The organism is Pedobacter sp. MC2016-24 (genome assembly GCF_015223055.1).
Taxonomy (GTDB): domain Bacteria; phylum Bacteroidota; class Bacteroidia; order Sphingobacteriales; family Sphingobacteriaceae; genus Pedobacter.
In genome coordinates this window covers 57,672-115,342 of sequence record NZ_JADFBX010000002.1, presented here as the reverse complement: position 1 = coordinate 115,342, position 57,671 = coordinate 57,672, and the positions used below count along the sequence as shown (strand labels likewise).

The 57,671-nt window shown below is 41.1% G+C and carries 54 protein-coding genes (2 of these 54 cut by a window edge); 31 read left to right on the top strand and 23 right to left on the bottom strand.

Annotation, left to right across the window (positions count from 1 at the left end; all coding sequences use genetic code 11):
* Positions 1–445, bottom strand: partial view of a DUF4153 domain-containing protein gene (locus tag IM797_RS06135; protein ID WP_194126232.1) — the start only. The gene continues 1,358 nt to the left of window position 1, outside the view; 445 of the gene's 1,803 nt are visible here — the first part of the coding sequence; the start codon lies at positions 443–445; the stop codon falls past the left edge of the window.
* A gap of 150 nt (positions 446–595) precedes the next feature.
* On the opposite strand from IM797_RS06135, the gene IM797_RS06130 reads away from it, so the two are divergent.
* Positions 596–3,346: a TonB-dependent receptor gene (locus IM797_RS06130; RefSeq protein WP_194126231.1), complete on the top strand. Its 2,751-nt coding sequence runs from the start codon at positions 596–598 to the stop codon at positions 3,344–3,346.
* A gap of 35 nt (positions 3,347–3,381) precedes the next feature.
* Positions 3,382–4,143, top strand: a complete 762-nt coding sequence (locus IM797_RS06125; RefSeq protein WP_194126230.1) for a GLPGLI family protein — start codon at positions 3,382–3,384, stop codon at positions 4,141–4,143.
* On the opposite strand, the gene IM797_RS06120 is transcribed toward IM797_RS06125, so the two are convergent.
* The gene (locus IM797_RS06120; RefSeq protein WP_194126229.1) at positions 4,140–4,835 is read right to left on the bottom strand and encodes a response regulator transcription factor; all 696 of its coding nucleotides are present in this window, start codon (positions 4,833–4,835) and stop codon (positions 4,140–4,142) included. The two genes, IM797_RS06125 and IM797_RS06120, sit on opposite strands and share 4 nt — an antisense overlap.
* Entirely contained in the window at positions 4,832–6,667 is a 1,836-nt protein-coding gene (locus tag IM797_RS06115) for a sensor histidine kinase KdpD (RefSeq protein WP_194126228.1), read from the bottom strand. Before IM797_RS06115 ends, IM797_RS06120 begins: the two co-directional genes overlap by 4 nt.
* Before the next feature lie 170 nt (positions 6,668–6,837).
* On the opposite strand from IM797_RS06115, the gene IM797_RS06110 reads away from it, so the two are divergent.
* Positions 6,838–7,740: a cation diffusion facilitator family transporter gene (locus IM797_RS06110; protein ID WP_194126227.1), complete on the top strand. Its 903-nt coding sequence runs from the start codon at positions 6,838–6,840 to the stop codon at positions 7,738–7,740.
* Between the two features lie 4 nt (positions 7,741–7,744).
* Here the strand turns inward: IM797_RS06110 and IM797_RS06105 are convergent, their stop codons facing one another.
* Positions 7,745–8,047: a hypothetical protein gene (locus IM797_RS06105; protein WP_194126226.1), complete on the bottom strand. Its 303-nt coding sequence runs from the start codon at positions 8,045–8,047 to the stop codon at positions 7,745–7,747.
* Positions 8,048–8,231: 184 nt separating this feature from the next.
* Positions 8,232–8,600, bottom strand: coding sequence for a DUF3127 domain-containing protein (locus IM797_RS06100; protein WP_194126225.1), 369 nt, complete (start codon positions 8,598–8,600; stop codon positions 8,232–8,234).
* Positions 8,601–8,672: 72 nt separating this feature from the next.
* Here IM797_RS06100 and IM797_RS06095 point away from each other — a divergent pair, with 72 nt between their 5' ends.
* From IM797_RS06095 to IM797_RS06060, 8 genes are all read left to right on the top strand, one after another.
* Complete coding sequence (locus IM797_RS06095; RefSeq protein WP_194126224.1) at positions 8,673–9,860, top strand: class I SAM-dependent RNA methyltransferase; 1,188 nt, start codon at positions 8,673–8,675, stop codon at positions 9,858–9,860.
* 87 nt (positions 9,861–9,947) lie between these two features.
* On the top strand, positions 9,948–10,169 hold the full coding sequence (locus IM797_RS06090; protein WP_194126223.1) for a helix-turn-helix domain-containing protein: 222 nt from the start codon (positions 9,948–9,950) through the stop codon (positions 10,167–10,169).
* A complete protein-coding gene (locus IM797_RS06085; RefSeq protein ID WP_194126222.1) occupies positions 10,166–10,810 on the top strand; it encodes an HD domain-containing protein in 645 nt (214 codons plus the stop codon). Before IM797_RS06090 ends, IM797_RS06085 begins: the two co-directional genes overlap by 4 nt.
* A 73-nt stretch (positions 10,811–10,883) precedes the next feature.
* On the top strand, positions 10,884–12,140 hold the full coding sequence (locus IM797_RS06080; protein ID WP_194126221.1) for a putative DNA modification/repair radical SAM protein: 1,257 nt from the start codon (positions 10,884–10,886) through the stop codon (positions 12,138–12,140).
* Between the two features lie 3 nt (positions 12,141–12,143).
* Complete coding sequence (locus IM797_RS06075; protein WP_194126220.1) at positions 12,144–12,908, top strand: TIGR03915 family putative DNA repair protein; 765 nt, start codon at positions 12,144–12,146, stop codon at positions 12,906–12,908.
* A gap of 67 nt (positions 12,909–12,975) precedes the next feature.
* Complete coding sequence (locus tag IM797_RS06070) at positions 12,976–14,004, top strand: cell wall metabolism sensor histidine kinase WalK (protein WP_194126219.1); 1,029 nt, start codon at positions 12,976–12,978, stop codon at positions 14,002–14,004.
* Positions 14,005–14,091: 87 nt separating this feature from the next.
* The gene (locus tag IM797_RS06065) at positions 14,092–14,733 is read left to right on the top strand and encodes a DUF47 domain-containing protein (RefSeq protein WP_194126218.1); all 642 of its coding nucleotides are present in this window, start codon (positions 14,092–14,094) and stop codon (positions 14,731–14,733) included.
* Between the two features lie 12 nt (positions 14,734–14,745).
* Positions 14,746–15,756, top strand: a complete 1,011-nt coding sequence (locus IM797_RS06060; RefSeq protein ID WP_194126217.1) for an inorganic phosphate transporter — start codon at positions 14,746–14,748, stop codon at positions 15,754–15,756.
* 65 nt (positions 15,757–15,821) lie between these two features.
* On the opposite strand, the gene IM797_RS28650 is transcribed toward IM797_RS06060, so the two are convergent.
* Both IM797_RS28650 and IM797_RS06050 read right to left on the bottom strand, forming a co-directional pair.
* Positions 15,822–17,120: a carboxypeptidase-like regulatory domain-containing protein gene (locus IM797_RS28650; protein WP_194126216.1), complete on the bottom strand. Its 1,299-nt coding sequence runs from the start codon at positions 17,118–17,120 to the stop codon at positions 15,822–15,824.
* On the bottom strand, positions 17,113–17,691 hold the full coding sequence (locus IM797_RS06050) for an RNA polymerase sigma factor (RefSeq protein WP_194126658.1): 579 nt from the start codon (positions 17,689–17,691) through the stop codon (positions 17,113–17,115). The genes IM797_RS28650 and IM797_RS06050 overlap by 8 nt, the downstream gene beginning before the upstream one ends.
* A gap of 98 nt (positions 17,692–17,789) precedes the next feature.
* Here IM797_RS06050 and IM797_RS06045 point away from each other — a divergent pair, with 98 nt between their 5' ends.
* The 7 genes from IM797_RS06045 (at position 17,790) to IM797_RS06015 (ending at position 25,708) form a co-directional block, all read left to right on the top strand.
* Positions 17,790–19,358: a carboxypeptidase-like regulatory domain-containing protein gene (locus IM797_RS06045; RefSeq protein WP_194126215.1), complete on the top strand. Its 1,569-nt coding sequence runs from the start codon at positions 17,790–17,792 to the stop codon at positions 19,356–19,358.
* 14 nt (positions 19,359–19,372) lie between these two features.
* Positions 19,373–20,137 carry a DUF4197 domain-containing protein gene (locus IM797_RS06040; protein WP_194126214.1) on the top strand — a complete coding sequence of 255 codons (765 nt, stop codon included), beginning with the start codon at positions 19,373–19,375 and terminating at the stop codon, positions 20,135–20,137.
* Positions 20,138–20,187: 50 nt separating this feature from the next.
* Positions 20,188–21,402 carry a DEAD/DEAH box helicase gene (locus IM797_RS06035; RefSeq protein WP_194126213.1) on the top strand — a complete coding sequence of 405 codons (1,215 nt, stop codon included), beginning with the start codon at positions 20,188–20,190 and terminating at the stop codon, positions 21,400–21,402.
* Between the two features lie 4 nt (positions 21,403–21,406).
* A complete protein-coding gene (locus tag IM797_RS06030) occupies positions 21,407–22,687 on the top strand; it encodes a replication-associated recombination protein A (RefSeq protein ID WP_194126212.1) in 1,281 nt (426 codons plus the stop codon).
* A 3-nt stretch (positions 22,688–22,690) separates the two neighbouring features.
* A complete protein-coding gene (locus IM797_RS06025) occupies positions 22,691–24,163 on the top strand; it encodes a DUF5687 family protein (RefSeq protein WP_194126211.1) in 1,473 nt (490 codons plus the stop codon).
* A gap of 2 nt (positions 24,164–24,165) precedes the next feature.
* Entirely contained in the window at positions 24,166–24,864 is a 699-nt protein-coding gene (locus tag IM797_RS06020; RefSeq protein WP_194126210.1) for an ABC transporter ATP-binding protein, read from the top strand.
* A 163-nt stretch (positions 24,865–25,027) separates the two neighbouring features.
* Positions 25,028–25,708: an OmpA family protein gene (locus IM797_RS06015; protein WP_194126209.1), complete on the top strand. Its 681-nt coding sequence runs from the start codon at positions 25,028–25,030 to the stop codon at positions 25,706–25,708.
* Between the two features lie 95 nt (positions 25,709–25,803).
* Here the strand turns inward: IM797_RS06015 and IM797_RS06010 are convergent, their stop codons facing one another.
* Positions 25,804–26,163, bottom strand: coding sequence for a hypothetical protein (locus tag IM797_RS06010; protein WP_194126208.1), 360 nt, complete (start codon positions 26,161–26,163; stop codon positions 25,804–25,806).
* Between the two features lie 144 nt (positions 26,164–26,307).
* Between IM797_RS06010 and IM797_RS06005 the strand changes: the two genes are divergently transcribed.
* Positions 26,308–27,321 carry a Gfo/Idh/MocA family oxidoreductase gene (locus IM797_RS06005; protein ID WP_194126207.1) on the top strand — a complete coding sequence of 338 codons (1,014 nt, stop codon included), beginning with the start codon at positions 26,308–26,310 and terminating at the stop codon, positions 27,319–27,321.
* A 1-nt stretch (position 27,322) separates the two neighbouring features.
* Positions 27,323–28,111 (top strand): zinc-dependent peptidase, encoded by a 789-nt coding sequence (locus IM797_RS06000; RefSeq protein ID WP_194126206.1) that lies wholly within the window; start codon positions 27,323–27,325, stop codon positions 28,109–28,111.
* Here the strand turns inward: IM797_RS06000 and IM797_RS05995 are convergent.
* Complete coding sequence (locus IM797_RS05995; protein WP_194126205.1) at positions 28,108–29,097, bottom strand: alpha/beta fold hydrolase; 990 nt, start codon at positions 29,095–29,097, stop codon at positions 28,108–28,110. The genes IM797_RS06000 and IM797_RS05995 overlap by 4 nt on opposite strands.
* Before the next feature lie 87 nt (positions 29,098–29,184).
* On the opposite strand from IM797_RS05995, the gene hutH reads away from it, so the two are divergent.
* The gene (gene hutH, locus IM797_RS05990; protein ID WP_194126204.1) at positions 29,185–30,672 is read left to right on the top strand and encodes a histidine ammonia-lyase; all 1,488 of its coding nucleotides are present in this window, start codon (positions 29,185–29,187) and stop codon (positions 30,670–30,672) included.
* 73 nt (positions 30,673–30,745) lie between these two features.
* Here hutH and IM797_RS05985 read toward each other — a convergent pair whose 3' ends face one another.
* Positions 30,746–33,082 carry a TonB-dependent receptor gene (locus tag IM797_RS05985; protein WP_194126203.1) on the bottom strand — a complete coding sequence of 779 codons (2,337 nt, stop codon included), beginning with the start codon at positions 33,080–33,082 and terminating at the stop codon, positions 30,746–30,748.
* Positions 33,083–33,634: 552 nt separating this feature from the next.
* Here IM797_RS05985 and hutU point away from each other — a divergent pair.
* From hutU to IM797_RS05960, 5 genes are all read left to right on the top strand, one after another.
* Positions 33,635–35,287 carry a urocanate hydratase gene (gene hutU, locus IM797_RS05980; RefSeq protein WP_194126202.1) on the top strand — a complete coding sequence of 551 codons (1,653 nt, stop codon included), beginning with the start codon at positions 33,635–33,637 and terminating at the stop codon, positions 35,285–35,287.
* Between the two features lie 98 nt (positions 35,288–35,385).
* Positions 35,386–36,039: a TetR family transcriptional regulator C-terminal domain-containing protein gene (locus IM797_RS05975; RefSeq protein WP_194126201.1), complete on the top strand. Its 654-nt coding sequence runs from the start codon at positions 35,386–35,388 to the stop codon at positions 36,037–36,039.
* Between the two features lie 6 nt (positions 36,040–36,045).
* The gene (locus tag IM797_RS05970) at positions 36,046–37,353 is read left to right on the top strand and encodes an AarF/ABC1/UbiB kinase family protein (RefSeq protein ID WP_194126200.1); all 1,308 of its coding nucleotides are present in this window, start codon (positions 36,046–36,048) and stop codon (positions 37,351–37,353) included.
* Between the two features lie 144 nt (positions 37,354–37,497).
* Positions 37,498–37,893: a response regulator transcription factor gene (locus IM797_RS05965; RefSeq protein WP_194126199.1), complete on the top strand. Its 396-nt coding sequence runs from the start codon at positions 37,498–37,500 to the stop codon at positions 37,891–37,893.
* 35 nt (positions 37,894–37,928) lie between these two features.
* Complete coding sequence (locus IM797_RS05960) at positions 37,929–38,399, top strand: nuclear transport factor 2 family protein (protein ID WP_194126198.1); 471 nt, start codon at positions 37,929–37,931, stop codon at positions 38,397–38,399.
* A 19-nt stretch (positions 38,400–38,418) separates the two neighbouring features.
* Here IM797_RS05960 and hisS read toward each other — a convergent pair whose 3' ends face one another.
* The 3 genes from hisS to pdhA all read right to left on the bottom strand — a co-directional run bounded on the left by hisS (position 38,419) and on the right by pdhA (position 42,593).
* A complete protein-coding gene (gene hisS, locus IM797_RS05955; protein ID WP_194126197.1) occupies positions 38,419–39,801 on the bottom strand; it encodes a histidine--tRNA ligase in 1,383 nt (460 codons plus the stop codon).
* 113 nt (positions 39,802–39,914) lie between these two features.
* Complete coding sequence (locus IM797_RS05950) at positions 39,915–41,567, bottom strand: dihydrolipoamide acetyltransferase family protein (protein WP_194126196.1); 1,653 nt, start codon at positions 41,565–41,567, stop codon at positions 39,915–39,917.
* Between the two features lie 30 nt (positions 41,568–41,597).
* On the bottom strand, positions 41,598–42,593 hold the full coding sequence (pdhA, locus tag IM797_RS05945) for a pyruvate dehydrogenase (acetyl-transferring) E1 component subunit alpha (protein ID WP_194126195.1): 996 nt from the start codon (positions 42,591–42,593) through the stop codon (positions 41,598–41,600).
* Between the two features lie 394 nt (positions 42,594–42,987).
* Here pdhA and IM797_RS05940 point away from each other — a divergent pair, with 394 nt between their 5' ends.
* Positions 42,988–43,542 (top strand): C40 family peptidase, encoded by a 555-nt coding sequence (locus tag IM797_RS05940; protein ID WP_194126194.1) that lies wholly within the window; start codon positions 42,988–42,990, stop codon positions 43,540–43,542.
* 65 nt (positions 43,543–43,607) lie between these two features.
* Positions 43,608–44,708, top strand: coding sequence for a CapA family protein (locus tag IM797_RS05935; protein WP_194126193.1), 1,101 nt, complete (start codon positions 43,608–43,610; stop codon positions 44,706–44,708).
* On the opposite strand, the gene IM797_RS05930 is transcribed toward IM797_RS05935, so the two are convergent.
* A complete protein-coding gene (locus IM797_RS05930; RefSeq protein WP_194126192.1) occupies positions 44,705–44,890 on the bottom strand; it encodes a hypothetical protein in 186 nt (61 codons plus the stop codon). The genes IM797_RS05935 and IM797_RS05930 overlap by 4 nt on opposite strands.
* Before the next feature lie 130 nt (positions 44,891–45,020).
* Between IM797_RS05930 and IM797_RS05925 the strand changes: the two genes are divergently transcribed.
* Positions 45,021–45,953 (top strand): SPFH domain-containing protein, encoded by a 933-nt coding sequence (locus IM797_RS05925; protein ID WP_194126191.1) that lies wholly within the window; start codon positions 45,021–45,023, stop codon positions 45,951–45,953.
* A gap of 66 nt (positions 45,954–46,019) precedes the next feature.
* Here the strand turns inward: IM797_RS05925 and IM797_RS05920 are convergent, their stop codons facing one another.
* The 4 genes from IM797_RS05920 to IM797_RS05905 form a co-directional block, all read right to left on the bottom strand.
* A complete protein-coding gene (locus IM797_RS05920) occupies positions 46,020–48,161 on the bottom strand; it encodes a carboxy terminal-processing peptidase (protein WP_194126190.1) in 2,142 nt (713 codons plus the stop codon).
* 145 nt (positions 48,162–48,306) lie between these two features.
* A complete protein-coding gene (locus tag IM797_RS05915; RefSeq protein ID WP_194126189.1) occupies positions 48,307–48,993 on the bottom strand; it encodes a hypothetical protein in 687 nt (228 codons plus the stop codon).
* 20 nt (positions 48,994–49,013) lie between these two features.
* Complete coding sequence (locus IM797_RS05910; RefSeq protein WP_194126188.1) at positions 49,014–49,856, bottom strand: isoaspartyl peptidase/L-asparaginase; 843 nt, start codon at positions 49,854–49,856, stop codon at positions 49,014–49,016.
* Between the two features lie 3 nt (positions 49,857–49,859).
* On the bottom strand, positions 49,860–50,735 hold the full coding sequence (locus IM797_RS05905) for a cyanophycinase (RefSeq protein ID WP_194126187.1): 876 nt from the start codon (positions 50,733–50,735) through the stop codon (positions 49,860–49,862).
* Between the two features lie 225 nt (positions 50,736–50,960).
* Between IM797_RS05905 and cphA the strand changes: the two genes are divergently transcribed.
* Positions 50,961–53,576 (top strand): cyanophycin synthetase, encoded by a 2,616-nt coding sequence (cphA, locus tag IM797_RS05900; RefSeq protein WP_194126186.1) that lies wholly within the window; start codon positions 50,961–50,963, stop codon positions 53,574–53,576.
* A 36-nt stretch (positions 53,577–53,612) separates the two neighbouring features.
* Here cphA and IM797_RS05895 read toward each other — a convergent pair whose 3' ends face one another.
* The 5 genes from IM797_RS05895 to fumC are packed head-to-tail and all read right to left on the bottom strand — an operon-like array spanning position 53,613 to position 57,350.
* Complete coding sequence (locus IM797_RS05895; protein ID WP_194126185.1) at positions 53,613–54,179, bottom strand: DUF1543 domain-containing protein; 567 nt, start codon at positions 54,177–54,179, stop codon at positions 53,613–53,615.
* A gap of 1 nt (position 54,180) precedes the next feature.
* On the bottom strand, positions 54,181–54,627 hold the full coding sequence (locus tag IM797_RS05890) for a low molecular weight protein-tyrosine-phosphatase (RefSeq protein ID WP_194126184.1): 447 nt from the start codon (positions 54,625–54,627) through the stop codon (positions 54,181–54,183).
* Positions 54,628–54,629: 2 nt separating this feature from the next.
* Complete coding sequence (locus IM797_RS05885) at positions 54,630–55,430, bottom strand: S1/P1 nuclease (RefSeq protein WP_194126183.1); 801 nt, start codon at positions 55,428–55,430, stop codon at positions 54,630–54,632.
* A 12-nt stretch (positions 55,431–55,442) separates the two neighbouring features.
* Entirely contained in the window at positions 55,443–55,937 is a 495-nt protein-coding gene (locus IM797_RS05880; protein ID WP_228098737.1) for a fumarate hydratase, read from the bottom strand.
* A gap of 15 nt (positions 55,938–55,952) precedes the next feature.
* On the bottom strand, positions 55,953–57,350 hold the full coding sequence (fumC, locus tag IM797_RS05875) for a class II fumarate hydratase (protein WP_194126182.1): 1,398 nt from the start codon (positions 57,348–57,350) through the stop codon (positions 55,953–55,955).
* Positions 57,351–57,512: 162 nt separating this feature from the next.
* Between fumC and IM797_RS05870 the strand changes: the two genes are divergently transcribed.
* Positions 57,513–57,671, top strand: partial view of a serine hydrolase gene (locus tag IM797_RS05870; RefSeq protein WP_194126181.1) — the 5' end (the start) only. It continues 1,074 nt past the right edge of the window; the window shows 159 of its 1,233 coding nt (coding positions 1–159); it begins with the start codon at positions 57,513–57,515; its stop codon lies off the right edge, out of view.

The window sequence follows — 57,671 nt, the reverse complement described above, 5'->3', positions numbered from 1 at the left end:
TCAAGAATCTCAAAAACAGGGATTTATTATATTGCCAGAAGCCATTTAAATTACCTTTATTGATAAAGGGGGCAAAAGCGACAAGTAAATGAAAGGCCAGAGCCAGCATACCAATACGGTAAACATCAGCCCGGTAAAAGGAAGGTTTCAAGGCAAAATAGAGTCCCGCACAGATGAGTGTTGCAATAACTCTTAAGCCCCATTTTTTTAATGGATTAAGTTCTCTGGATTCCGCATATAAATCTGTGGCCAGCAATAAGGTCAGGCCCAGATTACAGGTACATAAAAAAAGTACCAGCCGGTCCTGGGTCGGATCATCCGCGTCCAACAAAAAGCACCAGGCTATGGTAGCCGCAAAAGCCAGGCAGACCTGCAGCGGAAATCGGGAAAGCACCTGAAGGAAGCTAAGCCATAAGGTGTGTATGGATGGGAGTTTTAATTTCATGGGTAAGATTTATGGTATATCATTGATGTGCCACAAAGTAAACATATTTAGACAGAAATTTATTTGCTGAAAGTTTTAACAAATTTTAATACCGAGCGTCTTAATTCCAAAATATTTCTTGTAACAGCTTTACTTTCGACAAAACACCTAATGAAACTGACCTATTTTACGCTTTTGATTACCCTGATCTGCTTTTCGTCATTCGGACAAAGCAAATACAGCATCAAAGGCGCTGTGACAGATACCATGGCCACCTACAAACTGGTTAACACGACCATCACGCTATTAAATCAAAAAGACTCAACCCTGGTTAAATACAGCAGAGCTGATGTAATGGGTCGTTTTACAATAAACAACCTGCATTCCGGTCAATTTATCCTTCTCATTACCTATCCAGGGTATGCAGATTACGCGGAGAAATTTACCCTGGATCCGGTCCATGCGGTTAAAGATTTCGGCAATGTGAACCTGATTCTAAAATCAACCTTATTAGAAGGGGTAATCATCAAAGGAAAAGCGGCAGCGATAACGATTAAAGGGGATACTACTGAATTTAATGCAGGGAGTTACAACATCCAACCCAATTCCAGAGTGGAAGATCTGCTGAAGCAACTTCCAGGCATCCAGATAGACAAAGATGGAAAAATTACTGCCCAGGGGCAGAAGGTAAATAAGGTACTCGTAGATGGGGAAGAGTTTTTTGGCGATGACCCGACACTGGTAACAAAGAATTTGCGTGGGGATATGATCGACAAGATACAACTCTATGATAAGAAGAGCGATCAGGCCACTTTTACCGGAATTGATGATGGAGAAAAATCAAAGACCATTAACCTTAAACTGAAAGAAGATAAGAAAAATGGATACTTTGGAAACCTGAACACTGGAATTGGCACCAAACGTTTTTATGAAAACGAAGCTACCATCAATATTTTTAAAGGGAAACAGAAGTTTGCCGCCTATGGTGCCCTCGGAAACACCAACAATTCCTTTGGCAGCATGATGTCTTTTAGCAGCGTGGATTTTACAGATGATGGCAGTGGTGGCATGATGGTTTCTATGGATGTGGGCGACGACCTGAGCATGGGCAGTGGAGTTGGCGGAATTTCGATCAATAGAAACGGCGGATTGCACTATGAAAACAAGTGGAAAGATAAATACGGCATCAACACGAATTACAAACTCGGTTCAGTTAGCACCGCTGGGGAAAGCAATTCCCTCAGCATAGAAACGCTTCCTGGCCGGACAAACATTAGCAAAACCGATCAGCAGTCCAATAGCCTTTCCTTAAATCAAAAGCTGGATGGTACATTGAACATGCAGCTGGACTCCAGTTCAACATTGAAAGTATCTGTTAGTGGTTCATCAAAACACAATGACTTAACCGATCATTTCGATTCCTCAATTCAAAGAGCAGACAGCAGCTATTTAAGTAAAAGTGAACGGGATGTTACAAATAAAGGCGATGACAAAGCTTTCAGCGCCACCGCATTCTGGGCAAAAAAGTTTAAAAAGAAAGGAAGAACAGTTTCAGTTAACATGAAGCAATCTCTAACCCAGTCGATAGGTTCGGGTTATCTGAATGCGACAAATCAGTTTTACAATGAAAAAGATGTGCTGGACAGCATTTCCAAAATAGACCAGTTAAAAACCAATCGCACCTTCAAATCTGCGTGGAACACCAATGCCACCTATACCGAACCGATCAGCAAAACCTTATCTATGATCCTGAACTATGGTTTTAACCTGAACAAAAGCAGTTCCGACCGGAAGTCCTTCAATAAAAATCCAGCAGGTGAATACGACATACTGGACACCAAATACAGCAATAACTTTAAACTTAACCAGCTGAACAATAATGCAGGCCTGATCTTAAATTACACCAAAGGAAAAATGGTTGTTAATTTTGGCACCCGCATTGTGACAACGAGTTTTAAACAGGTTGATGTACTTGCTGACAGCACCTTAAAAAGAAGTTTTGTTAACTGGAATCCCCAGGCTACCTTCAATTATAACTTTTCAAGAAGCTCCGGTCTGCAGTTTAATTATAATGGCAATACGACACAACCTGGATTAGATCAGATTCAGCCGTACAGAACCAATGAAAACCCTTTATACATTGTTTACGGAAATCCAAATCTAAAACCCGCATTCAGTAGCAACATGGGGATTTCCTATCGCTCTTTTAAATTACTCACTGAACAGACGCTCATGATCAATGGTAATTTCGGCTTTACGTCTAACGCCATCACCAACAGTACCTTTACTGATACGGCAGGAAAAACGACTTCACAAGCCATCAACCTGGATCATAAAACACCGGTTAATTTCCAGCTCAATGTATCTTCAGGTAGAAAAATATTGGGAATAAATTTGAACCTGGATGCCAATGTGGGCGGAAACTATAGCTATAGCTTATCTAATAATTTCTTAAATACTTCAAAGTCCTTCAACTATTCGATTGGCCCAAGCATCCACAAATATAACGAGCAGTATAGTGTAAGTGTATCGCTTATGCCAAGTTACAATACTTCCGGCAACTCCATACGGGGCGTAAAGACCAGCAACAACAGTTACGGAATGAACGGAAATTTCGACCTGATGCTGCGTTTGCCCGGCAAAACAGAGCTTCGTACAAATGGCAGGTATCAATACACCGGCAAAAGTAAATCTTTCGACCAGTCGATCAGCAGATTGACCTGGGATGCATCGATCAATAAAAAGTTCCTGAAGTCTGAAAGCCTGGTCCTTTCATTAACCGGAAAGGATTTGCTCAATCAGAATACCGGATTTAACAGATCTGTATATAACAATACCATTAATCAAAATAACTCCACCACCATTCAGCGTTATTTCCTGTTATCTTTAGCCTGGGATTTTAACAAAATGGGCGGACTATAAATTCAACTTCATCATTGATAAAAAACAACATACGGATGAAAATACAATTCATTTTATTAGCCGGACTAACGCTTTGTATGCAGACCTTATTTGCCCAGAATGCACGCTTTACAACCAGTGGCATCATTGAATTTGAGAAAAGCATTAACCAACATGCCGCGATCAAAAAAATGATGAGCCAGGTGGGCGACAGAATGGGCGGATCATTTGACGATTATAAAAAATCGATCCCGCAGTTTAAAGTACTCAAAAGCACCTTAAGCTTTTCGGACAATAAAACACTGTTTAAACCGGTTGCAGAAACGGATAACGGCATGGACATGTTTGGCTCACCAGGCGGTGAACAAGCGAACATTACGTACACAGATTTTGCGACCAATACCTTCACTACGGAAAAAATCTTTTTTGAGGAAACCTTCCTGGTTAAGGACAGCACCCGGAAAATCAACTGGAAACTGACCAGCGAAATGCGTGATATAGCTGGTTACGAATGCCGCAGGGCAAATGCCGTGATTCTGGATTCTGTTTATGTGGTTGCCTTTTACACAGACAAGATCCCTGTTTCCGGGGGACCGGAGTCATTTTGCGGATTACCAGGAATGATCCTGGGCGTAGCACTTCCGCATGACAACATCACCTGGTTTGCAAAAAGTGTGACCGATAAGCCCGTTACTGAAATCAAGCCACCCACGAAAGGGAAACCCACGGATAACAAAGGATTGATGGAAACAGCCAACAAACTGATGGACAGATGGGGCAAGCGGGCAAACGGGATGATGAAGCTATTGATGCTTTAGTTGACCAATAGCTTATATCCTTTTCCGTGTACGTTTAAAATTTCAACCTTAGGATCTTCACGCAGGTATTTACGCAATTTACTAAGAAACACGTCCATACTGCGTCCATTGAAGTAGTTGTCATCATGCCAGATGCTGAGCAAAGCCTCTTCCCGGGTTAAAACGGCATTCTTTTTTAAGCAAAGCAGGCGCAATAGCTCGGCTTCTTTGGTAGAAAGCTTTTGTTGCAGACCATTGTGATGGATCAGTTGGGTAGTATAATCAAAAAGATAAGCACCGATCTGGAATTGCGTTTGCTCCGGACCTGCTTCGGGTTGCTCCTTTACAGCAACACGTTTTAAAAGGGCATTGATCCGTAGCAATAACTCTTCTATCCTAAAAGGTTTGGTGATGTAATCATCGCCGCCAAGGTCATAGGCAGAAGCTTTATCTTCCATCATGGCTTTTGCCGTAGCAAAAATGATGGGTACGGCCTGACTGATTTTTCGGATTTCCTTTCCCAGTGTAAAGCCATCTTTCTTAGGCATCATCACATCCAATATGCAGAGGTCAAACTCCTGTTTGCTAAAAGCCTTTAATCCTTCATCTCCATCGGTGCAAAGCACCACTTCAAACTTTCCTTTTAACTGCAGGTAATCCTGTAATAGCAACCCCAGGTTGGGATCATCTTCTACCAATAAAATTTTTTTCATTTGCTATGGTTTAATGGTAAGTTTATCTCGAATTCCGTACCCTTATCTTTTTCACTGTGCACTTTGATAGATCCATGCATCTGCTCAACAATATCCTGTACATAGTTTAAGCCCAGGCCAAAACCTTTTACATCGTGCAGGTTACCTGTAGGTACGCGATAAAACTGGTCAAAAATACGTTTCGTCTCGTCTTTCGTCATCCCAATCCCCTGATCAGCAATCTGCAGGATCAGGTATTTGCCATTACTCCGCGTTTTAATCACAATTTTAGGTTGTTCAGCACTGTACTTGTTGGCATTGTCAATCAAGTTATAAAATACGTTTGACAAATGGAGTTCATCTCCGTAAATAATTGCATCTGTAGCATCCAGTTCAAGCTGAACATCGGCGGATTTCTTCTGTAGCTGCAAAGTCATGCTATCCACCACAGCGATAATCAGATCGTGAATATTCACTTCCTGATATTCCAGTTTCAATTCCTGTTTTTCTAAGCGGGCAATGCTTAAAACCCGTTCAATGTGATTGCCCAGGCGTACGTTCTCATCGTAAATAATTCCGGCCAGGCGACTGACCCTGTTCTTATCTTCTACAATTTCCGGGTCTTTCAATGCTTCGCTGGCAATCATGATGGTGGCCACTGGTGTCTTGAATTCGTGGGTCATGTTATTGATAAAGTCCGTTTTCATTTCAGAGATCTTTTTCTGTCTCAGGATGGTATAAATGGTATAGGCAAAAATGAAGACCAGCACCAACAATAAAGCTGCTGAAGAAGCCATGGTTAGCCACATATTTTGCAGGATCAGCGTATTTTTATTGGGGAAACTGATGTACAACATTCCCGGATCGCGAAAAGCGTCATTGCTAAACAGCTCGGTTTTATAAGTATCCTGTGGGGTATCCTGAAAACCATTTGACACCCTTTGATACAGCAATGAATCTTTATTGGCCAGCTTAAGCCAGAAATTATAGTTCAATTTGATATTTTTGCTTTGAAGTTCTCTTTCCAGCAACACATCAAGGGAATCTATAGATACTCTTTTATTGATCGGGACATTTACCTGGCGCATCTCCTTAGCTACGTCTTCCAGATAATTGAGGTTGGTTCCTGCTACCGCAATCGTATCTTCCATGAGCTCTTTGAGGCCTTGTTTGTACTTTTGCTCGGCAAGCTTATCTTCTATTCTAAATTTAAGGGCCAAATCTGGTGTTACGCGTTCCAGGCTGACTGTGATCGGGTTCAGGTTATTGGGGTTGTACGCCAGGTAACGAATACTGTCAGGCAAGCTTCCGGGAGCCAGCGAAAAAGTTCGTATCCCCTTGGAAACTACAGTTTGGTTCACATTGCCACTCACATTGCCAAAAGCATCAATTCCAAAGTCAACCTGCACTTGCAAAAAAGACTTTCCTTTATTATCCGGTTTAGAGATTTCCTGAAATACATCTTCATTAATCAACTGTGGTTTAGGAAAAGCGACGCGTACCAGGCTATCCCGCATGTTCAGATCGGCAATAATTTTCTTTTGCTGCTCTAATTTCCGTTTGGTTTCCTGATCTTTATAGCGCTCTTTAAAATCAACAATCTGTTGCGCTTTATCTCTAAACTCCCGTTCCCGTTCTCTTCTAACCTCATAATCCTTTTTATTGATATGGCTGGCTGCATAACGCCGCTGCACTTTGTCGGCCACCACATTCAAAGCCTGCTTAACATCCTGTTCAAACAGCTGAGATTTTAGGTAATAGGCTTCCCTGATGTAATACAACTGCATTACAAACACCCCGAGCAAAGCTACGGTCATTAGTCCGGTGATGAGCCAAAGGCTTCTTTTCTTCATGAATAGATTAATCAAAAGTAGCGAAGGATACACACAAACTCCCGTATTTAACAAAATTTAACACGTAAACTGACTAATTAGGAGCTTATATTAAAAAATGAAACACTAAAATGAGAACGAATTGGCCAGATCATTGTTTAATTACCGCATAGCATTGCACCAAATTCAGAATGGCCAAAAACAACAAATCGATTTATAGTGCTTTAGCAGCGAATTTACTGATTGCAATAACCAAATTCATTGCTGGAGCCATTAGCAATAGCGCTTCCATGATCTCCGAAGGGATACACTCCCTGGTAGACACCATTAACCAGGTATTGCTGTTATATGGGTTAAAAAGAAGTCATAAAAAACCAGATGCGCTGCGCCCGTTTGGCTACGGTAAAGAATTGTACTTCTGGTCTTTTGTAGTTTCCATTTTGATTTTTGGTCTGGGCGGCGGGTTGTCGATTTACCAGGGAATAGCTCACATCAGAAAACCAGAGCTATTGGGGGATCCAACAATTAACTATTGGGTACTGTGTTTCTCTTTCATTTTCGAAGGCAGCTCACTGTTTATTGCGATTAAGGAATTTAATAAAGTAAGAGCCGGACTTTCCTGGTGGAAAGCCATTGTAAAAAGTAAAGACCCTTCAAGTTTCCTCGTACTCTTTGAAGACGGAGCTGCGGTATTGGGGCTGGTTATTGTATTTGTAATGATGTATTGCAGTCATAAATTCAACATGCCTTACCTGGATGGCCTGGCGTCAGTACTTGTCGGACTCTTATTGGTCTCTGTCTCCTTAATTCTGGCGCGTGAAAGCCGCAGTTTGCTGATGGGTGAGGGTATTATGCCCGAAACGCAAAAAAAGATCATTGACATGGTGGAGCGGGACAACACTGTGGTCAAGGTGATTAAAGTCCTTTCCGACTACCAATCGCCAGAGGAGATCGTATTGATGCTCCTGGTTACTTTTGAAGATGATCTGGATACAGAAGACATCACCACGGCTATTGAAAGGATCAGAAAGATGATCAAAACTGCCTACCCGCTTGTTCGTTTCGTATTTATACAACCCCAGATAATTGGCTGATGGATCAATCTCCATCCAGGAGCATGCTTTTGGCAACCAGTTCCGGATCCGGGTTGATGACAGTACAAAAGTAATCCTGCCAGTTTTTGTGGCAAAAACTGATGAAGACCTGCTCTGGCTCCAGGTTAATATCCGGCAACTGATCCAATATCCGATACAACTGATCAAATTCTTTACTGACATCGAGGTTGTCCGGTAAAATCACCTGTATTTCTCCCCTACCTTCAAACAAGCGGACCAATGTCCAACCTGATCCTTTTAAATATTTCTTTAAATTCTGAAAAAGCTGTTCCTTGTATTCGTGCATGCTGCGAATTTAATAATTATACACACATCCCACACACCTGCTTCAGTCCTTGTTCAGAAAAAGGTACCCTTTTGTGAAGGAAGTGTGGCTCAGATGTATTTCAGGTGTGAATGATCAGTAATAAAAAATGCCGGAAGGTATTTCCGGCACTTGGTGGTCAATTTGTTTAATTTAAAAAAGATTTTTAGAAAGGAAGATCATCTTCCTCGCCAGGAGCGCTGTTTAAATCAGCTGGTGGCGCATATTGTGGTGTAGGAGCTCCCGCTGCGCTATTGGTTAACGCATTGATCCGCCATACTACTAAACTGTTAAAATAAGATGTTTTACCGGTTTTATCTGTCCATGGACGACCGCGCAAATTGAAAGAAACCTCAACATCATCGCCTTGTTTCAGACTGTCAAATAAAGCTGTTTTATCTTGTAAAGCCTCAAACCTGATGTATTCAGGATAAGTAGGGTTTTCTGCATATTCTATGATCAGGTCGCGTTTTTTAAAGGTCTCACTTACCTGTTGTAATGCACCAATTTCATGCACTTTTCCTTTTATCTCCATAACAAATACTATTTTATTCTACTACGAAGTTCAAATCTCTATATTTTTATTGATAACTTCGTAGAATAAATTATGCAAGTTTTCCACACAAAAAGCAAGGTTATCATTACCTGCAACAAAAGGCTTTCGCCTTATTTACTTGAAGAGGTTAAAGACCTGGGCTATGAGATTGTTAGAGATTTTCCGACAGGGATAGAATTGAACATTACCATGGCTGAATGCATTAAATTAAACTTAAATTTAAGGTGTGCCAGCCAGATTTTGTATTGTTTAAAGAGCTTTAAAGCTAATAATCCGGAAGAATTATACCGTGAACTGGCAGACATGCCCTGGGAAGAACTTATCGATTTTGCCGGTTATTTTTCAGTAACTTCAAATGTGGATAACCCAACCATTACCACGCCACTTTTTGCCAACCTGAAAGTGAAGGATGCCATTGTGGATCGGATTAAAGCAAAGAAAGATATCCGTCCAAACTCAGGCTCTGATGCCAATAAAGCCGTGATCCATTTGTACTGGAAAGACAGTGAAGCAGATATCTTCATTGATACCTCTGGTGAAACACTGGCCAAACACGGTTACCGCAAAATTCCTGGAAAAGCACCCATGCTGGAAGCTTTGGCTGCCGGAGTAGTGCTAAGTAGTAAATGGGACCGCAAATCGCCATTTGTGAACCCGATGTGTGGTTCTGGAACTTTGGCGATTGAGGCGGCTTTAATTGCCACAAACCGCAGACCTGGGCTTTATCGCATGAATTATGGTTTCATGCACATCATGGGCTATGATGAAGAGGTGTTTTTTGCTGAAAGAAGAATTCTTAAAGACCAGGTTATTAAAAATGTGGACTTGCAGATTGTAGCCACCGATTTATCAGAAGATGCTGTAGATGTCAGTCGTAAAAATGCGAAAACTGCTGGAGTGGATACTTTAATCAGCTTTGAAGTATGCGACTTTGCAGAAACCCAGGTACCTGAAGGCGGAAAAGGCGTTGTTGTTTTTAATCCGGAATATGGTGAGCGTTTAGGTGTACACTCCAAACTGGAACTGACTTACAAACGGATGGGTGACTTTATGAAACAGGACTGTAAAGGCTATTTTGGATATATATTTACCGGGAATCCAGATCTGGCCAAAAAAATCGGCCTCAAAGCGACAAGAAAAGTAGAATTTTACAATGGTAAACTGGATTGCAGGATGCTGGAATATGAATTGTATGACGGCACCAGACGTCCGGAAACAGAAAGAGCACCTCAGAAATAACAGATAAGCAATCTTACCATATTCGAAAACCTTAGCGGCATATTTATCGTTTATTAAACTATAAATAACCTTATTGCGTAAAAGACTATGGACGATTTGCTAGATTTAAAGACTAAAAAGGTTACCGAAAACATCAGAAAAACCAGGGAATCCAAACGATTGACACAGGAATACCTGGCAGGGAAACTTGGCATCTCACAAAATGCTTATAGTAAAATTGAATTGGGCTACAGCCAGATTACAGTTTACAGGCTTTTTCAGATCACCAGGGCTTTGGATGTAGACGTGACAGAATTATTATCATCATGAATCCAATTGTTGAGCAAACCATTCAATTTGTTAAAAGAACATTAGCCGATGCAGAAGCCGGACACGATTGGTTCCATATCGAACGGGTGTACAAGACAGCTTTAAAAATAAATGAGGTTGAGCAGGGCGACTTACTGATCGTTTCATTGGCTGCCCTGTTGCACGACATTGCAGATAGCAAATTTAATGGTGGCGATGAAGAAATCGGGCCAAGGATCGCAGGTGAGTTTTTGCATCAGCTAAACCTTGAACCTACGGTTATTGAGCAAGTACAACTCATCATTAAGAATTTAAGTTTCAAAGCGAGTCTGGGGACACTTACTTTTCAGTCTAAAGAATTAGATATTGTTCAGGATGCAGACCGCCTTGATGCAATTGGTGCCATTGGTATTGCCCGGGCTTTTACCTATGGCGGTTATAAAAACCGGGTATTGTATGATCCGGCAATAAAGCCGCAGCTTCAAATGACTAAAGAGGAGTATAAAAATACGACTGCGCCCACCATTAACCACTTTTACGAAAAACTATTTTTGCTGAAAGATTTAATGAAAACCACTGAAGGCAGTAAAATGGCCGAACAGCGGCATAACTTTATGTTGCTTTATCTGGATCATTTTTACCAGGAATGGGAAGGAATGTAAATTTAAAATTTTAGCATAGCGTATTACTAATTTTTTTAGTATTTTTGAGTTGTATTAATAATATAGCTGAGGAATGTCTGAAAGAATTAGGGAGAAACTAAATATACTAGCTGATGCGGCCAAGTATGATGTATCCTGCTCATCAAGCGGCGGTACCAGGAAAAATGACAACAAAGGATTAGGTGACAGTCATGCCTCGGGAATTTGTCACACTTATACCGAGGACGGTCGCTGCGTTTCTTTGCTTAAAATTCTACTCACCAATCATTGCATTTTCGACTGTGCTTATTGTGTATCCAGGAAGAGCAATGATATTGAAAGGGCTGCTTTTACCGTGGAAGAAGTGGTTTCATTAACCATGAACTTTTATCGCCGAAATTATATAGAAGGTTTGTTTTTAAGTTCGGGGATTTTCAAAAATGCCGACTTCACCATGGAGCGTTTATTGAAAGTGGTAAAGAAACTGCGTTTGGAAGAGCGGTTTAATGGTTATATCCATTTAAAAACCATTCCGGGAGCAAGTGATGAATTGATTACGGAGGCAGGTATGTATGCGGACAGGATGAGCATCAACCTGGAGATGCCCACGGAAAGCGGCTTAAAACTGCTGGCCCCGGATAAGAGCCATCAGGACGTCATCCAGCCGCTAGGCCTGGTCCAGAATCAGATTGTGCAATTTAAAGCAGACAAAAAATTGATCCGGAATGTCCCTAAATTTGTGCCCGCTGGCCAGAGTACACAAATGGTAATTGGCGCTACACCTGAGACCGATAAAGACATTATGCAGACCGCAGATACTTTTTACCGGAACTTTTCACTTAAGCGGGTTTACTATTCAGGCTATATTCCAATCAGCAACGACAATCGTCTGCCACTCCTGGGATCTCAGCCACCACTGATCCGGGAAAACAGACTTTACCAAACCGACTGGCTGATGCGATTTTATGGATTTCACGTCAATGAATTACTCAACGACATTAATCCGCATTTGGATATTGACATTGATCCTAAATTAAGTTGGGCCCTGCGTAACCTGCAGTTTTTCCCTGTAGATATTAACGTAGCTGCTTATAAAATGATCCTCCGCATTCCTGGGATTGGCGTAAGTTCGGCTAAAAAAATTGTACAGGCACGTCAATTTGGAAAACTCAGGATAGATCAGCTTAAAAAAATTGGTGTTGCCTACAACAGGGCGCGTCATTTCATCAAGTGTGCAGATTCTCCATACCAGCTTAAAGATTATCAGGGTACGCAAATCAAATCATTCATCATGGCTGAAAGTCAAAGCAAATATCTGAAGCACGATACCCAGCAATTGATTTTATTCTAAAGCATGGTTTATTTAATTGATGGAAGTTTAGAGAGCCTACTTTGTGCTGTATTTGACTGGTTTGAACGCAAGCCGGGAAAAGTTTCATTGAAAGTCCTTAAATATTATCAGCCTGAGGCCTTTAATGCGGTGCATACGGTGTATAATGACCCGAGCAATGCAGACCGGGTATGGAAAGGTCTTGGACAAAAACTAGACAAAGGCTGGTTGAGGCGTTTTTACTGCACCTTTCTGGCTGAAACAGCCGAAGCCTATGTGACGCTTTTTGAATTTGCCTGTTATATTTTTTCCAGTTTACCAGGTGCGGAGCACAATTATGGAAATCCTCATGTATTGAAGCTGGCCCAAACCGCTAAAAAAGTAGAACGGGAAAAACACAGAATGGAAGCCTTCATTCGCTTTCAGCAGACTTCAGATGACCTGTTTTATTGTGGAATAGACCCTGACTTTAATGTTTTACCTTTGATCATGAGCCATTTTAAAAACAGGTATGCGGATCAAAAATGGATTATTTATGATTTAAAGCGGCACTACGGTCTTTTCTATGACCTGGAAGCGGTAAGCGAAATACATTTCAGCCTGGAAGAAGAAAGGACATTATCCAAACCGGCAAGAGAGCAACTGTCAGAAAAAGAGGGCTTATATGCCCTGCTTTGGAACGACTATTTTAAGAGCACCAATATCGCGGCACGTAAAAATACAAAGCTTCATGTTCAGCATGTACCCAAACGTTATTGGAAATATCTGACAGAGAAAAAAGTACTGTAAAATTTATCTGGTCATTTACTTGCATATCCGTGTTCTTTAGCTTAGAATTGAAGTAAATAGTAGTGGCATGAAATTAAGTGTTTTGGTATTGATAGCTGCATTTGCAGTAGGCCTGTCCATAGGTCTGGTTAACTTTTATTTCCAGCAAAGCTGGTATTTTATGCTGGTATCTTTCGGCGTCACATTTATCACCAGTTTTATTGTTTTTTATTACCTGCTGGAGAAATACATTTATTCTAAAATTGTGCTGATTTACAAGTTGATACACAACTTGAAATTGGGTAAAGATTTAAAAGATGCTTTGGGTGAGTATGTGAGTTCTGATCCAATTAATGATGTGGAACATGAAGTGAAAGAGTGGGCAGGCGCAAAAAAAAGGGAGATTGATGTACTGAAAAAGCAGGAGCAATTTAGGCGTGAATTTCTTTCCAATGTATCTCACGAATTTAAAACACCATTGTTTGCCATTCAGGGCTATATCGAGACCCTGCAGGATTGCCTGACGGATGATCCGGAAATGGCGACTAAATTTCTGAAAAAGGCAGAACAAAACGTAGAACGTCTGAGCTACCTGATAACCGATCTGGATTCAATTTCCAAGCTGGAAAGCGGCGACATTCCAATTAATTACGAAAAATTCGACTTTGTACTGTTGGCTAAGGAAGTGATGGATGTATTGGAAGATAAGGCCCGCACACGACACATTAAGCTTTCATTTAAAGACAAATATACACACCCGGCCTTTGTCAATGCCGATCGGGAAAAAATCAGGCAGGTATTGATTAACCTGGTGCAAAACTCATTGAAATACGGTAAAGAACATGGCGGATCAACTGCCATCAAGATATTTGAATTACATGATCAGTACCTGATTGAGGTCACAGATGATGGCATTGGTATTGATGAGAAGCACCTGGCCCGTTTATTTGAGCGTTTTTACCGCATCGATTCTCACCGGTCCAGACAGGAAGGTGGCACCGGATTGGGCCTGGCAATTGTGAAACATATCCTGGAAGCCCATCAACAGATCATTTCGGTACGTAGTACCCTGCAGATCGGTACTACTTTTGCATTCACACTGGAAAAAGCTGGTTAACAGCAATGTAGTTTTTTCACATTTAACTTAACACTTAACATTAACTTAACATTACACTCATACTTTTGTATCATATTTTAAACTAATATGAACAGCATTTTTAAGTTCTTTACTCCAAAAGACAAAAAATTCCAACCCCTGTTTGAACAGGCTGGAAGTAATGTATTAAAGATTTCTCAGGCGCTTCTGCTTGCACTAAGTGCAACTGACCTGGAAAAAAGGAAGGAACACATTAAAGAAGTAGAGCGTTTGGAACACGTTGGTGATGACATTACGCACTCCATCTTCCTTGAATTAAGTAAGAATTTCATTACGCCATTTGACCGTGAAGATATTCACGCGCTAGCTAGTGCTGTGGATGACATTGCGGATTATATCCATGCGTCGGCAAGCAATATTGAATTGTACAACATTACGGTGATTGGTGATGCCATGATCAAACTGGCAGAGTTGCTGGTTGAAATGTGTACAGATTTGGAAAAAGCAATTAAAGAACTGAGAAGCTTTAAAAATATCAGGGTAATTGCTGACGCTTGTGTACGGATCAATAGCGGAGAAAATCAGGCTGATTACGTATGTAACCTGGCCATTGCCCGTTTATTTGAATTCGAGACCAATGCGATTGAACTGATTAAACAAAAAGAAGTGCTGCAGACCTTAGAAATGGCTACAGACAAATGTGAAGATGCGGCCAACGTGCTGGAATCTATTTTGGTAAAGAACGCATAAAAAATAAACAAAATGGTAACTACCTTATTGGTTGTTGTAATTGTTCTGGCCATAGCCTTCGATTATATAAACGGCTTTCACGATGCTGCGAACTCAATTGCAACGATCGTATCCACAAAAGTATTGTCTCCTTTTCAGGCAGTACTATGGGCAGCGGTATTTAATTTCGCTGCGTATTTCTATTTTACCGATCACAAAGTAGCCAATACCATTGCTAAAACAGTGGTAGAAAACTACATTACACTGGAAGTTATTCTGGCTGGTTTGATCGCCGCCATCACCTGGAACTTATTCACCTGGTGGTTTGGAATTCCATCCAGTTCATCGCATACCTTAATTGGTGGTTTTGCAGGGGCGGGTATGGCTAAAGCTTATACATTGGGCGCAGGCATCATGTCGGCCATCAACATCGCCCCTATTTTGAAGGTGGTTGCATTTATCGTACTGGCGCCTGTTATAGGTATGGTTATCTCGGTAATCATTTCGATTATTATCCTGCACATCTCCAAACATGCCAGACCTTCGGTAGCAGAAAAGTGGTTTAAACGACTGCAATTGATCTCTTCTGCTGCGCTAAGTTTTACGCATGGTGGTAATGATGCTCAAAAAGTTATGGGAATCATTTATGTAGCCATGGTAGCTTCAAATGTATTAAAAACAGGCGATCACATGCCTGAATGGATTCCAATTTCTTGTTATGCTGCGATTGCATTGGGCACCATGAGTGGTGGCTGGAAAATCGTAAAAACAATGGGCTCTAAAATCACTAAAGTAAATGCTTTTGAGGGCGTAGCTGCTGAAGCAGCGGGCGCTGTAACGCTTGGAATTACCGAACACTTTGGTATTCCGGTTTCTACGACCCATACCATTACCGGCTCTATTGTAGGGGTTGGTTTACTGAAAAGGGTATCTGCAGTTAGGTGGGGAGTTACCGTAAGTTTACTTTGGGCCTGGGTATTAACAATTCCAGTATCGGCAACCCTTGCGGGAATTGTATACGGCGTTATCCATTTATTCTTTTAGAAAAATATAAAACACAAAAAAGCCGCAGCTTCAACTGCGGCTTTTTTGTGTGCCGATTTGTTGCTTTAGAAATCTATCGCAAAGGTGATCCGGCTTTGGGCTTTCTTAGGTGGCTGCCACTTAGGCCCATTTAGAATCAGGCGAATGGCCTCATCCTCATATTTAGCAGCCGCCCCTTTAACAATTTCAATATTTACTGGCTTTCCTTCTTTATCAATTTTGAAACTAAGTTCAACAGAAACTCCCATTTTGGGCTCGGCTTTAAAACTATTGTTTGCATGGATATATTCAAAAAGTTTATCCCAGCCCCCTACCGGTTCAGATGCCATTTTTGGCGTTGTTGCCATCCCTCTGATCCGAATATCCGTGCCCGCTACGCGACCAGCGAGTGCGCCAAAAACCGGAGCCGTATCTGCTCTTGATTTCAACATTTCTTTTTTAGCAAGTCCATACCCTGTAACCACCACTTCATTTAGCTGCCCGACAGCAGGGTTTAAGGAAATCTGAACCGGAGTGTTTGCCTTAGCAAGCAACTCCATACGGTTAAAACCAATCATGTTTGCACTAATTTTAACTGCTTTCAACGTAGTATCGGCATGGATGGTAAATTTCCCATTGATATCTGTAACGGTTTGAAATGGCGTCCCTTCTACCTTAACTACTGCACCAACTAAAGGCATACCGTCGTCTTTAGCGATCACTCTTCCACTTAACTCATTCATAGGAGCCGCCATTACTACAGATACAGAGCCCGTTATACTGCGTTTGGCTTGAACTTTATTGCCAACAATCGCAACTTCCTGCAGTGGCTGCGCCGTATACGCTTCCTTAGATTTAACCTCAGTCTTCTTTTTATCAAGGACTGCATATTGATTGCTTTTCGCTGCCTTAACGGCCTTTTCAATGGCTAAATCTGCTTTCTGATCTGCTTCAGGAGCAGCCGCAATTGCCGGCGCCTCAGCAACAGTTGCAGGCAAATCAGCACCGGATTTCTGTGCAATTGTTACATCTACTTTTTTAGGTAAGGCTGCCAACTCTTTCTGCCGGTTATTTTCTTTCATCCAAAAAACAATACTGACCGCAACAAATAAAACGGCTGCTGTAGCCGCGATGCTTAAACGCTGCCAGGTGATCACCGAAGTTTTTTTAATGCTGCGTTGTTCGGCAATCCGATCTTGTAATTGTTTCTGCAAAAGCGAAATGGATTGCAGAGACCGTTTCGGAGATGCACTGAGGCCTGCCAATGCTTCAGCCACAAAAGGATCTTCAAGCGCTTCCCGCTCTACCCTGTTCATGGTTTTAGCATCCAGCTTACCGTCGAGGTAATCCTCTAAAACATCTATATCTAACCAATCTTTATTCACCACTATTCTTTTCTATACAAATTTTCAGGTTTCGTTTTCCGTTCTGGATATAGCTTTTGACTTTAAGCATGTCATAGCCCGTAATGTCTGCCACTTCCTTATAACATTTTTCCTGTAAATAAAACAAATCTACACTCTTACGTTGTTCTTCAGGCAGGGTCTCCATGCATTTTTCCATCACAGTAAGCTTTTGCTCTTTTGTATCATCAACATCAAGATGCACAAATTCAGTGTTTTCCACAAAAGTATCATCAATGGAGACGGTATTATTTTTAGAAGCCTTGCGCAGCGCCATGAGGCAATGGTTCCTGGTTAAAACATGCAACCAGCTTTTAAAGTTCTGCACTTCATGAATCCGCAGTTTAACAACCAGCTCTTCAAAAATCTGCATCACCGCGTCTTTGCTCTGCTCTTCATCCTTCAGATAATTCAGACAAACCCCAAATACCAAGTGCATGTACCGGTTATAAAGCGTACCCAATACCTCCAGGTTGCCGCTATTTTTATAATCAGCAATCAAAGCAAGATCATCTTGCTCTTTAATACGGGTATTGTTCTTTATAAATTTCAAGGAATGTTCAAGGCATAATCTGCTCAAGTATAAAAATATTTTTTGACACTGGTATGGAAATTTTAAAAAGCTGTCATCATTGTAAAAAACAGCAGCTTATGAAAACGTTATTATTGTCTGTATCAATACTCTTATTATTTACAGCATTTAAACCTCATGTCGTTATGGCTAAAACCATAACCGGACTGGTAAAAGACAAAGACAGTGGTATGCCTTTACCGGGCGTTTCTGTAACTTCAGAATCAGGAAAAGCAAAAGCAAGTACGGATAAAAACGGGAGATATACAATTGATATTGAAGCAAAAGAATACCGCTTAAAGTTTAGTATGATTGGTTACAACAATGCCATCATCAAATTGAATGGAAGTAATGTCGTTAATGTCGCACTGGCTCAAAGTAGTGCATCATTGTCAGAAATTGTGATCACGGGCTACGGTGATACCAAGACCAAACGTAGTGTTACAGCATCGGCAGTTGCTTTGGAAGGAAGAGTTAGCGGGGTTTCAACCGATCGGTCCAGTAGTGTGACACGAAGTAAAAGCGTTGTAGGATCAGTAGCTAAAAAACCAGGTCCGGTTTCTGCTCTTCCTGGTAAAATTAAGCCACAATCCAATCAACTGACAGCAGGGGAATGGAATGACCTTGAGCATTGGGATTTTTGGAAAGACCTGATGAACAACCAGGAATGGTCGGCCAACCAACCCAAATGGCAGTTTTACACCAACAAAAGAATCAGTATAAACTTAAAGAACAAACAGCAAAAACCCTTGATTAATTATACAGTTACCGCACTGCGCAACGGAACCCCGTTGTGGAAGGCCCAAACTAATTTTGAAGGTAAAGTTGAGCTGTGGCCGTCTTTGTTTTCCAATGAACAGGAAGAATTGACACTGGCTGTAACGGATGTAAATGGTAAAACACTGTACAACAAAAATATTTCGGCAAAAACACGCAACATGACCATGGTTTTAGACCGAACTGCTGAAAGCATTAAAAATCTGGATGTGATGTTTATGGTTGATGCAACAGGATCAATGGGTGATGAGATTAGCTATTTAAAATCTGAGCTTGAAGATATTATTGGCAAATTAAATGGTGGAAATAATTTAAATACGCGGACTGCATTGGTTTTTTACCGCGATAAGGGAGATGATTATGTGGTACGGGATTTTGGATTTGACAGCGACATCAGAAATGTAAAAAGAAACCTTGCGAAACAGGAAGCATCTGGTGGCGGGGATTTTGAAGAAGCGGTTGAAGAGGCGATGGAGAATGCCATATACCAGCAGCGCTGGTCTACGACCGGACCTACGGCCAAACTGATGTTTATGATTCTGGATGCACCGCCTCATTATGACGCCGCGAGAGTTAAAAGCCTGCAGAGATCTGTAAAGGAAGCTGCAGCGAAAGGGATTGCTTTAATTCCGGTGGTGGCCAGCGGCATAGACAAAAACACGGAATTTTTAATGCGCTTTATGGCTTTAAGTACCAATGGCACTTATGTTTTTTTAACAGATGATAGTGGAATAGGCAATAGCCACCTCAAACCTACCGTGGGAAGTTACCAGGTGGAGTACCTTAACCAATTGCTGAACCGATTGATTAACAAATATGCGGGACTGGAAGCCAACATGGCCGAAGATTTGTTATCTTCGGTTAAAAAATAACACCCGTATTTCAAATGAAAAGATTAAAACTTGCCGGACTGGCCTTATCTGTTTGTTTTTTAATGAACAATGCAACTGCCCAGATCAAACTTGGGGATGTCTTGAAAAAAGTAACCGGTCAGACAGGTACAGCAAGTAATTCAAATACAACTGGAAGTAATCCGAGCACGCTTGAGATTGCTTCCGGTATTAAACAGGCTTTAGAAATCGGAACATCAAGGGGTGCCGACCTGCTTTCTGCCAAAGATGGCTTTTTAGGAAATATGGCCGTTAAGATCCTGTTTCCACCAGAAGCTCAAAAAGTGGAAAAAACTTTACGTAGCCTGGGTATGGGTAAATTGGCTGACAATGTGATTCTGGGTTTAAACCGTGCTGCTGAAGATGCAGCAAAAGAAGCAAAGCCGATTTTTCTATCCGCTATTAAACAAATGACGATTACTGACGCCACCAATATTTTACTGGGCAGTAAAGACGCGGCAACTAATTACTTTAAAAGGGTAACCACCGCGCAATTGATGCAAAAATTTAAACCCGTAATTACGACAAGCCTGGCTAAAGTTGGTGCAACCAGGTACTGGGCTGATGCTGCCGGCCAATACAACAAAGTGCCCCTGGTAAAACCAGTAAATGCAGATTTATCTGACTATGTAGCCCAAAAAGCGATTGATGGGATGTTTATCCAGGTGGCTCAGGAAGAGCTTAAAATAAGGGACAATCTGGGTTCCAGGTCAACTTCTTTGTTGCAAAAAGTGTTCGGATATGCCGATAAGAATAAATAGAATAAAAGCATTACTTTTATACGGTAAAATACTAACAATATAAAAGTAGATTGGATTTCAAAGATTTTAGTTTTAACCCCGAACTTTTAGAGGGTTTACTGGCTATGGGTTTTCGCAATGCGACACCCATACAAGAACAGGCTATTCCACTTATTTTAGATAAGAAAGATTTAATAGCCTGTGCACAAACAGGAACAGGAAAAACTGGCGCCTACCTTTTACCGATCATGAATATGATTACGGAAACGGAAAACAGGCATAACAATACATTGATACTCGCGCCCACCAGAGAGCTGGCACAACAAATTGATTTGCAGGTAGAGGCATTATCTTACTTTACCAATATCAGTTCTTTAACGGTGTATGGCGGAGGTGACGGTATTGCTTATGAACAACAAAAGCGCTCGATGCGTGAAGGTGTAGACATCATCATTGCGACTCCGGGCAGGCTGATCTCGCATTTGTCTTCTGGTTTATTAAAACTAGATCAGCTTCAGCACCTGGTGCTGGATGAAGCGGACCGGATGCTGGACATGGGCTTTTATGATGACATCATGAAAATTGTAAGCTATTTGCCTCAAAAAAGGCAGACGGTATTGTTTTCAGCAACCATGCCCCCAAAAATCAGGAAGTTAGCGGCAACGCTTTTGCAACATCCTGAGCAGATCAGTCTGGCGATTTCCAAGCCAGCTGAAGGTATTTCTCAACAAATATACCACGCACATGATGGGCAAAAGGTTCCTTTACTGACCCAGATTTTAAAGACCGGAGATTATAAGAGCATTATTGTTTTTGCTTCGACTAAGGAAAAAGTAAAAAACCTGGGAAAAGTATTTAGAGGTTTGGGACTGAAGGCTGAGGCCTTTCACTCAGACCTTGGACAAAAAGAACGGGAAAGCATTTTGCTTACCTTTAAAAACAAGCAATTGCCGATTTTGATTGGAACAGATGTATTGAGCAGAGGTATTGATGTGGAGGGAATTGATCTGGTGGTTAACTTTGATGTACCTCATGATGCAGAGGATTATGTTCACCGCATTGGCCGTACAGCCAGAGCAGCCACTAAGGGCACTGCAATTACACTCGTTAACGCTCGCGATAAGCGGAAACTGGACAGTATTGAGAAGTTGATTGAACGTAAAATTGACGTCATTCCACTTCCGGAAGATATTGCTGGCATTGAAGCCGTTCACGTTCATAAACCTGAAGCAGCCAAAACCAATAATCCACGCAAGAAAAAAGTATGGCGTAAAAAGAAAGTGTAAGCATATGCAGAATTTACCCCCATTAGCGGAACGGATGCGTCCTCAAAACCTGGACGAATATGTTGGTCAGCAGCATTTGGTGGGACCTGATGCAGTATTGCGTAAAGCAATTCAAAGTAGTCAGCTTCCATCCATGATTTTCTGGGGGCCTCCCGGCGTGGGGAAAACAACGCTTGCGTACATCATTTCTCAGACATTAGACCGGCCTTTTTTTAATTTAAGCGCCATCAATTCGGGGGTTAAAGACATCCGTGATGTTATTGACCGGGCGGCACTGCTCAAAGACAGTTTAATGGGCTTGCCCATTTTATTTATAGACGAGATTCATCGTTTCAGCAAATCGCAACAAGATAGTTTGCTGGGTGCTGTAGAACGTGGATTGGTGACCTTAATTGGTGCCACCACTGAAAATCCCTCTTTTGAAGTCATCTCAGCTTTGCTCTCCAGATGCCAGGTTTACATCTTAAAATCCTTAAATGAAGCTGAGCTTTCGGGCCTGCTACAAACCGCCATTAAAAATGACGTTTTACTAAAGGAGAAGAAAATCACCATTAAAGAACATGAGGCCTTAATCAGGTTATCTGGTGGAGACGCCAGGAAACTACTCAATGTACTTGAAATTGCAATTAATGGCATCGGCGGAAATAAGGTGGTACTGACCAATGAAAGCGTACTGGCACATGCTCAACAAAACCTTGCTTTATATGATAAAGCCGGAGAACAGCACTATGACATCATCTCTGCTTTCATTAAATCGATTCGCGGCAGCGACCCGAATGCAGCGGTTTACTGGCTTGCGCGTATGATTGAAGGTGGTGAAGATCCTTTGTTTATTGCCCGCAGGCTTTTGATCCTGGCCTCGGAAGATATCGGCAATGCCAATCCAAATGCTTTGCTGCTGGCCAATAACTGTTTCCAGGCGGTAAATGTAATCGGTTATCCGGAAGCCCGGATCATCTTATCGCAAGCGGTAACCTATATGGCCTCTTCGGCCAAAAGCAATGCAGCGTATGAAGCCATTAATCAGGCTCAGGCCCTGGTTAAGCAAACGGGGAATTTACCCGTACCGCTTCACATCAGAAATGCACCGACCAAATTGATGAAGAACATTGGGTATGGAAAAGATTATAAGTACAGCCACGGTTATGAAGGAAATTTTTCTGAACAGGAATATTTGCCCGAAGAGATCAGCGGCACGAAACTATATGATCCAGGGAAGAACCCTGCAGAAGATAAGTTGCGCGAGAAGTTAAAACAAAACTGGAAAAACAAATACAATTATTAGACGATGCTCCTCACCTTTTTAAGTCACCAGCGAAAAGCCTTCTGGCGTTCCAGAAACCGTAGCGGTAGTCTGGCCGCCCAATTTGTGCTTGGCTTTTTTATGCTTTATTTTTTGATCGTTGCCTTAGGAATTGGCTTTGGGATGTCGCATGTTTTGCCGCAGGTTTTTCCGGACCAGGACATCATTACAAGCTTTAATGGCATCATTTTGTATTATTTTGCCTTTGATTTTTTAATGCGTTTGCAATTGCAGGATTTACCGACTTTAAGCATAGTCCCTTATCTTCATCTAAAAATTCCGAAACGGAAAATCATTATCTTTTTAAATGTGAAGGCACTATTTTCAGCTTTTAATCTTTGGCCATTCTTTTTGTTCCTTCCTTTTTGTCTGACTAAGATCGCGCCTGCTTTTGGGGGCATGGCGACATTCATGTATATCATTTCTATACTGTCGGGTATGGTTTTAAACAATTACCTGGTTCTGTATATCAAGAGAAAATCAATCACTAATGTGTGGTTTACTGTGATCGGTTTATTAATTATTGCCAGTTTCGCAGCCCTGGAGCATTATAAGCTCATTTCGATCATGCGCATTTCCGATCTCATTTTCAGGTCAATTGCCGCTCATCCATATCTTGGTTTTGTTTTCTCTGCATTGGCATTCGGTATATTCAGGTTAAACTCAAGTTATTTGCGGAAGAACCTTTATGCAGAAGAATTAAGCTCGGTCGATGAGAAAAAGGTAAGTACGGATTATGCCTTTTTAAACCGGTTTGGCCGTGTGGGTGAATTGGCTGCACTTGAACTTAAATTGATTCTGAGACATAAACGTTCCCGAACCGCATTGTTTATGGGCTTCCTCTTTCTTTTATATGGCTTTATATTTTATAAGGAACATGCCATTGCCGAAAATGCCTTTGGTCAAATGATGTTCGGCGCAATTTTTATGACCGGAATATCGATCATCATTTATGGGCAATTTATGTTCGGCTGGCAAAGTGCACATTTCGATGGTTTACTGAGCAATCGAATCAATTTTAAGGATTTCATAAAAGCTAAATTCTTATTATTTACGATAGGCTGTACCATGATTACTTTATTAGCCAGTTTTTACGGCTTTTTGAGTCCGAAGTTGCTCTTGCTTCATTTAACAGCTTACTTGTACAACATCGGCTTTGGAACTGTGGTTGTGCTTTATCTGGCTACCTATAATTATAAGCGGCTCGACATTAAAAAAAGTGCTACTTTTAACTACCAGGGTGCAGGTGCAAATCAATGGCTGCTGATGTTTCCTTATGCCCTAACACCGATATTGATTTACCTGCCATTTGGCTTGCTGGGCATGCCTTACCTCGGTCTGATCATCGTTTCGACCTTCGGACTGATCATGCTGTTGATGCGGGGATTTTGGGTGAATTATATCACCAGAAAATTTGAACAGCAACGTTATAAAATAGCCGAAGGCTTTAGAGAATAATTATGATTTTAGAAGTACAAAATCTGACCAAGGTTTATGGAGAAAAAACCGTTGTCAATATTCCGAATTTGAAAATTCGGGCTGGTGAAACTATTGGACTGGTAGGCAACAACGGGGCGGGTAAAACTACTTTTTTCAGAATGTTGCTGGATCTGATCAGGCCTTCAGCAGGAGCCATTTTGTCTAAAGGAGAAAATGTGATGGAAAGTGATGTCTGGAAAAACTACACCGCTTCTTATTTAGATGAAGGTTTTTTAATCGATTACCTTACGCCTGAAGAATATTTCGTATTTATCGGCAGTCTGCATGATCGGAGTACCGCTCAGGTTGAAGAGTACCTGATACAATATGAGGAATTCTTCAACAGTGAAATTTTAAACAGGGGTAAATACATACGTGATTTTTCTAAAGGCAATCAAAATAAAATTGGTATTGCAGCCGCCCTGATGCAAAATCCAGAGCTCCTGGTTTTAGATGAACCTTTTGCCAATCTGGACCCAACTACACAAATCAGGTTAAAAACACTGATTAAATCGTTAAAAGGAACCAGTAAGATGACGACTTTAATTTCGAGTCATGACTTAAACCATGTAACCGACGTTTGTGACAGGATCATTTTGTTAGAAAAAGGCATAATCATCAAAGATTTCTTAAAAGATGAAAACACCCTTAAAGAGCTGGAAGCCTATTTCTCTGAATAAAGTTGTCTAGAATTCTGGTCAATTCATCCACAGCGTAATATTTTTGCAGTATACCTGACAAAAAAAGCTGTCAAATCCTTGTTAGAAAACAATAAAAGTAAAGAAGATAAAATCTTGGCATTAGGTTTGATTTACCGGCAGCGTAAAACAAATTGAATAGATTATGATTACTTCGAAATTTAAAATAGCAACATTTAGTATCGCACTGGCAATTGGCTCAATGGCTTTTCAAGGTTGCGATAGTTTAACAAAAACGCAAAAAGGAGCTGGTATTGGTGCTGCTGCTGGTGGTGTATTGGGAGCTATCATCGGCAAAAAAGCTGGTAATACTGCAGTAGGGGCTATCATTGGTGCTGCTGTAGGTGGTACTGCCGGAGGTTTCATTGGTAAAAGAATGGACAAACAAGCGGCGGAAATTCAAAATGCGATTCCAAATGCTGAAGTAATCCGTGAAGGTGAAGGTATCATCGTTAAATTTGATAGCGGTATTTTATTCGGTTTTGACAAATCGGATTTAACTGCTCAGGCAAAAACCAATATCAAATCTTTAGCAGGTTCAATTAATCAATATCCTGGAACTGACATTAAAGTAATTGGACACACTGACAATAAAGGAACTGAAGCTTACAACATGAGCTTATCCGAAAGGAGGGCTGCTGCTGTTAAAGCTTATGCCGTTTCACAAGGTGTGCCGTCTACCCGCTTGATCACCTTAGGAAAAGGTTTTTCAGAGCCAATTGCTGACAATGCAACTGAAGAAGGAAGAGCTGCAAACCGCAGAGTTGAAGTTGTTATCGTTGCCAACGACCAGTTGAAAAACGAAGCAAAACAACAAGGAAAATAATTAGCACATTTACATCTACCTATAAAAACGAAACCCGGAGTACATTGTACTTCGGGTTTTTTATTTCAACGTTTTTTGCATCAATGGAACGTCTGTTACTGTTCAATTTCAGAACCGTAGATGTCTTCGAAATAATGTACGGCCAGCGATTTCAATAACAACTCCTGCTCCATCATCGCGAAGGAAGGCACGGGCTTAACCAGTTTCCAATGTGGCCAGCCATCCTGATCTAAACCTTCAAGCTCATAAAAGCCCATTTCGCTCAATAAGCGACAGGTAGCAATGTGCATCAGTTCTTCTTTTTGACGTTTACTATATTTGCCAGGACCTTTACCCAATTCCTGAACCCCTATTAAAAACAAAACTACTTTTAAGTCCGGAGTGTCAGAATCGAATTCCTGTGCTATTTTTTGCTGCAAAATTTTCCATTTCGCATTAATTTCTGCAGGCTTCATGGCGCAAAGATACAATCAATTGCCGATTGTGTTGATTTACCAAACGAAAATTAGACATTGCTGACTGATTTCATTAAATTTAGCACACCTGGTCATGTAAATACCAGGTATCAATTTTTTACTGCGAATACTAAAAAGATCAGAATGAATAAAGAGATAGTAACCGGTTTAATGGCCTACGGTATGTCAGGCAAAGTTTTCCATGCCCCGTTTATACAGGCACATCCAGCATTTAAATTACATGCAGTAACGGAACGCAACCACAAGCAAGCAGCATCAGATTATCCAGATATCATCAGTTATGACACTACAGAAGCGCTTTTGGCTGATACCGAGATTGAATTGATCATCATCAATACCCCAAATTATACGCATTACGACTATGCAAAAAAGGCGTTACAGGCAGGCAAACACATCCTGGTAGAAAAACCTTTTACAGCAACTTCAGCCGAAGCTAAAGAACTGTTTGAACTGGCCAAAAATGTCGGTAAAAAAGCATTTGTGTATCAAAACCGAAGATGGGACAGTGATTTCACATCGGTACGTGAGATTATTGAAAGCGGAGAACTGGGTAAGCTGAATGAAGTACATTTCCGGTTTGACAGGTATCGTGCAGCGATTGGCCCTAAATCATTTAAGGAAGAACCCCTGGCCGCCAGCGGTTTGCTGTATGATCTGGGCCCACATTTGCTGGACCAGGCCATCAGCTTATTTGGAGCACCAGATTCATTTCATAAAATATTAGGCGAGAACAGATCCGGAACAAAAGTGAATGACTATTTTTCGATTCACCTTGCTTATCCGAATAGTGTACATGTATTTGTGCATTCCAATTTAATGATCGCTGAACCTTTACCCTCATTTGTATTGAATGGCAATTTGGGAACTTTCATTAAGGAAAGAGCCGATGTGCAGGAAGATCAATTGCTGAAGGGCATTAAGCCAGTGGATGAAGGCTATGGCGTAGAGGCTGATGGAAAAAACGGAAAACTGTTCCTGATGAATGGAGAGGGTCATAAAACGCAACAAACGATTCCATCTGTTACCGGCAATTACCTTCCTTTATTTGAAGCCGTTTATCAGAGTATCAGGCATGAACAAGCTTATCCAATAACAGCGGAGCAAATCATTATACAGTTAGAAATCCTCGAGTCATAAGATGAACACCATCCTATACATCCTGACCCCTGCATTTCTGATTGTGCTGTATTTAATTTTTCGTAATTATGCACGGCCCGGGAATATCCGGTCCTTAACCGGGGAAGAACGAAAATTATTACTGGAAAACGTTGAATTTTATCAGCTGTTGCAGCCACGCGAAAAGATCCGTTATGAAAATAAGATCGCGGCATTTCTAGCAGAAGTACACATGGAAGGCGTAGGGACTGACATAGATGCACTGGATCGGCTATTGGTTGCATCAAGTGCAGTTATTCCGGTATTTGGATTCCCGGACTGGCGTTACAAAAACTTAACTAATGTGCTTTTGTATCCTGATACCTTCAATACAGATTTTCAGTTTGAAGGTGGCTCCAGAAACATTCTGGGTATGGTGGGTACAGGCTATATGAACGGACAAATGGTATTGTCCCGTTCTGCTTTGCACCAGGGTTTTTCTAAACATGCCGGAAGAGAAAATACAGGAATCCATGAATTTGTCCATTTACTGGATAAATCGGATGGGGCAACCGACGGCATTCCCGAAAATCTGATGAAACATGAATACACTGTTCCCTGGATTAAAATGATGCACCAGGAAATGCAAAAGATAGCACAAGGAAAATCGGACATAAACCCTTATGCTGTGACCAATGAGGCTGAATTTTTTGCCGTAGTTTCAGAATATTTCTTTGAAAGACCTCGTCTTTTCAAAGAAAAACATCCGGAACTTTACAAAATGCTGGCCGATGCCTTTTCCCAGGATCTGGCAAGCAATGCATCAAACTAAAGACTCCCCAGTAAAGCCACATTGAATTCTGTAGGGACTTCAATGTGGGGGATATGTCCACATCCATCAAATTCAATCAGCTTAGAGCCTATTATTTTTGCAGCAGTCTGTTTGCCCAGTAAGCGATACTGTCCGTATAAGGCCTGCTGATCTGCACTGAGCAAACCTTTTCCTACAATCGTTTTATCATCCTTACCAATAAACAAAACTGTCGGCACACGAATATTGACAAACTCGTGCACAACAGGCTGCTCGTAGATCATGGTAAAAGTCATGGCAGCAACTTTAGCCCATCGAGGAAAATCAGCACTATTGGTTACGCCACCAGCGATACGGACCAATTCATCATACTCAGGTTTCCAGATCGTAAAGTAAGAACTTTGGTAATATTTTTTTACGCTTTCTGCAGTAGCCTTAAGCTCGGTTTTATACTGTTCATCCGTACTTACGTAAGGAATAAAATTGCGGTAATCTTCTAATCCGATCGGATTTTCAAGCAATAGCTTTTCTGTTTGGGCAGGGTACATCAGTGCAAAACGTGTGGCTAACATTCCCCCCATAGAGTGTCCCAGAATATTTGCTTTCTGAATACCCAGGACATCCAGTAAGGCTTTATTCCAAGCTGCCATCTGGTGAAAACTATAGTGAATAAAGGGTTTAGATGATTTGCCAAAACCGATCTGATCAGGTACTACAACCCTAAAACCACGTGTAGTTAAAGCTTTGATTACATTGGTCCAGTAATAGCCTCCAAAATTTTTGCCATGAAAAAGTACCACCGTGCGTCCATTTGCCATTTGTGTTGGCGCGACATCCATGTAAGCCATTCTAAGGTCCTGTCCCTCTACATTAATCGGAAAATATTTAACCGGGTAAGCATATTTTACGTTCTCGAGAGTAATAGAGAGTGTATCTGGCTGCTGTGCAAATGAAGTGGTGATAACTGAAAATAAAATGACTGCAATTAAATAAGTTTTCTTTAACATAAGCTTAGTTTTACTGGAAACAATATGGTGGTATGAAAGTTCTAAATATATAGTTTTTTTATACTTTTGGGGACTAACCATAAAAAAATGAACAACTACTTAATCGGACAGGATAGGTTATCTGTTGTCCGGATCATTGATATTCTGAAAAATCAGGAAAGTCTCGCTTTATCAGAGGAAAGTGCTGCACGGATCAAAAAATGCAGAACCTATCTTGATGAGAAATTGGAACGCCACAAATCACCTGTTTATGGGATCAATACTGGTTTTGGCTATTTACAAAATGTAAAAGTTGAGGACAAGGATTTGGTTCAACTTCAATATAATCTGCTGTTGTCACATGCTTGCGGTACTGGAGAAGAGGTTCCTTCAGAGATTGTAAAGCTCATGCTTTTATTAAAAATCCAGTCGTTGAGTTATGGAAATTCAGGTGTACAAGTAGAGACCGTAAACCGTCTAATTTATTTTTACAACCACGATGTATTACCGATAATTTATACTCAGGGCTCACTGGGAGCATCGGGTGATCTTGCTCCTCTGGCCCATCTGGCCTTACCGCTTATCGGTGAAGGTGAGCTACGTTTTAAGGGAAAGAAAATGTCCACCAAGGAATGGTATGATCAAACTGAACTTAGTCCACTGGAACTTCATTCCAAAGAAGGCTTAGCTTTGATCAACGGCACCCAATTCATGACGGCTTATGGTGTACACATTTTAATCCGTGCCATTCGTTTGAACGATTTCACAGATGTCATTGGTGCCCTTTCTGCTGATGCATTTAACTGCCGCATCGATCCTTTTAAAAACCTGAGTCATGCCATCAGGCCGCACAAAGGCCAGGTAAATACGGCAAAAAGAATTTTTGATTTGTTAAAAGACAGTGAAATCTGTGCAGAAGAGAACAAACAGGTTCAGGATCCATATTCTTTCAGGTGCATGCCACAGGTACATGGCGCCAGCAAAGATGCCATTGACTATGTATTGCAAGTGTTTGAAGTGGAGATCAATTCGGTGACCGACAATCCCAACATTTTCCCGGACGAAGATGAAATCATCTCTGCCGGAAACTTCCATGGCCAGCCTTTGGCTTTGGCACTGGACTTCATGAGTATTGCCCTGGCAGAACTTGGCTCCATTTCAGAAAGAAGGACCTACCAATTAATTTCAGGCCAGCGTGGCCTGCCAAATTTCCTGGTTAAAAATGCAGGACTTAATTCGGGATTAATGATCCCTCAGTATACGGCAGCATCTATTGCCAGTGAAAATAAACAATTGGCTACGCCTGCTTCAATAGATTCTATTGTATCCAGCAACGGACAGGAAGACCACGTGAGCATGGGCGCAAATGGAGCCACCAAATGCTTAAGAGTGATGAACAATGTAGAACGCATTTTGTCAATTGAGTTGCTGACTGCTACCCAGGCTCTGGAATTTAGAAGACCGCTAAAGACTTCTTACGAATTAGAGAATCTGATTGCTGCTTACAGAAATGTTGTACTTCCACACGAAAACGACAGGCTTTTGGCTACAGACATACAAGCATCTATATCCTTTTTGAAAGGTTATACCATATAGGCTTCATGAAGCAAGGGCATAAAAAAAGCGACCACCTGTGATGTGGTCGCTTTTTTTATTTGGCTTTCATCAATTACTTTTTCAATGTAAAAGGGAGATTGATTCCAAAAGTAACACTTCTACCTGGATTGTAAATTCCTAATGAGGTATCTTCATCACTCAGTCTACCTGGTTTAAACCGACTTAAATGATCGTAATAAGCTTTGTCGAGCAGGTTCTTTCCGGCTACGTAAATGGTGATATCTTGTGTCTTGCTCAGTTTTAAAGTAGTACCAATCGCAGCATTAACCAAGGTATAACCAGCGCTTGGCGTTTCGAAACTATCTATTTTATCTTGTTTAAAAAAGTTATCAACACCAACAGACACATAAGAATGCGATGTACCTGGAATTGCAGGTTCAAAACGCAGCTCATTACGTAAAGTTGCCGCTGGAATGAAAGGAAGCGACTCTTTAGTTGTACGGTTCGTTGCCCTGGTGTAAGAGAAACTATTGTCAAAATGGATGAAGCTAACCGGATGTAAGGTCAATGATGCCTCTATTCCCCTTAAAAAAGCATTGTCCTGGATAAAGTTATATACCGGATAAGCAGTTGTTCCAACACCATTTTCATTGGCAACATCTTTAGTCGTACCATCTGTATTATAATAAATAAACTGGTTGATGTAATTGGCAAAGCCCCCAATGTTTGCACTTAAATATTGATTTTGATAATCGAATGAAGCGTCAAATTGATAACTCTGCTCTGGTTTCAGGTTCGGATTACCAACCTCATAACGGAATACGCCCTCATGCACACCATTTGAAGATAACTCTGCAATATTAGGAGCTCTGAATGCACTACCGGCATTGGCTTTGAAACTAAAGGCGTCGTTAAATTCATGAGTATATCCCAGGGCACCAGTCAGGTGGGAGAACTGATTAGAAAATCCGTTAAAATCTGCATCACCATGAAAATCCTTTCCTGTGATTTTTCGGTAATCAAACCGAAGTCCGGCATTAAATGTGTCATTATCCCAGGTTTTTTTGATGAATGCAAACCCACCGAAAGCCTGGCTGTCATAATCGGGAATCAGCTGCTCAGCACCCGTTGTATTTAAGCTATGGACAAACTCACCGGAAGCACCGATTACAGGAGCCCAACCGTTCACTTCATTAAAGGAATACTTTAAATCATAACTGTAAGTATGGCTATTGAGGAACAGCGCCGGTCCATCTCCTTCTACTGCCAGTTCCCGACGAAGATTATGCTGATATCCTAAAGTGGCTTTCAGACTACCACTACCTAAGAGGATATTGCTATTCAGTGCAACTTTATAATGTCGCACATCCTGTTTAGGGAAAGCAAGTGTTCTGTCTTTATTTTGTGCGTCTGTAAATGCATTGCCCTCTTCATTTACCAATTCACCTGCATCATTCCTTACTGGATCGTAAAATCCAATATTGGTCCGGAAGCTGGAGGCATCCAGGTGTGCATAACCCCATTTCTTATTCAAACCAATCTGTCCTTCAAAGTTGGTTTCATTATAACCTGAATTCGGTACAAACTCTGTTGGGGTTTGGTAAGAATAGGCATTTTTATAAGAGCCGCGGGCGCGGTAAACCAAACCATTTTCATTGCCCTGCAACATCAATGAACTTCCGGTCAATCCGTTATTGGTATTGTAATTGGTCAAAAACTCTCCTTTCACCGTTCCCTCCGGAGCAGGTAGGGCATCGAGGATATTGATCACACCACCAAGTGCATCAGAACCATACATTAAACTTGCCGGACCTTTTAAAACCTCAACACGGTCGGCACTATACTGATCGATTTCGATTCCATGTTCATCCCCCCACTGTTGTCCTTGTTGTTTCACGCCATTGTCTAAAGTTACCACCCTGTTATAGCTCAGGCCCCGGATTACAGGTTTGGAAATGCCAGGACCAGTGGTAATTTGCGCTACACCTGGAGTTCTGGAAATGGCGTCAATTAAATTGGAAGAAGGATGATAAAGCAGCTCGGCCTTGCTTACAGTGGCAATTGTGGTACTGTTCTTTTTGTTGTCTGAACTGTTTGCTGAACCGGTAATGACAACCTCCCGTCCTTCAATAACGCTAGGCTTTAATTCAAAGTCCGCCAGCAAAGGATTCCCAAAATCAACCATTTGTGTTATCGTTTGGTATCCAACGTAACGGATCTGTACGAGAAAACGGCCATGAGCCGGCACATTGTTGAGTGTAAATTCACCCGACTCATTGGTGAGTGCAGAAATGCGAAGGTCGGGGATCGCGATACTAGCCCCCGGTAAAGGCTGCCTGGTATCAGCATCAATTACTTTACCTTTAATTTTAGCCAGATCGGCAGCAAAACTACCTGTTGTAAACAGGGTATATATTAGTACAGCCAATAATAGTTGTAGCTTCTTCATTTGTTATATGATGTTAAAATTTTGAATCCGGGAATACAGGCAAACACTGCCATACAGCAGATGCCGGAATCGGTTCCATTTAAAAATTGTGTATAGATTAGTCAGATAAATAAGGTACTCAGTTGCCTGAGTCTTGGTTAAGCTGCGGGGGGACCACGCAGGGCTAAGCTGATTAATTCTGCATAACAGCCTTTAACCGTTGGATAAAATTTAACCAGTTGTTTATTGACCTGATATACCTCGAAATGATGGGATGTACTGAGGTAGTTTTTCTCAAAATGTGCTGCGCAGACCAAACAAGTATCCGTATGGCTACTGATGTGAACTTTGTGCTGACAGGTTTTTTCTGTGGCAGAACAATGTACTTCTTCATGATTGTGATTATGAAAAGCACTGAAAGGCGTTAGTGCTATGGCAAATACCCACAACAGCATAATCGATAGTATTCGATGTATATGATTTGCCTTCTTTCTCAATTCGACAACAAACGTAGTGAATTATGTATAATTATATACATTTGCTTTAGAACATTGCCTTTATATGACTGCAATTATGAATACTAACTTAGACCTCAGTAAAAAACTAACCCCAAACGGAAACACCTTAACCTGTAAAGGCTGGATACAGGAAGCTGCACTACGGATGCTGCTGAACAATCTTGACCCAGAAGTGGCAGAGCGCCCGGAAGAACTTATTGTATACGGCGGACGCGGTAAAGCAGCCCGCAATAAAGAAGCGCTGGCTTTAATCATTAAAGCGCTGCAAAATCTGGAAGATACCGAAACGTTATTGATCCAATCAGGGAAACCTGTAGGCATTTTACCTACTCATAAAGATGCGCCCAGGGTATTGATTTCGAACTCACAACTGGTTCCGAAATGGGCTACACAACAACATTTTGATGAACTGGAAGATAAAGGCCTGATGATGTATGGTCAGATGACCGCGGGCTCCTGGATTTATATCGGATCACAGGGAATTGTGCAGGGAACTTATGAAACTTACGCCGCACTGGCTAAAAAACATTTCAGCAGCAACCTGAAAGGCACCTTAAATGTAACCGCCGGATTGGGTGGAATGGGTGGGGCACAACCATTGGCCATTACCATGAACCAAGGGGTTTGCCTGGCTGCAGATGTAGAAGAATGGCGGATTCAGAAGCGCCTGGAAACACGTTACATTGATGAAATTGAACATGATATTGACACCGCTATAGATAGGGCCTTACAATATAAGTCGGAAGGAAAGGCCATCTCCATAGGCGTAGTTTGTAATGCTGTGGAATTGCTGCAACGTTTAATTGACAGAAATATCACTCCGGATACCTTGACAGACCAAACCTCTGCCCATGATCCTTTAATTGGCTATTTCCCCGAGGGATTAAGCGTACCCGAAGCGGCTAACCTCAGAAAAAATGATCCGGAACAGTATGTGAAACAATCCTATGCGACCATGGCCAAACACGTTTTACAAATGCTTGAACTACAAAAGCGTGGTGCAATTACATTTGACTACGGAAATAATTTACGTGGCCGGGCATTGGAAGTTGGCGTTAAAAATGCTTTTGATTTCCCGGGATTTGTACCAGCTTATATCCGTCCACTATTTTGTGAAGGAAAAGGTCCATTTCGCTGGGCTGCCCTGAGTGGTGATCCTCAGGACATCTATGAAACTGACAAGGTAATTCTGGAACTTTTTCCGGAAAATGAAAGTTTAAAACAGTGGATTACCATGGCACAGGAGCGTATCGCCTTCCAGGGTTTACCTGCACGCATTTGCTGGTTGGGTCAGGGAGAACGTGAAAAAGCAGGGGTTGCTTTCAACAAAATGGTTGCTGAAGGCCGGGTTAAAGCACCATTGGTTATCGGAAGGGACCATTTGGATACAGGATCTGTGGCTTCGCCGAACCGGGAGACCGAAGCCATGCTGGACGGGTCTGATGCAGTGGCTGACTGGCCGATCTTAAATGCATTGATCAATACGGCGGGCGGGGCAAGCTGGGTGTCATTACACCACGGCGGTGGCGTAGGCATCGGTTATTCTATACACGCAGGAATGGTTATTGTAGCAGATGGCACACCAGAGGCTGAAGCAAGGATAAAACGGGTATTGCATAACGACCCTGCTATGGGCGTGATCAGACACGCTGATGCGGGTTATGATATTGCAAAAGATACGCTAAGGAAACACCGACTCGGCTTATAAGCTTTTATTACAAACAAATGATGCAATAAAGCCTTAACTTTAAATGATTTGCAAAACATGCAAATCATTTAAACGTTATATATTCATAAAGGATAGAAATGGCTACAGCTCAGCAAATACAAAAAGGTTATCTGGACTATGTGTTGACACACAACGAACAACCAGCATCAGTTTATAGCTTTGTTAAAAAACTAAAAATCGCGGAAGCTGATTTTTACGAATGGTATGCTTCTTTTGAAAGTATAGAAAAAAACATTTGGGTGGATATGACCCTGGAAACCATTGAAACCCTCGAGCAGCAGGTGATTTGGAATGAATACAATTCCCGGGATAAAGCCCTTGCTTTTTTTTACAGTTATGTAGAGGTATTAAAGCGACAGCGAAGCTTTGTGATTTATAGTCTAAAGCACAACAACAATGGATTAGGCACCCCTTCTGTACTAAGTGGTGTAAAACCCATCTTTGAAAACTTTGCAGAAACCATTATCAATGAGGGACTGGAAAATGGAGAATTGGCCGACCGTAAATTCCTGAGTAAAAAATACAAAGATGCCCTTTGGGTTCAATTCGCTTTTATTGTTAGGTTTTGGATAAATGACCATAGTACCGGATTCGAAAAAACCGATGAGGCTATAGAAAAAGGAATCAATGTCACCTTTGATCTTTTCCAGCGTTCCCCTTTGGATAATTTACTGGAGTATGGCAAGTTTCTTTCAAGAAATGGCAATTTCAAAACAAAAAAGGGATTTTAAGGGCGTATGAAAGAACAAAAGAGTATTCCGGTAACCAAAACTGAACGATCGGCAAAGTTTGTAAAGACTGGTATTCAAATTGGAGGTAACTACATCAAGCATTATTCAAAAAAATTATTTAACCCCGGATTAAGTCGTGATGAATTGAATGAAGATAATGCCACAGACATTTATAAATCACTCAGCGAATTGAAAGGAAGCGCCTTGAAAATTGCGCAAATGCTGAGCATGGATAAAAATATTCTGCCAAAATCGTACATTGACAAATTTACACAGTCGCAATACAATGCCCCACCCCTGTCAGGCCCTTTGATTGTCAGAACTTTCAGCAAGAATTTCGGAAAAACCCCGGAGCAGATTTATGACAAATTTAAATTGAGCTCTACCAATGCAGCATCTATAGGACAAGTGCATGAAGCGGAACTGAATGGAAAGAAACTCGCTGTTAAAATTCAGTATCCAGGAGTTGGCGACAGCATTTCCTCTGATCTGAAACTAGTGAAGCCTTTTGCCTTCAGACTACTTGGGATGAGTGAAAAGGATCTGAATGTTTACATCAAAGAGGTTGAAGAGCGCTTGTTAGAGGAAACAGATTACGAACTGGAAGTCAAAAGATCTATTGAATTTTCCGAGGCCTGCAAACATTTAAATAATGTTGTATTTCCGAAGTATTATCCGGCATTATCGGGAAAACGAATCATTACGATGGACTGGATCGAAGGCACCCACCTGAAGGAATTTCTCAAAACAAACCCAAGCCAGGAGTTCCGTAATAAAATTGGCCAGGCCTTATGGGATTTCTATAATTTCCAGCAACATGAACTACGTGCCGTACATGCGGATCCGCACCCTGGAAATTTCCTGATTACTGCTGACCAGAAACTTGGCGTTATTGATTTTGGCTGCATTAAAGAACTTCCGGAAGACTTCTATTATCCTTTTTTTGCCTTAATTTCAACTGAAGTACTGAAAGATAAAGCACAAACCATTTTGGCCTTCAGGCAATTGGATATGATTCATAAAGACGATGACGATCGCCAGATTGAATTCTATTACACTGCCTATAAGGAGATGATTGAGTTATTTGCCAAACCATATATCAGTGAAACATTTGATTTCAGTAAGGATGAGTTTTTCCAGCAACTGTACGTTTATGGCGATAAAATCGCAAAAATGCCTGAGTTTAAACAAGCACGCGGCGTGAAACATTTCATTTACGTAAACCGTACAAATTTTGGGCTATATACCATCTTACATGAGCTTAGGGCTACTGTAAATACGCAAACTTTTGTTCCACATGCATTGGCCGTTTAGCACGCATCTTAGTTTGCAAACTTTGTTATACCTGATGGTATATTTAAAACTTAGAAAAATCAATATATCTGTTCATAAAAATTAAATAATAGCTAAACAGACCAAAGTACTTAATATATTTGCAGCAGAATAAATTAAAAGGACTTGGAAACAGACGCCACGAGGTATAAAAGCATACTTGTAATAGAGGATAATCATGCGATTTTAGATGTAATCACACTTATTTTACAAAGTGAATCTTATAAAGTTACTGGATTTGGTAAGGGAGCAGATATTCTCGGGCATATAGACTTGATTAAGCCTGATCTGGTGATTCTTGACATTATGCTTCCAGATGGAGATGGAAGAGAGCTCTTAAAAGCAATACGCACCAATCCGGAAACAGAAAGCTTACCCGTATTGATGATCTCCGCAAAATATACTGCTCAAAACGTGCAGCATGGTGAATTCATCCCAAATGGATTCTTGCCAAAACCCTTCGACATTGATGAACTGCTGGATCAGATTGAGGGAATACTTGCAGGACGTACCTATAATTAAATTTCTTATGCTTATTTTAGTAGAAATAAGAGCAAATGAATACCAACGAAGCGCTAATTAATCATTTCTACACTTGTTTTCAGCGTAAAGATGTAAAGGGTATGCAAGACTGCTATGCTGACAAGGCCGTGTTTAGTGACCCTGTATTTCAGAATCTGAATGCTCCAGAGGTTCGTTCGATGTGGGCTATGCTCCTCGCAAGCGGAAAAGACATGCGTATCGAATTTAAAAACATCATCGCAGGCCAGCAGGATGGTACTGCAGAATGGGACGCTTATTACACTTTTTCAAGCACAGGTAACAAGGTGCTCAATAAAATCAAAGCTACATTTGTACTTGAAAACGGAAAAATCATTGCGCATCAGGATCACTTTGATTTCTACACCTGGGCTAAACAGGCTTTAGGCTTAACTGGTTTGCTATTGGGTTGGACGAGTTTTTTAAAAAATAAAATCAGGACGAAGGCCAGAAAAAATCTGGACAATTATATGAATAAGCCCCGTTAAATGATTAACGAGGCTTATTTTATTTCAGTAGCGCTACAATTGCTTCCGCACTGAGCTTCTGCTGCTGACCGCTCATCATGTCTTTAATGGTAAGCTCATCACCTTGCATCTCATCGCTGCCAATTAAGATCACAAACGGAATCTTTTTCGCATCTGCATAACTCATTTGCTTTTTAAGCTTCGCTGAGGCCGGATAAAGTTCAGCGGCAACTCCAGCGTCACGAAGTAACTGTAATACCGGCAGCGCGTATATTTCAGCCTCCTCATCAAAATTACTAATCAGCACCTTAGTACCTGCTGCTGCATATTGAGGAAAAAGATTAAGCTCAAGGAGTACATCATAGATCCGATCGGCACCGAAGGAGATTCCAACTCCGGTCAATCCCTTTAATCCAAACATGCCGGTCAAGTCATCGTAACGACCACCACCACCAATGCTTCCCATTGCAGCTTCATTTGTTTTCACTTCAAATATACAGCCCGTATAATAATTCAATCCGCGGGCCAGTGTAATGTCAAGCTCCACTTTCGGCTTTAGCGTCGTATTATTTTTAAGCAAAGCATTCAGATATTTGAATACCGTTTCAATTTCTTCAATACCTTTCAAACCAGTTTCAGACTTTGCCAGTACATCTTTTAAACTAGTCAGCTTTTCTTCATTATTACCTTGCAATAAGATCACAGGTTTCAATTGATCGATATCGGCTTCCGAAAATCCACGATCCAGAAGCTCTTTACTTACACCATCCAAGCCAATCTTATCCAGCTTATCAATGGCTACAGTCATGTCTATAATCAATTCTGGCTTACCAATAACTTCTGCAATTCCAGATAGAATTTTACGGTTGTTCAATTTAATGCTAAAGTCTTTTAAGCCAAGGTTGCTTAATGCTTCCTGATAAATCAGAATAAATTCAGCCTCATTTAGCAAACTATCTGATCCGACAACGTCTACATCACATTGATAGAATTCTCTATAACGACCCTTTTGTGGTCTGTCTGCGCGCCAAACGGGTTGAACCTGGAAACGCTTAAAGGGTAAAGCGATTTCATTCTGGTGCATCACCACGTATCTGGCAAAAGGAACTGTTAAATCATAACGTAATGCTTTTTCACTAATTGATGCAGTTGCCGCGTTAGAATTCTTTTCTGCCAGCAATTCGGGGTTCACTTTAGCCAGATAGTCTCCGCTATTCAATATTTTAAAAATCAGCTTATCCCCTTCATCACCATACTTACCTGTAAGTGTAGATAAATTCTCCATAGCAGGCGTTTGGATTTCCGCATATCCATACTTTTTAAATACAGACTTAATGGTATCAAAAATATAATTGCGTTTCACCATTTCCTGTGGAGAGAAATCGCGTGTTCCTTTAGCTAAAGTGGGTTTGATCATTGACATGGCAGCAAAAGTACAAAACTAAGCCGCATAAAAAAAGGTTGTCTGCTTTATGGGCAGACAACCTTCTCCTAATTTGAATGACCTGTTCAAAAACAAACAGGTTTATTTATGATTTAAACCAATAATCTGATTGGCTCTTCAAGCAATCCTTTAAGTGTTTGTAAGAAAGCAGCACCTGTAGCGCCATCAACTACGCGGTGATCACAACCCAAGCTCAGCTTCATCACATTACCAGGCACAACGGCTCCGTTTTTAACCACCGGAATTTGTTGTATCGCACCTACAGATAAAATTGCGCCATCAGGAGAATTGATGATTGATGTAAATTCATCAATACCAAACATACCCAGGTTAGAAACGGTGAAGGTAGAACCTTCCCAATCTGCAGGCTGTAATTTTTTAGCTTTTGCTTTCTGTCCGTATTCTTTAACTTCTGCAGAGATATGAGATAACGATTTACCATCTGCAAAACGAACTACAGGAACCAATAAGCCATCTTCTACAGCCATTGCCACACCGATATTGGTATGCTCATTGAAGCGGATTTTGTCGCCAAGCCATGAAGAGTTAACAGCAGGATGTTGTTTTAAAGCTACAGCAACTGCTTTAATGATGATGTCATTGAAGGAAACTTTTACCGGCGCAACTGAATTGATTGCCGTACGCGCAGCCATTGCATTGTCCATATCAATGCTAATATTTAAGTAGAAATGTGGAGCTGTGAATAAGCTTTCTGCTAAACGTTTTGCAATTACTTTACGCATTTGCGATACCGGTTTCTCAGTAAATTTCACTTCGCCAACATATTGAGGAATAACTGGAGCCGCTTTTTCAGCAGCCGGAGCTGATGAAGGTGCAGAACTTGCAGCTGCCGCAGCCGGCTTAAAGTTTTCGATATCTTTTTTAATGATACGTCCACCATCAGCACTACCTGCAACCTGGGCCAGGTCAATTCCTTTATCTTTTGCAATTCTTTTAGCCAAAGGAGAAGCTTTTACGCGATCAGAACCTGAAGCAGCTGGAGCTTCTTCAGCAACAGCAGCAACCGGGGCTGCTTTTTCAGCCACAGGTGCATCTGATTTCTGATCAGCAGCAGCTTTTACCGGTGCATCGCCTTGTTTAAGGATTGCACTGATATCAGTTCCCTCAGGACCAACGATGGCCATAATTCCATTCACTTTAGCAGCCTGACCTTTTTCAACACCAATGTGTAATAAAGTACCTTCAGCATAGCCCATTACTTCCATAGTTGCCTTATCAGTTTCTACATCAGCAAGGATATCGTCTTCTTTTACTTTATCGCCAACTTTTTTATGCCATTCGGCAATTACGCCTTCAGTCATAGTATCACTTAACAAAGGCATACGGATTACGGTAACACCCATTTTCTCAATATCAGCATCTGTTAAGCCAGCAGCAGCCGGAGCAGCTTCTTCTTTTGCTGCAACTGGTTTTTCTTCAGCAGGCTGTTCTGCTTTCGCAGCATCAGCGCCACCTTCAGCATCCAGGGCAGCTTTATAATCTTCACCTTCTTTACCTACAACAGCAATGATCGCATCAACCGGAACAGCTTTCCCTTCTTCTACACCAATGTAAAGAATGGTACCATCCCAATATGATTCCAGGTCCATGGTCGCCTTATCGGTTTCCACTTCGGCCATTACATCGCCGCTTTTAACTTTATCGCCAACTTTTTTATGCCACTTAGCCATCACCCCTTCGGTCATGGTATCGCTCATTTTGGGCATTCTAACTATTTCAGCCATTCTATAATATCAATTGAAATGCGTTGTTAATTAATCCTGTACGTATGGGTAATCTTTCTGTACGTAAATATCTTTGTACAATTCTTCAGCGTCTGGCCAAGGAGATTCTTCAGCAAATTTCACAGAATCATCTACAATTTGTTTTACCTTCTGCTCTATCTCTTCAATCCAGGCCTGGTCTGCATATTTCTCTTTAAGAATAGCATCTTTAACCCATTCAATCGGATCTTTAGCTTTATATTCTTCTAATTCATCTTTAGTACGGTATTTAGCCGGATCAGACATGGAGTGGCCTCTATATCTGTACGTCCTCATTTCCAGGAAGGTTGGACCTTCACCAGATCTTGCGCGCTGAATGGCTTCATCCATTGCATTATGAACTGCAATCGGATCCATACCATCCACAGGAGCACATGGCATGTCAAAACCTAAACCAATTTTGTAAATATCAGTCATATTTGTGGTACGCTCAACTGAAGTACCCATGGCGTAAAAATTGTTTTCGCAAACAAATACTACAGGAAGTTTCCAAAGCATCGCCATATTGAATGCCTCGTTCAAGGCACCCTGACGAACTGCACCGTCACCCATATAGCAGATGTTCACATTACTTGTACCTTTATACTTTTCAGCAAAAGCAATACCTGCGCCCAAAGGAATCTGACCACCAACAATACCATGACCACCATAAAAATGATGCTCTTTACTAAAAATGTGCATAGAGCCACCTTTTCCTTTCGAACAACCAGTAGCTTTACCATACATTTCTGCCATGATACTATCAGCACTTACGCCCAATGCAAGTGCATGCGCATGATCACGATAAGTCGTAATCATTGAATCACCTTGTTGCATAGCAGAGATTGCTCCAGCTACAACAGCTTCCTGACCGATATACAAATGACAAAAACCACGAATTTTTTGCTGTCCGTAAAGTTGACCGGTTTTTTCTTCGAATTTGCGCATCAGCAACATCGACTCAAACCACTTCAAATAGGTATCTTTATTTATTTCTACTGCACTCATTTTTGGGTGTTGATTTTATTTACAAGAGCAAATCTACTTTTTTATTGCAATATATCGAAGCAATTGCTGTAATTTGAACACTAAGGTTACATAAATTTAAATATCAGCCCGACCGCCGTAATTCAGTCAATATGAACAGATAGACGGATCTGAACAAATTAAAAGCAAACATCTTCTTCATAAACCAATCATAAGTTGTTTGCAAAAGCCAAAAACAGAAAGTTATATGGACAACTATGTTTGCGTTTTATGCCAAAATGTTAATAACTTTCAACATAAAATAGATTACATTTGGATAACATTTGTAAAATACATAGTTTTGACTTCCTAACAATAAGCCCTAGTGGTGTACGTTTAAGTGTAAGTGTTCAATACCCAAACTTAACAGTATAACATGATAAAAAAGTTTTTGTTTTCTACCCTGATCGGTTTGTGCAGCTTAACGGCTACTATGGCACAATCTAAAACAAAAGAATCCAATAAATTAGCAGATCCAGACAATCTGGCCTCCCAATATTTTTCCCAGGTTATGGGTGTTGCTGTAGATGCAACTTCGAATGTTAAACTGTATAAATTCATTTACGAATGGATCGGAACTCCATACAGATTCGGGGGAAATACACAAAAAGGAATTGACTGTTCCGCTTTTACAAAAGCGATCTACGATAAAGTTTTCAACACAACGATCTTACGCAATTCGCGTGACATCTTCAGCATGGTAAACCCACTGCCAAAGGATGAGCTGAAAGAAGGAGATCTGGTATTCTTTAAGATTAAAAGCAGAAGCATTACACATATTGGCATTTATTTAGGAGACAATCGCTTTGCACACGCATCATCTTCACGTGGCGTAGTAATCAGCAACCTGAATGAGCCTTACTATTCCAGATACTTTTACAAAGGCGGCCGAATTTTGGACGCAGTGAAAGACGATCTGATCCAGGAATAAAAAACGCATGTTTAATAAGTATATAGTCCTCCCAATCACTGGGAGGATTTTTTTTTGATTTCACTATGAAGCTTTCATTTACAGGCATTTTAGTTATTGCAGCCCTGCTGATTGCATTTAGCTGCACAAGTAACGTAACCAGCACACCGCTTCCGACCGCTAAAATAGACAGCCCTATTCTTCCCAAAAAGGATACTTTGGCTATCGTTGCCGTTGGCGACATTATGATCGGATCTGCCTATCCGAGTGCATCTAACCTGCCGCCAAATGATGCGCGGGACAGCTTTAAGGAAGTAGATAGCTTATTAAAGGGAGACATTGTATTTGGAAACCTGGAAGGCTGCTTCTTAAATAGCGGAAAATCAACCAAGTGTAAAGATCCGAACAGCAACAGTTGTTTTGCCTTCAGAATGCCTGAGCGCTACGCAGGGCTTATTCAAAAAGCAGGATTTAATTTATTCAGTACTGCAAACAACCACGTAGGTGATTTTGGCTTAAAAGGCAGGACAAGAACCACAGAGATATTAGATTCTTTAGGGATCAATTATGCCGGCCTGCAATCCCATCCCTTTACCTTATTTGAAAAAGACAGTGTCAGATATGCATTCTGTGCTTTCGCTCCAAATGAAAACACGGTATCTATCAATAAAACAGATAGCGCAGTAGCCCTTGTAAAACGACTAAAAACACTTGCAGACATCGTGATTGTTTCTTTTCATGGTGGCGGAGAAGGCGCTAAATTTGAACACGTTCCAAGAAAAAACGAAATCTTTTACCAGGAAAACAGGGGCAACGTATATGCCTTTGCGCATGCTGTTATTGATGCCGGAGCCGATGTTGTTCTGGGCCATGGCCCCCATGTGACCCGTGCTGTCGAAGTTTATAAAAATAAGTTTATTGCCTACAGCCTGGGTAATTTTTGTACTTATGGCATGTTTAGCCTCAAAGGACCAAATGGCATTGCCCCACTCCTGCAACTGAAAATTAACAGTAAAGGAGATTTTTTGTATGCTGATGTGGTTTCTGTAAAACAGGATAAACTGAACGGCTTGACTTTAGATGAAAATTCGGGAGCGTATAAAAAGATTACATCCCTGACCAATGCGGACTTTCCAAATCACAATTTAGAATTTTCAGCAAACGGACGCATTGAGTTAAAGCGCTAAGATTCGTCTTTGGTGTTCTTAACCAATCCAATACCCGACACAAAAAATATTAAACCAATAATTCCCGCAACGAACAGTTCACGGGTCTGCAGACTGTGCTTAATAAATCCATAACCAGCATAAACAAGGCCTATTATACCCAAAATTGTTAAAATGCTTCCAAAAGTACGTTTGACATTCATGATTTTTCAAATTTAATCTACCGCTCTATTACAATATCTATGCCTGTGTGTGCATGCTGAATAATTATAATTTACGGGGCAGGAAATAGTTCGTATCTTGATGACATCTATTCATTAATTAGAAGCCATTATGTATACGCCTTACATTATTATTTTTATCCTATTGGTTCTTTTCGTCAGCTCTTTTGTTACTGTCAAACAGGGAACCATTGCCGTAGTGACGGTTTTTGGGAAATACAGAAGATTACTAAGACCGGGCCTTAGTTTTAAGATTCCACTAATTGAAGTTATTCATTCCCGAATTTCGATACAAAACAGATCAGTTGAACTTTCTTTCCAGGCCGTAACGCAAGACCAGGCCAATGTCTATTTTAAAGCCATGCTTTTGTATTCCGTTTTGGATCATGAAGAAGAAACCATTAAAAATGTAGCCTTTAAGTTTGTCGATTCGACAAATTTGATGCAAGCCTTGATACGAACCATTGAAGGCTCCATAAGAGCTTACGTGGCTACGCAGCGGCAAGCCAATGTATTGGCACAACGCAACGAGATTGTCTTACACGTAAAGGAACAAATTGACAAGGTACTGGAGACCTGGGGTTACCATTTACAGGATCTTCAATTAAACGACATCACTTTTGATGACGAGATCATGCGCTCCATGAGCCGGGTTGTGGCATCGAACAATTTAAAAGCCGCAGCAGAAAATGAAGGCCAGGCTTTGTTAATTACCAAGACCAAAGGCGCTGAAGCGGATGGTAATGCCATTAAAATTGCAGCGGCAGCAGAACGTGAAGCTGCACAACTTAGAGGTCAGGGTATAGCGCTTTTCAGGGCAGAAGTTGCACATGGTATGACCAAAGCAGCTCAGGAGATGGAACAGGCCAACCTGGATATTTCTGTTATTCTATTTACCATGTGGACGGAGTCGATCAAACACTTTGCTGAAAACAGCGACGGAAATGTTATCTTCCTGGACGGGTCTACAGAAGGTATGAACCGGACCATGAAAGAAATGATGGGTATGCAAATGCAAAAAGTAGCGGACAACCAAGCTAAATAATATACCTTTTAAACAAAAGAAGCCCGGCATTGATATGCCGGGCTTCTTTTGTTATATTCCTACCTGTTATTTTTTCAATTGCATCAGATCAGCCATAACCTTTAAGCTTTCATCTTCTACGAAATCAAAGTTATCTTCCTTAGCAATCTTATCGCCCTTTTTAACCGGAGGCAATCCTCTGGATGTGCGGAGCGTATTTGTTCTAACCAGGTTCTTGGCTTCAATGCTGTCTCTTTCTGCTTTCAGCTTGGTTTCATTTAAACTTACAGAAACCTCATTTTCTCGGTTCTTGAAATCAGCGATATCATCCTGCAGGATTTTATAATCCAGCGATTTTGACATGCGTTCTTTATGTAAACCAATTAACTGTTGTTTAAGCGGGCCTAAATCTGCAACAGGGACATAATTAGACTTCTGGATCTCATCCCAAGGTAAAGCAGAAGGTTCTGTATCTTCGCCTATTTTATCTAAAAGGATAGCAGAAGGGAATTCAATATCCGGCATCACGCCTTTATGTTGCGTACTGCTACCGTTTACACGGTAAAACTTCGCCATGGTCAGATTGATCTGTCCAAGTTGCATGTTATCTTCTTTACCAGACTTCACAGCTACTCCTTTTTTATTCACCAAAGCAGCTAAACGTTGCAGGATAGAAGGATTCACCAATTGGTTCATGTCAATAGAAGACTGTACCGTTCCCTTACCATAAGTCTGTGTTCCCATGATAATCCCCCTGCCGTAGTCCTGGATAGCTCCGGCAAAAATTTCAGAAGCTGATGCACTCAGACGGTTAACCAATACACCGAATGGCCCATTCCAGGCCACGCCCGGATTGGTATCTTCATCAACTTCTATGTTATTTTTAAGATCTTTTACCTGAACTACCGGACCTTTATCGATAAACAAACCAGTCAGGTCAATGGCTTCAACTAAAGATCCTCCCCCGTTAGATCTCAAGTCCATCACTATAGCATCTACCTTATCTTTGTTCTTCAAGGTATCGATCAGTAATCTTACATCACGTGTGGTACTTTTATAATTCGGGTCCCCGGCTTTAGCGGCTTTAAAATCAGCATAGAAAGCGGGAACAGTGATGATTCCAATTTTATACTGTTGTCCATTTGAAGTAATCGTTTTTACTTTTTTCTGAGCAGACTGCTCTTCCATGATGATTTTTTCACGTGTAAGCTCAATAATCACAGGTTTTGAAGAAAGCTCTTTCCCGGCAGGAATAATTTTCAATCTTACCTTGGTTCCTTTTGGTCCTTTTATTTTTGCGATAGAGTTCTCTATTCTCCAGCCAATGATATCCTCAAAATCACCAGTTGCCTGAGCAACACCAACAATACGGTCTCCAGCATTTAATTTCTTACTTTTAAAAGCGGGCCCACCAGGTATAATTTCCGAAATCTTAAGCACTTCATTCTCTACTTGTAGTTTAGCACCAATCCCTTCAAATGAACGGGCCATTTCTTCATTAAAAGCCTGTGCATTGCTTGGATTGAAATAATTCGTATGCGGATCTATCGTTTCAGTAAATGCATCCATGATAATCTGGAAAACATCCTGATTATTGGCTTTCGCAGCTTGTGATTTAAGCACCTGATAACGTTTGGTTAAGGTTTCTACATTTTTAGCTTCAGAAGTACCCGCAACTTTCAGATTGAGCAATTCGAATTTGATTTTCTTTTTCCAGCTATCATTTAAGGCAGCAGTAGAACTTGACCAGGGCATTTTCTCACGATCGTAAACAAAGGTTTCGTCCTGATCGAAATTCTGCTTCACTTTAATCTGGGCCAGAGAATAGTTGACCCACTCATTGTAGCGTTTTAGGTACACGTTGAAGATGTAAAAAGGAGCATTTAAGTTCCCAATCCTGAAATCATCATCAAGTGTATATCTGAATTTTTCAAAATCTTTAATATCTGAAGCTAAAAAATAAGATTTTGAAGGATCCAGATCCTTAATGTATTTATCCAATACCAGAGATGAAATAGAATCATTGATCTGTATTTTCTTGTAATTATAATTCTCTATTAACCCCACGATCTCCTTACAAACAAGTGCTTGCTTCTCATCAGGAACAATATTGCTGACACCAGGAACCATTTGCTGTGGTTGGGGCGCAGCATGACATGCAAGTACGGCAGCAGTAAAGGTTACCAGTAATATTCTTTTCAACATCTCTTTAGCTATTTTAAAATCCATTTTTATGTTTCACACTAATATGATACCAATTTCACAAATAACACAAAAGAGACAGTAATAATACTGTCTCTTTTGTGTAACATATCAAAGTTAATTATTTTCCATTTAAACACAGCACGTAAAAGGCCGGCTTTAAAATTATAATTTAGATTGGTTTTTTTGCCATTGTTTTTGCCGGCAACAAAGCCCTTGCTTCTTTAATCAGGCTGTTAAATTTGGTAATATTGGCAGATTTAGCCAATAACTCTGCACGATTTAGATCCCTCGATGCCAGTACATATTCTCTTTTCTTTGTCTTCACCTGAGCAATCCCCAATACAGATTCGATGTAAGCGCTGTTATTGCCAATTTGCTTGGCTACAATACCTTGCTGCGTATAAAACCAAAGTGCCTGTGTTGGCTTATTTGCAGCCAGATAAATTTTTCCCAGCTGTGCATAAGAATCCATCTGCCCTGTTTTACTTCCAATACGGGAATAATTTTTTAAAGCCACGTTTAAGGTCACCTGTTCAGCTTCAACGTAATGTGCCATTAAGAAATGGACATTACTTAACCGCAGCAATGCATTACCATATTGCGTAAATTTCTTTGCGTTATTATATTCAAAGGCAGCCTTGCCGAAATAAGTAACAGCATCGTTAAAATCGCCGCGCTTTTCATTCTTTTCTGCCTCAGCAAAATAATCATCACCATCGCGCTCATCAATATTGGAAACAGCAATGTTGATTGCACTACTTAAGGGTGGGGGCTGTTGTGATAAAAGATCACTTGCCTGAGCCATTCCTTGTTTGGTGCAAAGCAAACAAATAAAAAGTAAACAAATCTTGTTCATCTGATAAAGATATAACAATTTTAGTTAAACACCTGTAAACTACCGTCAAAAGCTGCCCAAACCATATAAGGATGAGAATCCGTATGGTACAATTCACCATTTGCAGCAATGCCGATAACTCCGGCAAAACCATCAATCTGTTTAAGTTCAGCGAAAGATTTGTCGCAGGCATCTTTTAGTGAGAATCCATCAGTAACCCTGGTTACAATTCTGGCAGCCAGAGCGACATTTACGATATCCTCACCAACTCCTGTACAGGAAATCCCGGCGAACTGACTGGCAAAATTTCCGGCAACCGTGGCGGAATCGCTCACCCGACTGGGAATTTCAAAGCCTTTGCCTCCTGTAGAGGTAGCAGCGGCAATGTTCCCATCAGCATCCAAGGCTACACATCCCACGGTTCCCTTCCGACCAGCATCGGCAAGTTTGGCTTCGTACTCCAATTGCCTTTGTATGGTCACCGGATTAAAATAGCCGAAGCCATTTTTACTGGCAAAATCACCAGCCCCCGCCCCACTCAGAACCCGATCTTCATACCGCAATAGTTTTTCAGCAACCTGAATTGGGTTCTTGACATTCTCTATATTAATGACCCCGCTAAAACACTGGCTTTTACCATCCATTAGGGAGGCGCTCAACCTTACTTTACCATCACTTTGGATTTGCGAGCCTAGTCCGGCATTAAACAACTCATTATCTTCCAATAAGGAAACCGCATAAACTACCGTCTCAACTGCGGTATGATGTTTAAGATATTCATTGGCCTGGATCACGATGTCAGACAAGGCCTGTTGTTTAGCCTTTTTTGTTTCCTGGTTGGTAGCAGACTCACTAAAAAAGCCACCATGTATAATTACTTTCATGAATTATTGGATTTCGGCCACTTTTGGATGATGAATATTCAATTGATGTGCCGTAAGATCGTATACATCTCCATCACACATGACATGGACAGTCATATTTTTAATAGAAACTGGTTGTCCCATTTCTACATCGGTTAAATTGGTATCGGTCATATCACGGCCATCCACCAGAATCACCATACCGGAACCTATCGCTTCCATTTTATTTCCGTTCGAGATGTAAAGTCCGGTATCCTCTCCCAGGCCGATTCCTAAAATGCCAGGGTTACTTGCCGCTGCATAGAGTAAACGCCCGATTCTACCTCTTTGTACAAAATGTGTATCCACAATCACGCCATCAATAAAACCCAGACCGCCGGTAATTTTCACCTCTCCTTTGAGTAAAGCATCCTTACTACTACCTTGATAAATCATATTTTTTGAACTTGCAGCCGCACCAGCAGAAGTACCGGCTATGACAAAATCCTCGTTCATATATTTATCCAGCATGATCTGGTGCATGGCAGTACCGCCAAATATAGAGGACAACCTCAATTGGTCGCCACCTGTAAAAATAATTGCATCTGCAGCCAGTATCCGCTCGCAGTTTTCAATGGCATTGGCCTGCTCACGATTGCCGATATTTAACACACCTACATTGCTTACATCCAACTGGGCAAATGCTTTAACATACTCCTCACCAACCTTTTCAGGGATGAGTGATGCCGTGGTAATAATTTCAAAACGCGAAAGTGTATTTTTCGCGGATTCTACCGTAATTCTCTTTAAAATCCCCCGTTCAAAGAAGTTCATATTCTGGGGCAAGCCGAATGTTGTTTCTGTAAAACTTCCGGTATTGATTGCGCCACCGATAATTATTAGTTTTCCTTTTGGAGCCATTTTAATTGTTTTATTCCCTATACCTCCAAATATATAGGCATTGAGCGAAACCTGTCGCGTTTTTTTTTGAAAATTACACGGTTATTAACAATTTCTTATTACCGTCATAAACTTAAACACATTTACAAAAAATATATTTACTTTAATGTCTCCATTGCAACTCACGCAACAGACGGCTATACAGCTGGATAATAGGGTTATCGGCATAGAAAAACAAAAAATAGAATGAAAATATTAGGAATACAGGTGCTACGCGGACCAAACATATGGTCTATTAACAGGAAAAAATTAATTCAAATGCGCCTTGACCTGGAGGAGATGGAAGAAAGGCCAACCAATTTGGTTGAAGGCTTTGGCGAAAGAATTGAAAAATTAATCCCCAGTTTATATACTCATCGTTGTTCCAAAGGTGAGCCGGGAGGTTTTTTAGCCAGAATTCAGGAAGGAACCTGGATGGGGCATGTCATTGAACACATTGCCCTGGAAATACAGACACTAGCAGGTATGGATACTGGATTTGGACGCACCAGGCAGACCAAAACTGAGGGAATTTATAATGTAGTATTTAGCTATCTGGAAGAAAAAGCAGGAGTATATGCTGCTGAAGCAGCTGTAAATATCGCCAAAGCCCTGATCAATGGAGATGAATATGATCTGGAGACAGACATCCAACGCATGCGTGAATTGCGTGAAATGGAGAGACTGGGCCCAAGCACAGGTTCCATTGTAGATGAAGCCATATCGAGGGATATTCCATGGATCAGATTAAATAAAAGTTCCCTGGTGCAACTTGGCTATGGAAAGAATCAGGTTCGCTTTAGAGCCACCATGACCGAAAGGACGAATTCAATTGCAGTGGATATAGCATGCAATAAAGATGAAACCAAACGTTTGCTTTTGGAATCAGCTATTCCGGTGGCAAAAGGCGTTACAATATCCAATCCTGATGATCTGGCGAATGCCATAGAAAAATTAGGGTATCCTTTGGTATTTAAACCATTGGATGGCAATCATGGTAAAGGTGCCACCATTAACGTTAAAACGGACGAAGCTGCCAGAGCGGCATTTGAATATGCTCAGAATTATTCCAGAAAAGTAATCATTGAACGTTTCATCACTGGATATGATTTCAGAATACTGGTGATTGATCACAAAATGGTTGCTGCGGCACTACGCGTTCCTGCACATGTAACCGGTAATGGTCAGTCTACCGTTCAGGAACTGATCGACAAAGAAAACCTGGATCCGAGAAGGGGTTATGGACACGAAAATGTATTGACTGAAATAACGGTAGACCGGGATACCTTAGATTTATTAGCTAAAAAAGATTATAACCTGGAATCGGTGCCACCAAAAGGCGAAATTGTATACCTGAAATCAACTGCAAATTTAAGTACAGGAGGTACGTCTATTGATGTTACGGATCTCGTGCATCCACAAAATGTTTTCATCAGTGAACGGATTTCAAGGATAATCGGCCTGGACATCTGCGGCATTGATATCATGGCCGAAAACCTGACCCAGCCCTTGCCAGAAAACGGCGGTGTAGTATTAGAAGTGAATGCAGCTCCAGGCTTTAGAATGCACCTTGCACCAAGTGAAGGATTGCCACGCAATGTTGCAGCTCCGGTAATCGATATGTTATATCCTCCCGGCAAATCAGCGCGTATTCCAATCATTGCAGTTACTGGCACCAATGGTAAAACGACTACATCACGACTAATAGCCCATATAGTTAAAAGTAATGGGACCAGAGTAGGCTTCACAACCTCTGATGGCATCTATGTTCAGAATACGCTATTGATGAAAGGCGATACTACAGGCCCGGTCAGTGCAGAATTTATTTTAAGAGACCCAACCGTCGAGTTTGCCGTATTGGAAACCGCCAGAGGTGGTATTTTGAGGGCTGGCCTGGGATTCAACAAATGTGACATTGGCGTAATCACCAATATCCAGGAAGACCACCTTGGCATTTCTGACATCCATACATTAGAAGACCTGACCCGGGTAAAAGCGGTAGTCATTGGCGCAGTAAAAAGAAGTGGCTGGGCCGTTCTGAATGCTGACAATAAGTACTGCATTAAAGTAGCTGGCAAAGCAGATTGCAATTTCGCTTATTTTAGTATGGATGAAAACAACCCGGTCATTGTTGAACATTGTAAAAAGGGCGGTGTTGCAGCTATTTACGAGAGCGGCTATATCACCATAAAAAAGGGCGACTGGAAAATCCGTGTAGAAAAGGTGACTCACATTCCCCTAACCTTTGGTGGAACTGTAGATTTCATGATCCAAAACGTATTGGCAGCAACGCTGGCTACCTTCCTGTGGGGCTATAAAATCGAAGACATACGCATGTCACTGGAAACTTTTATCCCTTCGGCTGCACAAACGCCAGGCAGGATGAATACTTTCCGGTTCAAGGAATTTAAAATATTGATCGATTTTGCACACAATGCCAATGGATACAACGGCGTCAAGGATTATCTGAAATCCATTGAGGCCACTGAACACGTTGGTGTAATTTCGGCTACCGGCGACAGAAGGCACGAAGACATCAGGGAAACAGGACGTATTGCAGCCCGAATGTTTGATAAAATCATCATTTGCCAGGAAAAGTATCTGCGCGGACGCAACGCACAAGATTTAATCGATCTTTTAATGGAAGGTATCGCTGATGTTAAACCCGACATAGAGGTGATCATTAACAACAGTGGCGATGACTGTTTGAAGTATTTAATTGCCACGGCAAAATCAGGCTCCTTCATCACCATTTTAAGCGGAACCATTGACGACGCCGTAGCCAAGGTATCTGATTATCTGGATAAAGAATTTGGCGTATAACCGAAAAGGCCTTCTGAGATTTCAGAAGGCCTTTTTTTACAATTTATGCAGCTGCATGTATCCCAGATGAATTTCATCTTTGGGTAATTCTGCCCGCACCGGGCTAATCTTTAATTTATAACGATTTTTAACCGCATCAGACAGGATTTCCTGAATTTCGAACATGTCGTCTACATCTACGCCATATTTTTCATCAATATGCGCTGGTGCCCCCTTAAAACCATTATGTTTATAAAACGTGGTTGCTTTAGCTTTCTTGATGGCTTCAGCCTTATCACCAGCAACAACCAATAATTTGTAATGAAATTCATCGAACTCATTTGCTTTGTATCCGCCCAGGTTGATAAAGAACAGCTTGTGCAAATTTTGGAATTCAGCACTTTCAAATGCTACAGCCTCAATCTGAAAGCCATCAACTTCTGTTACTTCCCTCCAGGCATCTAAATGTATTTTGCCTTTTGCCTCCGGCCAAAAACCAACCACTTCTGCTTTAACAGCTGAAATTTCATTTGCAATCGTAAAAAACACATCATGCTGCTCAGTATTTCTGCCTTTCGGCGTGCAACCAAGCATCATCATTAACAATTTAGGTTTCGGTTCCATATTAGTCCTGGTCTAGAAATTCTGCTATAAGTTGTTTACAGCGTTCTTCAATCTGTAAAAATACAGGCTCAAACAACGCACTGTCAAAATAAGGATCGGTAACTTCTGCATCTTCGGCCAAGAAAAGTTTAACTTTTCGACGTTGCCCTTCCTGACCGGCAAGCTTTAAAACATCTCTTAAGTTATTTTGATCCATTACTAAAATATGATCAAAATCATCAAACATTTGCTTATTAAAATGGCTGGCCCGTTGTTTAGAAATGTCATAGCCAAAGTTTTTGGCCACTGCAATACTTCTTTTGTCAGCAGGCTCATTAACATGCCAATCGCCAGTTCCTGCTGAAGCGATCTCCCATCCCAGTTGTTTTTCTTCAACCAGATGGCGCATGATACCTTCAGCAAGCGGAGAACGGCAAATGTTACCCAGGCAAACCATCAAAATCTTCATACCTATTTATAAATATCATTCAAAATATTTGCCAGGCAAATGCCGCCTTTTAACAATTGTTCGTTAAGCAAACCAACAAACTGAAAATTATATTTATAACTCAAACGATCATCGGGTTTGGTTTCTGCATAAATTTTATTGCAAGCCAGATAAGAACCATAAACGAAATCTTTTAGTGTGCTATTTTTCCAGGCGGAGAGCTGATCAGCAGAAGGATGATCAATTGCCCTGGCATATTCGGTGTAACTCAATTGCTGATAATCGATCAAGGCCTCATCCCATACGCGATGCAGGTTAGATTTTTCCCCAAACCAGGTAACAGTTACCTTATTTCCACCTAAATCTTCTTTTCTTGCTGTATGCATCGGCTGATTCAAATCGCCTACCATATGCACCAACAGTCGCATAGCCTGTACTTTCTGATCAGAGGTACTTTGTTTATCCTTTAATATCTTAATCATTTCAGGAATCTTGTTGTACACATTTGGTGCTTGCTCCTGGTCCAACAAATCAAAGATGCCTTGTTTATCCAGGCCCCCAGGAAGATTTACAAAATGCCAGGTATAAAGATAATCGTAAGCCGGATCCGACTTTATAAAGTCGCCCCAGTTACTGGCCATAGCCAAACTCTCATATCCCAAAACGCTTTTAACTCCTTTAAGCGCTCTGGAACTCAGGTGACTTTCTGCAACCTGCCCCACAATGCGGTGTCCAAGCATGCCCCATGCATTTGCATTTAATGGCAGGTAAGCTACAACAGCAAGTGCCAGTGCAGCCTTTAATATTTTTATCCGATTCATCATTTCTTCTCTAATCTATAATTCTTTTGGAACGCAGGTAATTTTCTCTTTTAAAACAAGGTCGCAGGTTCTGTGATTATTGGTGCTTTCCAGCGAGATCTGCTCCGGCTCAACAGATTTTACATAAAAGCTCTTTACATAACGTCCAATCTGATAACATCCGGACACCTTTTGTTTGTAATTGCTTTTGGTATAAGTACCTTCTAAAAACAGCGTATCCCCCCTCACCTGATAAACTCCTTTTGCATATTCTTTCCAAACCCCGCCATTGAAGCAGGAGTCCGAATAGTAATTTACTTTGGAATGTGTTGTTAAATCAACATAGAAAGAATCGCAGGTAAATTTAAACCGATGTTGGGTGTAATTTAATAGCTTAGCTGCATTGGGAACACTGTCCTGATTCCAGACTCCTTGTAAAAAAGCTTCACCTTTTCCCTGAACGTTAGGTAATCTTCTGCACGCCGATGACATACAGAAGATCACAAACAGGAAAAACATCAGTTTCCACATATTCTTCGTCTATGGTTATTTTAAACTACCAACCATGTCTTCAGGACGAACCCATTGCTCAAACTGTTCAGCAGTCAACAGACCAAGCTCAACAGCGGCTTCTTTCAATGTCTTATTTTCTTTATGTGCTTTTTTAGCGATCTTAGCTGCATTCTCGTAACCAACATGTGGATTCAATGCTGTAACCAACATCAATGAATTCTCAAGGTGTTTCTTGATCTCCGGAAGATTTGGCAAAATCCCCTCAGCACAATGATCATTAAATGATACACAGGCATCACCGATCAAGCGACCCGACTGCAGCACATTAGCGGCAATTACCGGCTTAAATACATTCAGTTCAAAATGACCTGTAGCACCACCGATACTTACGGCAACATCATTTCCAATGACCTGCGCACAAACCATAGTCAATGCTTCCGGCTGCGTAGGATTAACTTTTCCAGGCATAATAGACGATCCGGGCTCGTTGTCAGGAATGATAATCTCACCAATACCAGAACGTGGACCAGAGCTTAACATCCTTACATCATTAGCAACTTTCATCAAAGAAACAGCGATGCGTTTGTACGCACCCGAAAGTTCTACCATGGCATCATGAGCTGCCAGGGCTTCAAACTTATTCGGCGCCGTTACAAAAGGCAAGCCTGTAAGCTCTGCTATTTTTTTTGCTACCAGTACATCATAACCCTTCGGTGTATTCAGGCCAGTACCTACCGCAGTTCCGCCCAAAGCCAGCTCACTAATCATGACCAAAGCATTTTTAACCGCCCTGATTCCATTAGCTACCTGCTGCGCATAACCAGAGAACTCTTGTCCAAGTGTCAATGGCGTAGCATCCATAAAATGGGTACGTCCTGTTTTAACAATATTTGTAAATTCTTCAGATTTTGACACCAGGGTCCGATGTAATTTTTCTAATCCCGGAAGTGTAACTTCTACCGCTTGCTTGTAAGCTGCAATATGCATTGCAGTAGGATATGTATCATTTGAAGATTGAGACTTATTAACGTCATCATTTGGATGCAGCACTTTCTTTTCGTCACCCAATGCACCACCATTTAAAACATGTGCACGATAAGCAATAACCTCATTGGCATTCATGTTACTCTGCGTACCTGAACCTGTTTGCCAGATTACCAGGGGAAACTGATCATCCAGACTTCCCGCAATGACTTCATCACAAGCTTTCGTAATTAAATCGGCTTTATCTTGCGTCAAAACACCAAGCTCAGTATTAGCCAATGCAGCCGCTTTTTTCAGATATCCAAAAGCATGAATGATCTCTTTTGGCATAGAAGCCTCCGGACCAATTTTAAAGTTATTCCTTGAACGTTCAGTTTGAGCACCCCAATATTTATCAGCAGGCACCTGCACTTCACCCATCGTATCGTGTTCGGTTCTAAAATTCATAGTGTTCTATTTTTTGTTGTTGCAAATTTAAGGTTTTTGTCCCTCAATGAATTGGATTTATGTAATTAATCAAGTACAAAGCTTACAATGTTTATAACTCTTTTGCGTTTAAAGGGGTAAAATTCCTTATTTTTCGACTTTTTAACCCGTATTGCATTGTTCATGAAGTTTCGTCAACTAACTATAGCCTTATCATTAGCCATTCTATCCCTGTCATCTTGCTCAAGTCCAGCCGAAAAAGCCAAAAAGGCAGAGGCAAATAAAAAAGTACGAATCCCTGAAGACGATAAAGCGGATAGCTTGCTGCTGGTTTACAACCCT

Excerpts from the sequence above, each read along its gene's own strand:
- IM797_RS06130 (WP_194126231.1), top strand. The coding sequence starts at position 596 with ATGAAACTGACCTATTTTACGCTTTTGATTACCCTGATCTGCTTTTCG.
- IM797_RS06125 (WP_194126230.1), top strand. The coding sequence starts at position 3,382 with ATGAAAATACAATTCATTTTATTAGCCGGACTAACGCTTTGTATGCAG.
- IM797_RS06120 (WP_194126229.1), bottom strand. The coding sequence starts at position 4,835 with ATGAAAAAAATTTTATTGGTAGAAGATGATCCCAACCTGGGGTTGCTA.
- IM797_RS06115 (WP_194126228.1), bottom strand. The coding sequence starts at position 6,667 with ATGAAGAAAAGAAGCCTTTGGCTCATCACCGGACTAATGACCGTAGCT.
- IM797_RS06110 (WP_194126227.1), top strand. The coding sequence starts at position 6,838 with ATGGCCAAAAACAACAAATCGATTTATAGTGCTTTAGCAGCGAATTTA.
- IM797_RS06105 (WP_194126226.1), bottom strand. The coding sequence starts at position 8,047 with ATGCACGAATACAAGGAACAGCTTTTTCAGAATTTAAAGAAATATTTA.
- IM797_RS06100 (WP_194126225.1), bottom strand. The coding sequence starts at position 8,600 with ATGGAGATAAAAGGAAAAGTGCATGAAATTGGTGCATTACAACAGGTA.
- IM797_RS06095 (WP_194126224.1), top strand. The coding sequence starts at position 8,673 with ATGCAAGTTTTCCACACAAAAAGCAAGGTTATCATTACCTGCAACAAA.
- IM797_RS06090 (WP_194126223.1), top strand. The coding sequence starts at position 9,948 with ATGGACGATTTGCTAGATTTAAAGACTAAAAAGGTTACCGAAAACATC.
- IM797_RS06085 (WP_194126222.1), top strand. The coding sequence starts at position 10,166 with ATGAATCCAATTGTTGAGCAAACCATTCAATTTGTTAAAAGAACATTA.
- IM797_RS06080 (WP_194126221.1), top strand. The coding sequence starts at position 10,884 with ATGTCTGAAAGAATTAGGGAGAAACTAAATATACTAGCTGATGCGGCC.
- IM797_RS06075 (WP_194126220.1), top strand. The coding sequence starts at position 12,144 with ATGGTTTATTTAATTGATGGAAGTTTAGAGAGCCTACTTTGTGCTGTA.
- IM797_RS06070 (WP_194126219.1), top strand. The coding sequence starts at position 12,976 with ATGAAATTAAGTGTTTTGGTATTGATAGCTGCATTTGCAGTAGGCCTG.
- IM797_RS06065 (WP_194126218.1), top strand. The coding sequence starts at position 14,092 with ATGAACAGCATTTTTAAGTTCTTTACTCCAAAAGACAAAAAATTCCAA.
- IM797_RS06060 (WP_194126217.1), top strand. The coding sequence starts at position 14,746 with ATGGTAACTACCTTATTGGTTGTTGTAATTGTTCTGGCCATAGCCTTC.
- IM797_RS06045 (WP_194126215.1), top strand. The coding sequence starts at position 17,790 with ATGAAAACGTTATTATTGTCTGTATCAATACTCTTATTATTTACAGCA.
- IM797_RS06040 (WP_194126214.1), top strand. The coding sequence starts at position 19,373 with ATGAAAAGATTAAAACTTGCCGGACTGGCCTTATCTGTTTGTTTTTTA.
- IM797_RS06030 (WP_194126212.1), top strand. The coding sequence starts at position 21,407 with ATGCAGAATTTACCCCCATTAGCGGAACGGATGCGTCCTCAAAACCTG.
- IM797_RS06025 (WP_194126211.1), top strand. The coding sequence starts at position 22,691 with ATGCTCCTCACCTTTTTAAGTCACCAGCGAAAAGCCTTCTGGCGTTCC.
- IM797_RS06020 (WP_194126210.1), top strand. The coding sequence starts at position 24,166 with ATGATTTTAGAAGTACAAAATCTGACCAAGGTTTATGGAGAAAAAACC.
- IM797_RS06015 (WP_194126209.1), top strand. The coding sequence starts at position 25,028 with ATGATTACTTCGAAATTTAAAATAGCAACATTTAGTATCGCACTGGCA.
- IM797_RS06010 (WP_194126208.1), bottom strand. The coding sequence starts at position 26,163 with ATGAAGCCTGCAGAAATTAATGCGAAATGGAAAATTTTGCAGCAAAAA.
- IM797_RS06005 (WP_194126207.1), top strand. The coding sequence starts at position 26,308 with ATGAATAAAGAGATAGTAACCGGTTTAATGGCCTACGGTATGTCAGGC.
- IM797_RS06000 (WP_194126206.1), top strand. The coding sequence starts at position 27,323 with ATGAACACCATCCTATACATCCTGACCCCTGCATTTCTGATTGTGCTG.
- IM797_RS05995 (WP_194126205.1), bottom strand. The coding sequence starts at position 29,097 with ATGTTAAAGAAAACTTATTTAATTGCAGTCATTTTATTTTCAGTTATC.
- hutH (WP_194126204.1), top strand. The coding sequence starts at position 29,185 with ATGAACAACTACTTAATCGGACAGGATAGGTTATCTGTTGTCCGGATC.
- IM797_RS05985 (WP_194126203.1), bottom strand. The coding sequence starts at position 33,082 with ATGAAGAAGCTACAACTATTATTGGCTGTACTAATATATACCCTGTTT.
- hutU (WP_194126202.1), top strand. The coding sequence starts at position 33,635 with ATGAATACTAACTTAGACCTCAGTAAAAAACTAACCCCAAACGGAAAC.
- IM797_RS05975 (WP_194126201.1), top strand. The coding sequence starts at position 35,386 with ATGGCTACAGCTCAGCAAATACAAAAAGGTTATCTGGACTATGTGTTG.
- IM797_RS05970 (WP_194126200.1), top strand. The coding sequence starts at position 36,046 with ATGAAAGAACAAAAGAGTATTCCGGTAACCAAAACTGAACGATCGGCA.
- IM797_RS05960 (WP_194126198.1), top strand. The coding sequence starts at position 37,929 with ATGAATACCAACGAAGCGCTAATTAATCATTTCTACACTTGTTTTCAG.
- hisS (WP_194126197.1), bottom strand. The coding sequence starts at position 39,801 with ATGTCAATGATCAAACCCACTTTAGCTAAAGGAACACGCGATTTCTCT.
- IM797_RS05950 (WP_194126196.1), bottom strand. The coding sequence starts at position 41,567 with ATGGCTGAAATAGTTAGAATGCCCAAAATGAGCGATACCATGACCGAA.
- pdhA (WP_194126195.1), bottom strand. The coding sequence starts at position 42,593 with ATGAGTGCAGTAGAAATAAATAAAGATACCTATTTGAAGTGGTTTGAG.
- IM797_RS05940 (WP_194126194.1), top strand. The coding sequence starts at position 42,988 with ATGATAAAAAAGTTTTTGTTTTCTACCCTGATCGGTTTGTGCAGCTTA.
- IM797_RS05935 (WP_194126193.1), top strand. The coding sequence starts at position 43,608 with ATGAAGCTTTCATTTACAGGCATTTTAGTTATTGCAGCCCTGCTGATT.
- IM797_RS05930 (WP_194126192.1), bottom strand. The coding sequence starts at position 44,890 with ATGAATGTCAAACGTACTTTTGGAAGCATTTTAACAATTTTGGGTATA.
- IM797_RS05925 (WP_194126191.1), top strand. The coding sequence starts at position 45,021 with ATGTATACGCCTTACATTATTATTTTTATCCTATTGGTTCTTTTCGTC.
- IM797_RS05920 (WP_194126190.1), bottom strand. The coding sequence starts at position 48,161 with ATGGATTTTAAAATAGCTAAAGAGATGTTGAAAAGAATATTACTGGTA.
- IM797_RS05915 (WP_194126189.1), bottom strand. The coding sequence starts at position 48,993 with ATGAACAAGATTTGTTTACTTTTTATTTGTTTGCTTTGCACCAAACAA.
- IM797_RS05910 (WP_194126188.1), bottom strand. The coding sequence starts at position 49,856 with ATGAAAGTAATTATACATGGTGGCTTTTTTAGTGAGTCTGCTACCAAC.
- IM797_RS05905 (WP_194126187.1), bottom strand. The coding sequence starts at position 50,735 with ATGGCTCCAAAAGGAAAACTAATAATTATCGGTGGCGCAATCAATACC.
- cphA (WP_194126186.1), top strand. The coding sequence starts at position 50,961 with ATGAAAATATTAGGAATACAGGTGCTACGCGGACCAAACATATGGTCT.
- IM797_RS05895 (WP_194126185.1), bottom strand. The coding sequence starts at position 54,179 with ATGGAACCGAAACCTAAATTGTTAATGATGATGCTTGGTTGCACGCCG.
- IM797_RS05890 (WP_194126184.1), bottom strand. The coding sequence starts at position 54,627 with ATGAAGATTTTGATGGTTTGCCTGGGTAACATTTGCCGTTCTCCGCTT.
- IM797_RS05885 (WP_194126183.1), bottom strand. The coding sequence starts at position 55,430 with ATGATGAATCGGATAAAAATATTAAAGGCTGCACTGGCACTTGCTGTT.
- IM797_RS05880 (WP_228098737.1), bottom strand. The coding sequence starts at position 55,937 with ATGTGGAAACTGATGTTTTTCCTGTTTGTGATCTTCTGTATGTCATCG.
- fumC (WP_194126182.1), bottom strand. The coding sequence starts at position 57,350 with ATGAATTTTAGAACCGAACACGATACGATGGGTGAAGTGCAGGTGCCT.